At 69.3% G+C, this 56333-nt stretch carries 56 protein-coding genes, 1 pseudogene and 1 riboswitch (1 of these 58 only partly in view); of the genes and pseudogenes, 25 read left to right on the top strand and 32 right to left on the bottom strand.

Features of this window, described 5'->3' with window-relative positions:
- On the top strand, positions 1-475 hold the 3' portion of the coding sequence (locus tag ACFYVR_RS05800) for an ABC transporter permease (protein WP_387470605.1). It extends 338 nt beyond the left edge of the window; only the last 475 of its 813 coding nucleotides appear in the window; the start codon falls outside the window, past its left edge; its stop codon occupies positions 473-475.
- Between the two features lie 185 nt (positions 476-660).
- On the opposite strand, the gene ACFYVR_RS05795 is transcribed toward ACFYVR_RS05800, so the two are convergent.
- From ACFYVR_RS05795 to ACFYVR_RS05770, 6 genes are all read right to left on the bottom strand, one after another.
- Positions 661-1830 carry a lipid-transfer protein gene (locus ACFYVR_RS05795; RefSeq protein ID WP_387470603.1) on the bottom strand — a complete coding sequence of 390 codons (1170 nt, stop codon included), beginning with the start codon at positions 1828-1830 and terminating at the stop codon, positions 661-663.
- Positions 1827-2237: a MaoC family dehydratase gene (locus tag ACFYVR_RS05790; protein ID WP_387470601.1), complete on the bottom strand. Its 411-nt coding sequence runs from the start codon at positions 2235-2237 to the stop codon at positions 1827-1829. The genes ACFYVR_RS05795 and ACFYVR_RS05790 overlap by 4 nt, the downstream gene beginning before the upstream one ends.
- The gene (locus tag ACFYVR_RS05785) at positions 2234-3268 is read right to left on the bottom strand and encodes a bifunctional MaoC family dehydratase N-terminal/OB-fold nucleic acid binding domain-containing protein (RefSeq protein ID WP_387470599.1); all 1035 of its coding nucleotides are present in this window, start codon (positions 3266-3268) and stop codon (positions 2234-2236) included. The genes ACFYVR_RS05790 and ACFYVR_RS05785 overlap by 4 nt, the downstream gene beginning before the upstream one ends.
- Positions 3265-4413 carry an acyl-CoA dehydrogenase family protein gene (locus ACFYVR_RS05780; RefSeq protein ID WP_387470597.1) on the bottom strand — a complete coding sequence of 383 codons (1149 nt, stop codon included), beginning with the start codon at positions 4411-4413 and terminating at the stop codon, positions 3265-3267. Before ACFYVR_RS05780 ends, ACFYVR_RS05785 begins: the two co-directional genes overlap by 4 nt.
- A complete protein-coding gene (locus tag ACFYVR_RS05775) occupies positions 4398-5498 on the bottom strand; it encodes an acyl-CoA dehydrogenase family protein (protein ID WP_387470595.1) in 1101 nt (366 codons plus the stop codon). Before ACFYVR_RS05775 ends, ACFYVR_RS05780 begins: the two co-directional genes overlap by 16 nt.
- Before the next feature lie 73 nt (positions 5499-5571).
- Positions 5572-7719 (bottom strand): acyl-CoA dehydrogenase, encoded by a 2148-nt coding sequence (locus ACFYVR_RS05770; protein WP_387470593.1) that lies wholly within the window; start codon positions 7717-7719, stop codon positions 5572-5574.
- Between the two features lie 128 nt (positions 7720-7847).
- Between ACFYVR_RS05770 and kstR the strand changes: the two genes are divergently transcribed.
- Together kstR and otsB are read left to right on the top strand one after the other, a co-directional pair.
- Positions 7848-8507, top strand: coding sequence for a cholesterol catabolism transcriptional regulator KstR (kstR, locus tag ACFYVR_RS05765; protein WP_387470591.1), 660 nt, complete (start codon positions 7848-7850; stop codon positions 8505-8507).
- 14 nt (positions 8508-8521) lie between these two features.
- The gene (gene otsB / locus ACFYVR_RS05760; RefSeq protein WP_387470589.1) at positions 8522-11062 is read left to right on the top strand and encodes a trehalose-phosphatase; all 2541 of its coding nucleotides are present in this window, start codon (positions 8522-8524) and stop codon (positions 11060-11062) included.
- A gap of 56 nt (positions 11063-11118) precedes the next feature.
- Here the strand turns inward: otsB and ACFYVR_RS05755 are convergent, their stop codons facing one another.
- Complete coding sequence (locus ACFYVR_RS05755) at positions 11119-12210, bottom strand: LacI family DNA-binding transcriptional regulator (protein WP_387470587.1); 1092 nt, start codon at positions 12208-12210, stop codon at positions 11119-11121.
- Between the two features lie 86 nt (positions 12211-12296).
- Here ACFYVR_RS05755 and ACFYVR_RS05750 point away from each other — a divergent pair, with 86 nt between their 5' ends.
- The 6 genes from ACFYVR_RS05750 to ACFYVR_RS05725 all read left to right on the top strand — a co-directional run bounded on the left by ACFYVR_RS05750 (position 12297) and on the right by ACFYVR_RS05725 (position 17468).
- Positions 12297-13343: a metal ABC transporter solute-binding protein, Zn/Mn family gene (locus tag ACFYVR_RS05750; protein ID WP_387470585.1), complete on the top strand. Its 1047-nt coding sequence runs from the start codon at positions 12297-12299 to the stop codon at positions 13341-13343.
- On the top strand, positions 13340-14188 hold the full coding sequence (locus ACFYVR_RS05745; RefSeq protein WP_387470583.1) for a metal ABC transporter ATP-binding protein: 849 nt from the start codon (positions 13340-13342) through the stop codon (positions 14186-14188). Before ACFYVR_RS05750 ends, ACFYVR_RS05745 begins: the two co-directional genes overlap by 4 nt.
- Before the next feature lie 13 nt (positions 14189-14201).
- Positions 14202-15083, top strand: coding sequence for a metal ABC transporter permease (locus tag ACFYVR_RS05740; RefSeq protein ID WP_387470582.1), 882 nt, complete (start codon positions 14202-14204; stop codon positions 15081-15083).
- Between the two features lie 9 nt (positions 15084-15092).
- Positions 15093-15848: a LamB/YcsF family protein gene (locus ACFYVR_RS05735; protein ID WP_387470580.1), complete on the top strand. Its 756-nt coding sequence runs from the start codon at positions 15093-15095 to the stop codon at positions 15846-15848.
- 322 nt (positions 15849-16170) lie between these two features.
- On the top strand, positions 16171-17001 hold the full coding sequence (locus tag ACFYVR_RS05730; RefSeq protein WP_387470578.1) for a mycofactocin-coupled SDR family oxidoreductase: 831 nt from the start codon (positions 16171-16173) through the stop codon (positions 16999-17001).
- A 137-nt stretch (positions 17002-17138) separates the two neighbouring features.
- The gene (locus ACFYVR_RS05725; protein WP_387470576.1) at positions 17139-17468 is read left to right on the top strand and encodes a hypothetical protein; all 330 of its coding nucleotides are present in this window, start codon (positions 17139-17141) and stop codon (positions 17466-17468) included.
- A 120-nt stretch (positions 17469-17588) separates the two neighbouring features.
- On the opposite strand, the gene rlmB is transcribed toward ACFYVR_RS05725, so the two are convergent.
- From rlmB to carD, 5 genes are read right to left on the bottom strand one after another with little or no spacing between them, the layout of a single operon-like run.
- Positions 17589-18566, bottom strand: coding sequence for a 23S rRNA (guanosine(2251)-2'-O)-methyltransferase RlmB (rlmB, locus tag ACFYVR_RS05720; protein ID WP_387470574.1), 978 nt, complete (start codon positions 18564-18566; stop codon positions 17589-17591).
- A complete protein-coding gene (gene cysS / locus ACFYVR_RS05715; RefSeq protein WP_387470572.1) occupies positions 18566-19975 on the bottom strand; it encodes a cysteine--tRNA ligase in 1410 nt (469 codons plus the stop codon). The genes rlmB and cysS overlap by 1 nt, the downstream gene beginning before the upstream one ends.
- 11 nt (positions 19976-19986) lie before the next feature.
- On the bottom strand, positions 19987-20463 hold the full coding sequence (gene ispF / locus ACFYVR_RS05710; RefSeq protein ID WP_387470571.1) for a 2-C-methyl-D-erythritol 2,4-cyclodiphosphate synthase: 477 nt from the start codon (positions 20461-20463) through the stop codon (positions 19987-19989).
- Between the two features lie 12 nt (positions 20464-20475).
- Positions 20476-21183, bottom strand: a complete 708-nt coding sequence (gene ispD, locus ACFYVR_RS05705) for a 2-C-methyl-D-erythritol 4-phosphate cytidylyltransferase (RefSeq protein WP_387470570.1) — start codon at positions 21181-21183, stop codon at positions 20476-20478.
- Between the two features lie 21 nt (positions 21184-21204).
- A complete protein-coding gene (carD, locus tag ACFYVR_RS05700) occupies positions 21205-21693 on the bottom strand; it encodes an RNA polymerase-binding transcription factor CarD (protein WP_345352957.1) in 489 nt (162 codons plus the stop codon).
- Between the two features lie 276 nt (positions 21694-21969).
- Between carD and ACFYVR_RS05695 the strand changes: the two genes are divergently transcribed.
- Positions 21970-22590 carry a hypothetical protein gene (locus ACFYVR_RS05695; RefSeq protein WP_387470569.1) on the top strand — a complete coding sequence of 207 codons (621 nt, stop codon included), beginning with the start codon at positions 21970-21972 and terminating at the stop codon, positions 22588-22590.
- A 60-nt stretch (positions 22591-22650) separates the two neighbouring features.
- Here ACFYVR_RS05695 and ACFYVR_RS05690 read toward each other — a convergent pair whose 3' ends face one another.
- Positions 22651-23583 carry an AraC family transcriptional regulator gene (locus ACFYVR_RS05690; RefSeq protein ID WP_387470568.1) on the bottom strand — a complete coding sequence of 311 codons (933 nt, stop codon included), beginning with the start codon at positions 23581-23583 and terminating at the stop codon, positions 22651-22653.
- Between the two features lie 188 nt (positions 23584-23771).
- On the opposite strand from ACFYVR_RS05690, the gene ACFYVR_RS05685 reads away from it, so the two are divergent.
- Positions 23772-24335, top strand: a complete 564-nt coding sequence (locus tag ACFYVR_RS05685) for a flavin reductase family protein (RefSeq protein ID WP_387470566.1) — start codon at positions 23772-23774, stop codon at positions 24333-24335.
- Positions 24336-24389: 54 nt separating this feature from the next.
- A complete protein-coding gene (locus tag ACFYVR_RS05680; RefSeq protein WP_387470564.1) occupies positions 24390-26009 on the top strand; it encodes a 4-hydroxyphenylacetate 3-hydroxylase family protein in 1620 nt (539 codons plus the stop codon).
- A gap of 108 nt (positions 26010-26117) precedes the next feature.
- Here ACFYVR_RS05680 and ACFYVR_RS05675 read toward each other — a convergent pair whose 3' ends face one another.
- A complete protein-coding gene (locus tag ACFYVR_RS05675) occupies positions 26118-27026 on the bottom strand; it encodes an AraC family transcriptional regulator (protein ID WP_387470562.1) in 909 nt (302 codons plus the stop codon).
- Positions 27027-27113: 87 nt separating this feature from the next.
- Here ACFYVR_RS05675 and ACFYVR_RS05670 point away from each other — a divergent pair, with 87 nt between their 5' ends.
- Both ACFYVR_RS05670 and radA read left to right on the top strand, forming a co-directional pair.
- Positions 27114-27641 (top strand): gamma carbonic anhydrase family protein, encoded by a 528-nt coding sequence (locus ACFYVR_RS05670; protein WP_387470560.1) that lies wholly within the window; start codon positions 27114-27116, stop codon positions 27639-27641.
- A gap of 66 nt (positions 27642-27707) precedes the next feature.
- A complete protein-coding gene (gene radA / locus ACFYVR_RS05665) occupies positions 27708-29120 on the top strand; it encodes a DNA repair protein RadA (RefSeq protein WP_387470558.1) in 1413 nt (470 codons plus the stop codon).
- Positions 29121-29135: 15 nt separating this feature from the next.
- Here the strand turns inward: radA and ACFYVR_RS05660 are convergent, their stop codons facing one another.
- Entirely contained in the window at positions 29136-29696 is a 561-nt protein-coding gene (locus ACFYVR_RS05660) for a PaaI family thioesterase (protein WP_387470556.1), read from the bottom strand.
- 99 nt (positions 29697-29795) lie between these two features.
- Between ACFYVR_RS05660 and disA the strand changes: the two genes are divergently transcribed.
- Positions 29796-30875, top strand: coding sequence for a DNA integrity scanning diadenylate cyclase DisA (gene disA / locus ACFYVR_RS05655; RefSeq protein ID WP_387470554.1), 1080 nt, complete (start codon positions 29796-29798; stop codon positions 30873-30875).
- A gap of 10 nt (positions 30876-30885) precedes the next feature.
- Here disA and ACFYVR_RS05650 read toward each other — a convergent pair whose 3' ends face one another.
- Together ACFYVR_RS05650 and ACFYVR_RS05645 are read right to left on the bottom strand one after the other, a co-directional pair.
- Positions 30886-31566: a hypothetical protein gene (locus ACFYVR_RS05650; protein ID WP_387470552.1), complete on the bottom strand. Its 681-nt coding sequence runs from the start codon at positions 31564-31566 to the stop codon at positions 30886-30888.
- 69 nt (positions 31567-31635) lie between these two features.
- The gene (locus tag ACFYVR_RS05645; RefSeq protein WP_387470550.1) at positions 31636-32262 is read right to left on the bottom strand and encodes a carbonic anhydrase; all 627 of its coding nucleotides are present in this window, start codon (positions 32260-32262) and stop codon (positions 31636-31638) included.
- Between the two features lie 79 nt (positions 32263-32341).
- On the opposite strand from ACFYVR_RS05645, the gene ACFYVR_RS05640 reads away from it, so the two are divergent.
- The 5 genes from ACFYVR_RS05640 to ACFYVR_RS05620 all read left to right on the top strand — a co-directional run bounded on the left by ACFYVR_RS05640 (position 32342) and on the right by ACFYVR_RS05620 (position 37537).
- The gene (locus ACFYVR_RS05640) at positions 32342-33223 is read left to right on the top strand and encodes an A/G-specific adenine glycosylase (protein ID WP_387470548.1); all 882 of its coding nucleotides are present in this window, start codon (positions 32342-32344) and stop codon (positions 33221-33223) included.
- Positions 33224-33348: 125 nt separating this feature from the next.
- Complete coding sequence (locus tag ACFYVR_RS05635) at positions 33349-34074, top strand: GntR family transcriptional regulator (protein ID WP_387470546.1); 726 nt, start codon at positions 33349-33351, stop codon at positions 34072-34074.
- A gap of 228 nt (positions 34075-34302) precedes the next feature.
- Positions 34303-35637 carry a shikimate transporter gene (gene shiA / locus ACFYVR_RS05630; protein ID WP_387470544.1) on the top strand — a complete coding sequence of 445 codons (1335 nt, stop codon included), beginning with the start codon at positions 34303-34305 and terminating at the stop codon, positions 35635-35637.
- Positions 35638-35671: 34 nt separating this feature from the next.
- Positions 35672-36535, top strand: coding sequence for an oxaloacetate decarboxylase (locus tag ACFYVR_RS05625; protein WP_387470542.1), 864 nt, complete (start codon positions 35672-35674; stop codon positions 36533-36535).
- 24 nt (positions 36536-36559) lie between these two features.
- Positions 36560-37537, top strand: a complete 978-nt coding sequence (locus ACFYVR_RS05620; protein WP_387470540.1) for a C-terminal binding protein — start codon at positions 36560-36562, stop codon at positions 37535-37537.
- A 73-nt stretch (positions 37538-37610) separates the two neighbouring features.
- On the opposite strand, the gene ACFYVR_RS05615 is transcribed toward ACFYVR_RS05620, so the two are convergent.
- Positions 37611-38363, bottom strand: a complete 753-nt coding sequence (locus ACFYVR_RS05615) for an alpha/beta fold hydrolase (RefSeq protein WP_387470538.1) — start codon at positions 38361-38363, stop codon at positions 37611-37613.
- Between the two features lie 91 nt (positions 38364-38454).
- Between ACFYVR_RS05615 and mhuD the strand changes: the two genes are divergently transcribed.
- The gene (gene mhuD, locus ACFYVR_RS05610; RefSeq protein ID WP_387470536.1) at positions 38455-38766 is read left to right on the top strand and encodes a mycobilin-forming heme oxygenase MhuD; all 312 of its coding nucleotides are present in this window, start codon (positions 38455-38457) and stop codon (positions 38764-38766) included.
- Positions 38767-38811: 45 nt separating this feature from the next.
- On the opposite strand, the gene ACFYVR_RS05605 is transcribed toward mhuD, so the two are convergent.
- The gene (locus tag ACFYVR_RS05605) at positions 38812-39600 is read right to left on the bottom strand and encodes a helix-turn-helix domain-containing protein (RefSeq protein WP_387470534.1); all 789 of its coding nucleotides are present in this window, start codon (positions 39598-39600) and stop codon (positions 38812-38814) included.
- Between the two features lie 133 nt (positions 39601-39733).
- Between ACFYVR_RS05605 and ACFYVR_RS05600 the strand changes: the two genes are divergently transcribed.
- The 3 genes from ACFYVR_RS05600 (at position 39734) to ACFYVR_RS05590 (ending at position 41229) form a co-directional block, all read left to right on the top strand.
- Positions 39734-40096 (top strand): nuclear transport factor 2 family protein, encoded by a 363-nt coding sequence (locus ACFYVR_RS05600; RefSeq protein ID WP_387470532.1) that lies wholly within the window; start codon positions 39734-39736, stop codon positions 40094-40096.
- A 26-nt stretch (positions 40097-40122) separates the two neighbouring features.
- A riboswitch (cobalamin riboswitch) is annotated at positions 40123-40247 on the top strand.
- 29 nt (positions 40248-40276) lie between these two features.
- On the top strand, positions 40277-40471 hold the full coding sequence (locus ACFYVR_RS05595; protein ID WP_387470531.1) for a CbtB domain-containing protein: 195 nt from the start codon (positions 40277-40279) through the stop codon (positions 40469-40471).
- Entirely contained in the window at positions 40462-41229 is a 768-nt protein-coding gene (locus ACFYVR_RS05590) for a CbtA family protein (protein ID WP_387470529.1), read from the top strand. Before ACFYVR_RS05595 ends, ACFYVR_RS05590 begins: the two co-directional genes overlap by 10 nt.
- A gap of 149 nt (positions 41230-41378) precedes the next feature.
- On the opposite strand, the gene ACFYVR_RS05585 is transcribed toward ACFYVR_RS05590, so the two are convergent.
- From ACFYVR_RS05585 to ACFYVR_RS05570, 4 genes are all read right to left on the bottom strand, one after another.
- A complete protein-coding gene (locus ACFYVR_RS05585) occupies positions 41379-42107 on the bottom strand; it encodes a DsbA family protein (RefSeq protein WP_387470527.1) in 729 nt (242 codons plus the stop codon).
- Between the two features lie 725 nt (positions 42108-42832).
- Positions 42833-43267: an OsmC family protein gene (locus tag ACFYVR_RS05580; RefSeq protein ID WP_387470525.1), complete on the bottom strand. Its 435-nt coding sequence runs from the start codon at positions 43265-43267 to the stop codon at positions 42833-42835.
- A 103-nt stretch (positions 43268-43370) separates the two neighbouring features.
- Entirely contained in the window at positions 43371-44960 is a 1590-nt protein-coding gene (locus ACFYVR_RS05575) for an MFS transporter (protein WP_387470523.1), read from the bottom strand.
- A gap of 242 nt (positions 44961-45202) precedes the next feature.
- Positions 45203-47749 (bottom strand): ATP-dependent Clp protease ATP-binding subunit, encoded by a 2547-nt coding sequence (locus tag ACFYVR_RS05570; protein WP_387470521.1) that lies wholly within the window; start codon positions 47747-47749, stop codon positions 45203-45205.
- A gap of 585 nt (positions 47750-48334) precedes the next feature.
- On the opposite strand from ACFYVR_RS05570, the gene ACFYVR_RS05565 reads away from it, so the two are divergent.
- Positions 48335-49330, top strand: a complete 996-nt coding sequence (locus ACFYVR_RS05565; protein WP_387470519.1) for an Acg family FMN-binding oxidoreductase — start codon at positions 48335-48337, stop codon at positions 49328-49330.
- A 218-nt stretch (positions 49331-49548) separates the two neighbouring features.
- On the opposite strand, the gene ACFYVR_RS05560 is transcribed toward ACFYVR_RS05565, so the two are convergent.
- The 9 genes and pseudogenes from ACFYVR_RS05560 to ACFYVR_RS05520 form a co-directional block, all read right to left on the bottom strand.
- Complete coding sequence (locus tag ACFYVR_RS05560; RefSeq protein WP_387470517.1) at positions 49549-49896, bottom strand: Lsr2 family protein; 348 nt, start codon at positions 49894-49896, stop codon at positions 49549-49551.
- A 122-nt stretch (positions 49897-50018) separates the two neighbouring features.
- Positions 50019-51527, bottom strand: coding sequence for a lysine--tRNA ligase (lysS, locus tag ACFYVR_RS05555; protein WP_387470515.1), 1509 nt, complete (start codon positions 51525-51527; stop codon positions 50019-50021).
- A 67-nt stretch (positions 51528-51594) separates the two neighbouring features.
- Positions 51595-52017 carry a rhodanese-like domain-containing protein gene (locus ACFYVR_RS05550; protein ID WP_387470513.1) on the bottom strand — a complete coding sequence of 141 codons (423 nt, stop codon included), beginning with the start codon at positions 52015-52017 and terminating at the stop codon, positions 51595-51597.
- A complete protein-coding gene (locus tag ACFYVR_RS05545) occupies positions 52014-52583 on the bottom strand; it encodes a cysteine dioxygenase (RefSeq protein WP_387470511.1) in 570 nt (189 codons plus the stop codon). Before ACFYVR_RS05545 ends, ACFYVR_RS05550 begins: the two co-directional genes overlap by 4 nt.
- A gap of 173 nt (positions 52584-52756) precedes the next feature.
- Positions 52757-53572: a type III pantothenate kinase gene (locus tag ACFYVR_RS05540; RefSeq protein ID WP_387470509.1), complete on the bottom strand. Its 816-nt coding sequence runs from the start codon at positions 53570-53572 to the stop codon at positions 52757-52759.
- Positions 53573-53574: 2 nt separating this feature from the next.
- Entirely contained in the window at positions 53575-54015 is a 441-nt protein-coding gene (panD, locus tag ACFYVR_RS05535) for an aspartate 1-decarboxylase (RefSeq protein ID WP_387470507.1), read from the bottom strand.
- A gap of 17 nt (positions 54016-54032) precedes the next feature.
- Positions 54033-54962, bottom strand: a complete 930-nt coding sequence (panC, locus tag ACFYVR_RS05530; protein ID WP_387470505.1) for a pantoate--beta-alanine ligase — start codon at positions 54960-54962, stop codon at positions 54033-54035.
- Positions 54959-55900, bottom strand: coding sequence for a Rossmann-like and DUF2520 domain-containing protein (locus ACFYVR_RS05525; RefSeq protein ID WP_387470503.1), 942 nt, complete (start codon positions 55898-55900; stop codon positions 54959-54961). Before ACFYVR_RS05525 ends, panC begins: the two co-directional genes overlap by 4 nt.
- A gap of 109 nt (positions 55901-56009) precedes the next feature.
- A pseudogene (locus tag ACFYVR_RS05520) lies at positions 56010-56333 on the bottom strand (hypothetical protein); the annotation flags it as partial.

The following is a 56333-nucleotide window of genomic DNA, read 5'->3' as shown; positions in this document are numbered from 1 at the left end:
CGGTCTGCTCGCCGCCGCGCCGCTGTCCCGCCGCTCCGTCGTCCTGCAGAAGTTCACGGCGATGGCCGCGCTCGCCGTCCCGGTCTGTGTGGTGACCGCACTGTGTGCTCTCGTCGGACGTCGGTTCGAGCTGACGGTGGGCCTCGGCGCACTCACCGGAACCACGATCGGTGTGATCCTGCTCGGGGTGGTGTTCGGCGCGCTCGCGATGGCGATCGGCGCCGCGACCGGAAGCCGCGGCGCGGCAGTCGGGATCACCGCGGCGGTCGCCGCCGCGATGTATCTGCTCAACTCCCTCGCGCCGGTGGTGAACTGGTTGCATCCGTTCCGGTTCGCCTCCCCGTTCTTCTACGCCATCGGCGACAACCAGCTCGAGGACGGACTGCGGATCGGGTGGGCCGCCGTCCTCCTCGGCATGGCCCTGGTCCTGCTCGCCGCCGCCGTCGCCGCGTTCCGGCGTCTGGACGTGCACTGAGGCTGGACGGGCGCCGCCTCGGGGCTCCCGCCGCCTCGGGCTTCCCACCCCGGTCGCCCGCATCGGCTGAAGGCCACCTTCATGTCCTTGAACCGCACGAAGGCGGCCTTCAGCCGAAGGGAGGAAGGGCGGAGGCGGGGCGGGCGGGGCGGGTGGGGAGAGGCAGGGTGGAGCGGGCGGGGGCCTCAGGCCGTGAGCACCAGCCCCGAGGTGGGGACGCCGGTGCCCGCGGTGACGAGGACGTTGCTCACGTCGGGCACCTGGTTCACGGAAGTGCCGCGGATCTGGCGCACGCCCTCGGCGATGCCGTTCATGCCGTGGATGTAGCCCTCACCGAGCTGACCGCCGTGCGTGTTCAGCGGCAGCCGCCCACCGAGTTCGATCGCACCGCCGGCGATGAAGTCCTTCGCCTCACCGCGTCCGCAGAAGCCGAGTTCCTCGAGCTGCATCAACACGTACGGGGTGAAGTGGTCGTAGAGGACTGCGGTCTGCATGTCCTCCGGCCGCAACCCCGACTGCGCCCACAACTGGTCGCCGACCAGACCCATCTCCGGCAGACCGCTCAGGCCGTCCCGGTAGTAGCTGGTCATGATGTACTGGTCCGCCCCGCTGCCCTGCGCGGCGGCCGCGATGATCGCCGGCGTGTTCGGCAGGTCCTTCGCGCGCTCCGGGGATGTCACCACGATCGCGATGCCGCCGTCGGTCTCCTGGCAGCAGTCGAGCAGGTGCAGCGGCTCCGCGATCCACCGCGAGTTCTGGTGGTCCTCGAGGGTGATCGGCTTGCCGAAGAAGAAGGCGTTCGGGTTGGTCGCGGCGTGCGTGCGGTCGGCGACGGCGACCGCACCGAAGTCGGCGCTGGTGGCCCCGTACACGTGCATGTACCGCTGCGCGATCATCGCGACGAACGACGCCGGGGTGCTCAGCCCATGCGGGTACGAGAAGGCGTTGTCCGTGCCCGACGAGTTCACCTGCTGCACCAGCGCCGAATTGACCTGTCCGAAGCGCATTCCCGACCGTTCGTTGAACGCCCGGTACGCGACGACGACGTCGGCGACGCCGGTGGCCACGGCCATCGCGGCCTGCTGGATGGTCGCGCAGGCCGCACCACCGCCGTAGTGGATGCGGGAGAAGAACTTCAGGCTCGGGATCCCCACCGAACGGGCCACGGCCACTTCGGTGTTGGTGTCCATCGTGAACGACGTGAGCCCGTCGACGTCGGAGGGCGTCAGGCCCGCGTCGTCGAGCGCGGCCCGGACCGCCTCGGCCGCCAGGCGCAGTTCGCTGCGGCCCGAGTCCTTGGAGAAGTCGGTGGCACCGATGCCGACGATCGCGGCCTTGCCGGACAATTCACTCATGCCGAGGTTCCGTCCATCACGAGGGTGACCGTCGACGTGATGTGGTCACCGAGGCTGTTCTTGCCGACGACGGCGAGGGTGACGAGGCCGTCCTCGACGGAGGTGACCGAGCCGGTGAGCGTGAGGGTGTCGTAGGCGTACCACGGCACACCGAGGCGCAGCGCGATCGACTTGATCACCGCGCGCGGTCCCGCCCAGTCGGTCACGAACCGCTGCACCAGCCCGGTGTCGGTGAGGATGTTGACGAAGATGTCCTTCGATCCGCGCTGCTGTGCCCTGTCCCGGTCGTGGTGGACGTCCTGGAAGTCCCTGGTGGCCAACGCCGCCGACACGATGAACGTCGGGTCGCCGTGGATGGACAGGCTCGGCAGGCTCTCCCCCACCGTCGCCTCGAGGGTGCTGGTCATGCGGGCTCCGTCACGGGACGCCACGCGTACAGCGTCCACGACTGCTGGTCGGTCTCGTCGTCGCCGGGCAGGTCGAGGAACTCCACCTGCACCCGCTGCCCGATCGACACCTCGGACGGATCGATGCCGCGCAGCTCACCGAGCATGCGGACGCCCTCGTCGAGTTCGACGAGCGCGACCACGAACGGCAGCGAACGTCCCGGCACCTTCGGGGCGTGGTGCACGACGTAGCTGAACACCGTGCCCCGCCCCGAAGCCACGACGTAGTCGGCGGTCTCGGCCTTGTCCTTCCAGATCGCGGGCACCGGCGGGTGCTGGAGCGACCCGTCCGGACGCTGCTGGATGCGCAACTCGTGCGCGGCCACTCCCTCCCAGAAGAAGTCGGTGTCCCGCGAGACGGACGGGCGCAGCATCCGGGTGGAGTCGAGGTCGTCGAGCGACCCACCGAGGCTCGACGACGCCGCGGCGGGCTCGGCCTTGGCGGGCGGCGCGAACTTGAGGATCCGGAACAGCATCTCGGCGACGACCTCCGCTTCGCCGTCCTCCCGGGCCACCTTCCACACGCTCCGGGTGGTGAAGAACCAGCCCTCGCCCAGGCCCGTCTTCTTCGGTCCCACAACGTCTTCGAGGACCGACTCGATCGTCACCTCCTCGCCGGGACGCACGTACCGGTGGTAGGTCTGGTCGCAGTTGGTCGCGACCACGGAGGTGTACCCGGCCTCGTCGAGGATGTCGGTCATCCGGGCGAGCGGATCGTCCGCCTCGCGCACCGCGCCGAGCCCGCGCATCGTCCACACCTGCGCCATCGCGGGCGGCGCAACGATGCCGCCGTGGCCCGCGGCGACGGCGGCGTCCTCGTCGACGTAGATGGGGTTCTCGTCTCCGATCGCCTCGACCCAGTTGCGGATCATCGGCATGTTGACCGGGTCCCGTCCCTTGCGCGGCTTGCTGGCACCACCGTCGCGAACCCGCTGCGCCGCAGCGAGGATCGACGCTTCCTTGTCGCTCACAGCGTTCTCCGTCACGGTCATCGGGGCACCTTCGGCAGTCCGAGCCCGGCCATGGCGATCAGCTCCCGCATGACCTCGTTGACGCCGCCGCCGAAGGTGATGACGACGTTGCGTTTGACCTGCACGTCCAGCCACCGCATCAGGTGGGCGGTCTCGGGATCACCGGGATCGCCGTGCGCACCGACGATCTCGTCGGCGATCCGTCCGACCCTCTGAATCCTCTCGGTGGCGAACACCTTCGTCGCGGACGCATCGGCGACGTCGACGTCCCCGGTCGCGGCGGCGACCTGCCAGTTGAGCAATTCGTTGAGTCGATAGGTCGCGTGGATCTCGCCGAGCCCACGCCGAACATCCGGTTCCGACAGCAGGTCCCGCTTCGCCGCCCAGTCGTGCACCTTCTCGTACAGGCCCGCGACGCGGCCGGCCGGTCCGAGCATGACGCGCTCGTGGTTGAGCTGGGTGGTGATCAGCTTCCAACCCTTGTTCTCCTCGCCGACCAGCATGCTCGCGGGTACGCGGATGTCGGAGTAGTAGGTGGCGTTGACGTGATGGGCGCCGTCGGCGGTGATGATCGGGGTCCACGTGAAACCGGGATCCTTGGTGTCCACGATCAGGATCGAGATGCCGCGGTGCCGGGAGTCGGCGGCGCCGGTGCGAACGGCGAGCCAGATGTAGTCGGCGTCGTGGCCGCCGGTCGTGAAGATCTTCTGCCCGTTGATCACGTAGTCGTCGCCGTCGCGAACGGCAGTGGTGCGCAGCGCCGCCAGGTCGGTGCCGGCCTCCGGCTCGGAGTAGCCGATCGCGAAGTGCACCTCGCCGGCGAGGATGGCGGGCAGGAACTTTCGCTTCTGCTCCTCGGTGCCGTACACCTGCAGGGTCGGACCGACGGTCTGCAGCGTCACCGACGGCAGCGGCACGTCCGCCCGCACGGCCTCGTTGACGAAGATCTGCTGTTCGATCTCACCGAAACCGCGGCCACCGAACTCGGTCGGCCAACCGACGCCGAGCCACCCGTCCTTGCCCATCCGCCGGATCACCTCGCGGTAGGTGGGGCCGTGCCGCTCGGTGAGCATGATCTCGGCCTCCTCCGGCGAGATCAGGTTGGCGAAGTAGCGGCGCAGTTCCGCCTGCAGCTCACGCTGCTGCGGTGTCAGATCGATGAACACCGGGCCCCCACGAGGTCGAGTCGGGACGAGGCGCCGCCGACGAGGCGGGCCAGGTCTTTGGCAATCGAGAAGTAGCGGTGCATCGGGTAGGTGACGTCGACACCCAGACCGCCGTGCAGGTGGTGCAGGGTACGCATCGCCGCGGGGACCTCGGCGGCGAGCCAGTAGGACAGCACCTCGAGATCAGCGTCCGCCGAGTCGAGGGCGATGCCGCTGTCGGGATCGAGGCCTTCGGCGACCCGCCACACCGAGGCGAGGGCGGCGACGTGCAGGGTCCGTGAGGTGACGTAGGCGTCGGCGATCTGCTGCGCGACGGCCTGGAAGGTCGCCAGGGGCTTGCCGAACTGCTCACGGGTGCGCAGGTGTTCGGCCGTGAGCGCGGTCGCACCGGCGAGCAGGCCGTCCGCGTAGGCACCGATCGACGCCAGCGCGATCCGGTTCAGGGTCGCGACCGCGTCCACCCCGCCGGGCAGCACCTCCGCGGCCGGTACCTGGACGCCGTCGAGGTGCACGGAGAACTCGGGGCCGTGCGACGAGGTCGAGATCCGCGCGAGGGTCACACCGTCCGCGTTCGGGTCGACGAGCACCACACCGCGGTCGGTCGGCACCAGGATCCGATGTGCGGTGTCCGCGAACGGGACCGCCACCTTCAGCCCGGTGACGACGACGTGACCGCCGTCGGGAACGGCGGTGGTCGCCGGTGATCCCGGGAACGCCGCGCCCGGTTCGCACAGGGCGGCGGTGAGCACCCGGCCGGCCCCGACCTCGCCGAGCAGCGCGTCCTGCTGTTCGGCGGTGCCGAGTGCCCGCACCGGCAGGAGCCCGAATCCGAGGGTGGCGAGCGCGGGCACCGGTGCGGCGCCGCGTCCGATCTCGGTGAGCACCGTCGCGACCTCCGGAAGGCCGAGGCCGGCGCCGCCGAGCCGCTCCGGCACGGCGAGCGAGAGCAGGTCCGCCTTCGCCATCGCGTCCCACAGTTCCGGGTCGACGCCGCTGGGGTCGGCGGGATCGCCGGCCGCGCGCGCGAGCAGCCCGACGACGATCTCCGCCACCGTTTCCTGAGTCTGATCGAGAGAGAAATCCACGCTGACATCCCGCCTACGAGTTAGAACGTGTTCTAAGTTGTATCAGGTTCGTCGAGGCCCGACCAGGTTTCGCTCAGGACCGCGGCAACCCGAGGAGTTGCTCGGCGGCGAGGGTCAGCAGAATCTGCTCGGTGCCGCCCGCGATGGTCAGGCAGCGGGTGTTCAGGAACTGCTTCGACAGCGGACCCTCGACGGCGCCGCCGACACCCGCCAGCTCGAGCCCGAACTCCGCGACGGCCTGCCGATGTCGCACACCCACGAGCTTGCGCACGCTCGACTCGGGGCCGGGGTCCTGCCCGTCCAGCTGCCGCAGGGTCGTGCGGTGCTCGAGCAACGACCCGACCATCGCGTCGCCGACGAGGAAACCGATCCGGTCCTCGGTCACCGGGTCGGCGCCGCCGGCGGCGAGGTCGAGCAGATCCTCCATCGCCCTGCCGAGCGACGACCCTCCGCTCATCGCGACCCGCTCGTTCGCCAGGGTGGTGCGGGCCAGCTTCCAGCCGCCGTTCACCTGCCCGACCACGCAGTCGTCGGGAACGAAGACGCCGTCGAGAAACACCTCGTTGAACAGGGCGTCGCCGGTGATCTCCCGCAGCGGGGAGACGCGGATCCCGGCGCTGCGCATGTCGACGAGGAAGTAGGTGATGCCCCGGTGTTTCGGCGCGTCCCGGTCGGTTCGGGCCAGGCAGATCGCCCAGTCCGCCTCCGCCGCAAGCGAAGTCCACACCTTCTGTCCGTTCAGGGTCCAGCCGCCGTCGACCTTCTCGGCGGCGGTGCGCAGTGCGGCGAGGTCGGACCCGGCGCCCGGCTCCGAGAACAGCTGGCACCAGACCACGTCACCGCGCAGCGTCGGCATCACGAAACGTTCGATCTGGTCGGGGGTGCCGTGTTCGAGGATCGTCGGCACCGCCCACCAGCCGATCACCAGGTTCGGGGCCTCGAGACCGGCCCGAGCGAGCTCCTCCCCGATCAGGATCTGCTCGGCAGCCTTCGCGGACCGGCCGTAGGGGGCGGGCCAGTGGGGCGCCAGGTATCCCGACTCGGCGAACGCGACCCGCCGCTGCGCCTCCGGCAGGGCGACGATCGCGTCGATCTCGGCGCGCACCGACGCCCGCTGCGCCTCGAGCTCCCCGAGATCGACGGTCAGGTGCCGACGTTCGCCTGCGCGGGTCAGTTCCGCGACCCTGGCCCGCCACCCGGCACTGCCCCCGAGCAGCTGCCGAAGCGAGAGCACCCGCCGCAGGTAGAAGTGCGCGTCGTGCTCCCACGTGAAGCCGACGCCACCGAGCACCTGGATGCAGTCCTTCGCGGTGTCGACCGCGGCGTCGAACGCCACCGCGGCCGCCACCGCCGCGGCGATCGGCAGTTCGTCGCCGGTTTCGGCGGCCATCGCAGCGTCCCACGCCACCGCACGGATCTTCTCGACCCGGCACAGCATCTCGGCGCACAGGTGTTTGACAGCCTGGAACGAGCCGATCGGCTTGCCGAACTGCTCGCGGATCTTCGCGTACTCGACCGCCGTGGTCAGGCACCAGCCCGCGACACCGGCGGCCTCCGCGGCGGCCAGCGTCGCGGCGAGATCGCGGACCAGGCCGGGGCGGACACCGGACAGCACCCGGTCGCCCGGGACCCGGACACCGTCGCAGCGCACTGTCGCGAGGGGCACGGTCACGTCGACGTTCTCGACGGCCTCGACCGTCAGGCCTGCGGCGCCGGCCTCGACCAGGCACCAGACCGTCTCGCCGCCGAGAGTGGCGGGCAGCAGAGCTCCTAGGCCGGGTGCGCCGCCGAGCGTGAATCCGGCGGTCCCGCTCAGCACGAGCGTGCCGTCGGCGCCGTCCGTCGCGGTCGTCTCACCGTCCAACGCGACACCCACCGGAAGCCCGCCCTCGGCGAGTTCGGGACCCCACTGCTTGGCCGCGGCCTCACCGCTGCGGCCGACCACCAGCGCGGCGAGCGCGGTCGACAGCACCGGACCGGCGGCCAACGCCGCGGCGGCCTGCTCGAGCATCACCGCGAGATCCACGACCTCGCCGTCGGCGCCGCCGACTTCCTCGCCCTGGGCGACCATGAACAGGCCGAGGTCGGCGAGCGCCGGCCAGTGTGCCCGCCACGAATCCTCCGGGCCGTGACGCAGCGTCTCGATCGGATTCGCCGAGCGCGCCCAGGAGCGGATCGACTCCTGGACCGAACGCTGCTCGTCTGTCGTGGCAATTGTCACAAGCCTGGCCGCCCTCTCCGTGCTGACAAAACCGTCTAGAACGTGTTCTAATCTCTTGGACGGCTCTCAGTCAAGACCGGGCTCCGATCGCACGTGGATCCTCTAACCGATTCAAGGAAGTTCGTTTGATGACGTCCTCATCCCGTACTCGTTCCGCCGCCAAGGCAGGCACCGCCAACGCCGCGGTGACGACCCTGTCGGACGACGACCTCAGTTCCAACGCGCAGCGCGAACGCCGCAAGCGGATCCTCGACGCAACGCTCGCGCTGGCGTCCAAGGGTGGGTACGAGGCCGTCCAGATGCGGGCCGTCGCCGAGCGCGCCGACGTCGCCGTCGGAACCCTCTACCGGTACTTTCCGTCGAAGGTCCACCTGCTGGTCTCGGCACTCGGCCGCGAGTTCGAGAAGATCGACTCCCGCAAGAAGATGCCGCCCGGCGACAGCCCGATGGAGCGGATGCACCTGATTCTCGGCCAGATCACCCGGGCCATGCAGCGCGACCCCCTGCTCACCGAGGCGATGACCCGCGCGTTCATGTTCGCGGACGCCTCCGCGGCCGCCGAGGTCGACCACGTCGGCCGGTTGATGGACTCCCTCTTCGCCCGCGCGATGAGCGACGGCGAACCCACCGAGGAGCAGTTGCAGATCGCCCGCGTCGTGTCCGACGTGTGGCTGTCCAACCTCGTAGCGTGGCTCACCCGGCGCTCGTCGGCAACCGATGTGGCCAAGCGACTGGAACTGACTGTCGAACTGTTGCTCGGAGGCTACAAGGATCGGGCGAATTCCTAAGTAGACTCTGCGCGGTGAGTGCGCAGGACCTACCAGTCGAGCTCAGACGGCGTCTCGTTTCGATCGCGAGGACGCCGCGCCTACTCGTGGCCTCCGACTACGACGGCACGATGGCGCCGATCGTGTCGGACCCATCGAAGGCGTTCCCCCATGCGGACGCGGTGCGTGCCCTGCGCGCACTCGCGATCCTCCCCGGAACCACGTCGGCGGTGATCTCCGGGCGCGCGCTGCGCGACCTGGCGATGCTGTCGCGGCTACCGGTCGAGGTGCAGCTCGTCGGCAGCCACGGCTCCGAGTTCGACGTCGGGTTCGTCCACGAGATCAACGACGACGCCCAGCGCCTGCTCCGCGAGCTGACGGCCGACCTGCAGAACGTCGCGGCGAACAGTCCCGGCGTCACCGTCGAGGTGAAACCGGCGAGCGCCGCGCTGCACGTGCGCAACGCTGCCGACGACGTCGCCGCGGACGCCCTCGAACGCGTCCGTCAGGGCCCGGCGAAGTGGAACGGCGTGCAGGTCACCGAGGGCAAGTCGGTCATCGAACTCGCCGTCATCGTCACCGACAAGGGTGAGGCCCTCGACATCCTCCGGCACCGCGAGGGGGCCTCCGCCACCGTCTTCTTCGGCGACGACGTCACCGACGAGAAGGCGTTCACCCGCCTGCACGGCCCCGACATCGGCATCAAGGTCGGCGACGGCGACTCCCTCGCCGAATTCCGCATCCCGAGCACCGAGGACGTCGGCGCCGCCCTGGCCTTCCTGCTCGAGGAACGCCGCACCTGGCTGCACGGCGAGAGCGCCCCGCCGATCGAACGGCTCACCATGCTCGCGAACCCGCGGACCGTGGCGCTGCTGACCCCGGACGCGACCGTGACCTGGCTCTGTCACCCGGAGCCCGACTCGGCCGCGGTGTTCGCCCACCTGCTCGGCGGGGTCGGCGCCGGCCACTTCACCATCGAACCGGTCCGCGCCGGCCTGCCACTGAGCCAGAGCTACGTCGACGGGACGATGACCGTCCAGACCCGCTGGGCGAGCCTGCAGGTCACCGACTACCTGCCGCACGACGTGCCGGCCGGCCGTACCGAACTGACCCGGGTGGTCACCGGGCAGGCCAAGGCCCGCGTCACGTTCGCCCCGCGCCCCGAGTTCGGTCAGGTTCAGGTTCACCTCGAGCAGGAGGAGAACGGGCTGCGGGTGTACGGCACCAACGACCCGCTGGTGCTGCGCTCACCGGGGATCGAATGGGAGATCACCAGCGACGGCGTCCAGCAGACCGCGCACGCCGTCGTCGATCCGTCCGTCGCTCCCGTCGTGCTCGAACTGCGCTGTGGCACCACCGACCTGACCCCGTCGATAGTCCACGAATCGGACCGCCGCGCGGAGAGCGAGGCGTACTGGCGGGACTGGGTGGAGGACCTCGAGCTGCCGTCCCGCAAGACCGGACTGATGAAGCGGTCCGCGCTGACGCTGCGCGGGCTGGTCCATGCCGACTCGGGGTCGATCCTGGCGGCCGCCACCACCTCCCTGCCCGAGGACCTCGGCGGCGTGCGCAACTGGGACTACCGGTACTGCTGGCTGCGGGACGCGGCGATGACCGCCTCCGCACTGGTGACCCTCGGCTCACTCGGTGAGGCCGAGGCGTTCCTGGGCTGGGTGCACCGCGTGCTCGCGACCCTCCCCGGTCCGGAACGCCTGCATCCGCTGTACACGATCCAGGGCACCAATCTGCCGCCGGAGGCCGTGATCGACTCGCTGCCCGGATACGGCGGCTCGCGGCCCGTTCGCGTCGGCAACGCCGCGAACTCCCAGGTCCAACTTGACGTGTTCGGCCCGATCGTCGAACTGATCGCCGACCTCGCCCAGGCCCGCAAGAAGCAGGGTGTCGCGCAGCCGCTGACCGACCCGGACTGGAACCTCGTGCTGGCGATGGTGTCCGCGGTCCAGCGTCGCTGGGCCGAACCGGACAACGGCATCTGGGAGATCCGCGGCAATCCCCGTCATCACGTCTATTCGAAGGTGATGTGCTGGGTGACCGTGGATCGGGCGCTGACGCTCGCCGCCGAATTCGGTCGCGACGCGGGCGTGGGCTGGGACGCACTGCGCCGGGAGATCGCCGACGAGGTGAAGGACCGCGGGTGGAGCGACCGCGCGAATTCGTACACCGCCGCGTACGACGGCACCGACCTCGACGCCGCGACGCTGCACATCGGGCTGTCCGGGCTGATCGATCCGTCGGATCCGAAGTTCGCGGCGACCGTCACCGCGACGGAGACCGAACTGCGCAGCGGGTCGACCGTGTACCGCTACCACCACGACGACGGACTGCCCGGCGGCGAGGGCGGGTTCCACCTGTGTGCTGCGTGGCTGGTGGAGGCGTACCTGCTGATCGGACAGCGCGCGGACGCGGAGGCGCTGTTCGCGCAGCTGGTGGCCGCCGCCGGACCCACCGGGCTGCTGGCCGAGGAGTACGACCCCGTCGCGGAGCGCTCACTGGGCAACCACCCACAGGCGTACAGCCACATCGGCCTGCTGCGCTGCGCCGCGCTGCTCAGCTAGCCTGCGGCGCCTGTGCGCGAGTTCGGTGGCCGGAGCTGCCGGACTCGCGCACAGGTTCAGCGCCCGACCGGCGGCGCGGCGGTCCGGCCGGGGACGAGTTCGGTGGGGAGCATCTCGACGCTCGAGACACCCGAATGCGACTCCCGAAGCAGCAGCGCCCCGGCCCGGCGGCCCTTCTCCTCGGCGGGTTGCCGCACGGTGGTCAGGCCGGCCCGCAACGCTTCGGTGACGCCGTCGAACCCGGTGACCGACAACGCACCCGGCACGTCGACACCGGTGCGGGTGGCGTGGTCGAGTGCGCCCAGCGCCAGCACGTCCGTGGTGCACACCAGAGCGGTGATCCGCGGGTTGAGCCCCAGGAGCCGCGCCGCCGCGGCACTTCCGGCGGGAACGGTGTGTTCGGCGCACTCGTACACCGTGAGCGCCGACGGGCCCAGTCCGGCCGCGGCCATCGCGTCCTGCACGCCGGCGATTCGTTCGCGCTGGACGTGGAAGTTCGGGGTCTGCAACCGCTCGGCGTCGGCGGGGCCGTCGCGGCGGTCGCGACCGAGACGCATGCAGAGCACGCCGATCTCGTTGTGCCCCATGGCGAGAAGGTGATCCGCCAGCTCCCGCATCGCACCCCGGTCGTCGATGCCCACCAGTGCCGCGCCCGCGATCTCGCGAGGCTGATCGCACACGACCATGGGGAGCCGACGTTCGAGCACCGCGGCAAGATAGGGGTCGTCGTCGGCGACGGAGTAGACGACGAACCCGTCGACCCCGGCCTGCTGCACCACGGCGGCGGCCTCGACGTCGTCGCGGCCGGGGCCCGCGGGGATCAGGAGCAGGCCCTCACCGGCCTCCTCACAGGACTCGCTCAGCCCCGCCAGGAAGCTCATCGCGGCGGGATCCCGGAAGGAGTAGCTCAGCGCCTCGGTCAGCAGCAGCCCCACCGCGCCCGCCTTGCGCGTGCGCAGGGACCGCGCGACCGGGTCCGGACCGGGGTAGCCCCGACGCTTGGCCGCTTCGAGCACGCGCTCGCGGAGCTCCGCGGAGAGTTGGTCGGGGCGGTTGTACGCGTTCGAGACGGTGGTGCGGGACACCTTGAGCTCCGCCGCGAGCGACGCCAGGGTGGCCTGACGGTGCGGATGACGGGAGCGGGGCATAACGGGACGGTACTGGGTGGTGCGGGTGACCGAAAGCACGACCCCGCCAATGTACAACGGAAACGGTTTCCATTAAGATTTACGTCATGCTTCCCCTGCCTCAGCCGCTCCGCCGTGCCCGCTCCCAGAAACGTGGACGTCGTGCGCTCGGAACCGGGGCGGCAACCGCCCTGGTCGCAGTCGGCGCACTCGGCCTGAGCGCCTGCGGCACGGCGACCTCCGACACCGCGGACGGGCGCATCTCGGTCGTCGCCTCCACCAACGTGTGGGGTTCGGTCGCGGCGGCCGTCGCCGGGGAGCACGCGGACGTCACGTCGATCATCAGCGAACCGTCCGCCGATCCGCACTCGTACGAGGCCAGCCCCCGCGACGCCGCGGCCCTCACCGACGCCGACCTGATCGTCTACAACGGCGGCGGCTACGACGAGTTCGTCGACGACATCCTCGCCAGCGGTGCGGACAGGCCGACCGTCAACGCGTACGAGTTGCTCGGCGCCGAGAACGACCTGCACACCGACCACGCCGAGTCGGAGGCCGCGCCGACGAGCACGGACGCCGACGCCGACGGCCACGATCACGATCACGGCGCCGTCAACGAGCACGTCTGGTACGACATCGCGACCGTCGACTCCGTCGCCCACCGGATCGCCTCGGAACTCGCCGAACTCGACCCCGCCAACGCCGGCGCCTACACCGCGAACGCGGAGGCGTTCCACGAGAAACTGCACGGCATCTCCGCCGTCACCGCGGACATCGCGGCGAAGTACCCGCACACCGCCATCGCGCAGACCGAACCGATCGCGTACCACCTGATCGCGGCCGCCGACCTCGAGGACCGGACCCCGGCCGACTTCACCACCGCCATCGAAGAGGGCAACGACCCCCCGCCGGCCGCGATCGCCGCGACCCGGGACCTGCTCAGAGGCAAGCAGGTTGCGCTTCTCGTCTACAACAGCCAGACCGAGGACAAGGTGACACGCGACATCCGCGCGGTCGCCGAGTCCGCGGGCATCCCGGTCGTCGAGGTCACCGAGACACTTCCCGAGGGCGTCGACTACGTGCAGTGGCAGCTGTCGACCGCGGAGCAGCTCGCCGCAGCGCTCGACGCGGCCGCCGCCAGGCCGGCGGCATGAACGCCGGAACCCTTCCGCCCGCAATCGAACTGACCGGTGCAGGGCTCTCGTACGGGGACCGCACCCTGTGGTCCGGGCTGGACCTCGAGGTCGCGCCCGGTGAGTTCGTCGCCGTCCTCGGCCCGAACGGCTCAGGCAAGACGTCGCTGCTGAAGATGCTGCTCGGGCAGGTCCCGCTGACCGCGGGAAGCGCCCGGATCGCCGGCGACCCGATCCGGACCGGCAACCCGCACGTCGGGTACATCCCGCAGCAGAAGACGATGGACGAGGGCCTGCCGCTGCGGGGCCGCGACCTCGTCGGCCTCGGCGTCGACGGGCACCGCTGGGGCACCGGCTTCCGCAGTCGGCGCATCCGCCGTGCCGCCGTCGACGCCGCCATCGCCGAGGTCGGCGCCCAGTCCTACGCCAACGCCCCGGTGGGCTCACTGTCGGGCGGTGAACAGCAGCGACTGCGGGTCGCGCAGGCACTGGTCGGCGATCCGCAGGTGCTGCTCTGCGACGAGCCACTGCTCAGCCTCGACCTGGCGAACCAGCACCGCGTCTCGGACCTGATCAACCAGCGCAGGCTCGCCCACGACACCGCGGTCCTGTTCGTCACCCACGAGATCAACCCGATCCTGCCGCTCGTCGACCGCGTCCTGTACCTCGTCGACGGCCGGTTCCGCATCGGCACCGCCGCCGAGGTGATGACCTCCGAGGTGCTCTCCGCGCTGTACCGCACCGAGGTCGAGGTCCTCCATGTCCGCGGCCGACTCGTCGTCGTCGGCACCGGTGACGCGATCGACGCGCTCGGCGGCGCCGGGGAACTGAGCACCGACTGCGCCCATCACGAGGATCACGAGTGAACGAGGAACTCGCATGAACGACAAGCTGTCCGGGGCGCTGTCGAGCATGCTCGACTGGCAGACCACGATCGACCTGCTGCAGTACGACTTCGTGCAGCAGGCCCTCCTCGCCGCCGCGATCCTCGGCCTGCTCGCCGGCGCGATCGGCCCGCTGATCATCAGCAGGCAGATGTCGTTCGCGGTGCACGGCACCAGCGAGCTGTCACTGACCGGCGCGTCCGCCGCCCTGCTCGCCGGGATCAGCGTCGGGGTCGGCGCCATCGTCGGCTCCGTGATCGCGGCCGTCCTGTTCGCCCTGCTCGGTAGCAAAGCGCGCGAACGGGATTCGGTGATCGGCGTGATCATGTCGTTCGGCCTCGGCCTGTCGGTGCTGTTCATGTGGCTCTACCCCGGCCGCACGGGCACCAGCTTCTCGCTGCTCGTCGGCCAGATCGTCGGCGTCGGCAACGAGGGCCTGCAGTTGCTGCTGGTGTGCGCCGTCGTCGTGCTGGCCGTGCTGCTCGTGGTGTACCGGCCGCTGCTGTTCGCCAGCACCGACCCCGACGTGGCGCGGGCACGCGGCGTCCCGATCCGTGGACTGTCGCTGGTGTTCGCCGTTCTCGTCGGTGTCGCCGCCGCCCTCGGCGTGCAGATCGTCGGCGCACTGCTCGTGCTGTCGCTGCTCATCACCCCCGCCGCCGCGGCCGCCCGTGTCACGTCCAGCCCCCTGAAGACGACGCTGCTGGCGATCCTGTTCGCCGAACTCGCCGCGGTGGGCGGCATCCTGCTCTCGCTCGCTCCGGGCGTGCCCGTCTCCACGTTCGTCACCACGATCTCGTTCGTGATCTACCTGATCTGCCGGGCGATCGGCTCGCGGCGGCGCGCGAACTCGGGGCGGGTCGCGGTCGCGGCCTAGGCTGGTGTCGTGGCAATCGACCTGAACAGCGACCTCGGCGAGAGCTTCGGCGCCTGGCGCCTCGGCGACGACGAGGCGATGCTCGCCCTGGTGACAAGCGCCAACGTCGCCTGCGGATTCCACGCGGGCGATCCTGCTGCTCTCCTGGCCACCTGCCGCGCCGCAGCCAGCCGCGCCGTCCGCATCGGCGCCCAGGTCGGCTACCGCGACCTCGCCGGGTTCGGACGCCGCTTCATCGACATCTCCCCCAGCGACCTCACCGCCGAAGTCATCTACCAGATCGGCGCCCTCGACGGGCTCGCGCAGGCCAGCGGCTCCGCCGTCGGCTACGTCAAACCGCACGGCGCGCTGTACAACGCCGTCGTCCACCACCACGAGCAGGCTCGCGCCGTGGTCGCAGCCGTCGTCGCCTACGACCCCACCCTGCCCGTGCTCGGACTGCCCGGGTCGGTGTTCCTCGCCGAAGCCGAAGCCGCCGGGCTCCGGACGGTCACGGAGGCGTTCGCCGACCGCGGCTATCTGCCGACCGGTGAACTGGTCCCCCGCTCACAGCCCGGCGCGGTGCTGTCCGACCCGGACCTCGTCGCGGCACGTGTGCTCCGGATGGTCGAGGCCGGTGAGGTCGTGGCCGTCGACGGCACCGTCGTCCGTACCCGCCCCGCCTCGGTGTGCGTGCACGGCGATTCTCCCGCCGCGGTCGCGATGGCCGTGGCCATCCGGGACCGACTGGGCGCGGCGGGCGTCGCCATCGCGGCGTTCGTGTGATTCGCAAGCCCGTCCGCGCCCGACCTCTCGCCGAGGAACGAGCGCGCTGACGAGCTCGGCCGCCACCGTCTCCCCCACCCTGCCGACACCGGTCACGTCCGACGGCGGTGCCGTGACGAGGCGATTTCGTCGACTCCGAGTCCGGGTTGTTGCGGTGACTCCGGTCACAGAGTAAGACTAGTGAACCAAGTTCGATGAACGTGATTCGGTCCGGGCAGGCGTGTCCGGCGCCGCCCACCCGTGGCGCGGCACGCCCGACCCACCGACGGACGTCGAACTCGATCTCGAAATCGGCGATGACCCAGGAAAGGGAGCTGTACACATGTCAGGACTCGAAGGGAAAGTCGCCTTCATCACCGGTGTTGCGCGCGGGCAGGGCCGGTCGCACGCCGTGCGGCTGGCCCGCGAAGGCGTCGACATCATCGGCGTCGACATCTGCGCCGACATCCCGTCGATGTCGTACCCGAACGCGTCGGAAGCCGATCTGGAGGAGACCGTCCGCCTGGTGGAGAAGGAAGGCCAGCGGATCGTCGCCCGCAAGGCGGACGTCCGGAACTTCGAGGAACTCAGTGCCGCTTTCCAGGAGGGCTACAAGGAATTCGGCCGCGTCGACATCATCCTCGCCAACGCGGGCGTCGTCCGACTGGGACCCGAGACGGACAACTTCCTGGACGAGTGGAAGGACACCATCGACATCAACCTGACCGGCGCCTACCACACGGTCAGGGCGGCGCTCCCCGCGATGCGTGAGGCCGGTGTCGGCGGATCGATCGTTCTGACCAGCTCCACCGCGGGCCTCAAGGCCAGCCCCTCGCGCGATGCCAGCGGCACCGCCTACACCGCGGCCAAGACCGGACTGGTCGGATTGATGAAGTCCCTGGCGGGAAATCTCGCGCCGGAATGGATTCGCGTCAACACGATTCACCCCACCGGTGTCATCAGCGGAATGACGCAGAACGCCGCGATGGCCGCCCTCATGGAGGAAGCGAAGCGCGGGGGTAAGAACGCGGTCCAGGGCATGCAGAACGCGTTGCCCGTCGAGATCCTCGAACCCGAGGTCATCTCCAACGCCATCGCCTTCCTGGTGTCCGACGAAGCAAAGTACATCACGGGCGTGGCCATGCCCGTCGATGCCGGTTTCGCGATCGTCTGAGTTCCGGGCACCCACACCAGGGACCCCCGGCTCGGACACCCGGGACACCGGGACCGCTTCCACAGCTCGACAGACGAATCACCGCTCTCGATGTCACCCTTCGGGGCCTCGGGACGAACCCAGAGAAAGGTGTTCCAATGGCGCGAGGAATCATCTACGTCGAATCGGGTCCGATCTCGCCGGAGCGCGAAGAGGAATACAACAAGTGGTACGACGAGATCCACCTTCCCGACGTCGTCGCCACCGAGGGGTACGTCTCTGCCCGCAGGTTCGCGCCGGTCGCCGACGGCGGGCCGTACATCGCGATCTACGAGATCGAAGGTGACGACCTGCAGGCGATCTACGACCGCATGTACGAGGCGTACAACGCGGGCAAGTTCCGCATGTCGGACTCGCTGAAGACCCCTGAGCCGCCGGTCGTTCGGCTGCTGGCGCAGATCACGGAGTACGCACCGGAATCGGTGTGACGGCACGGATCGGGGGCGCGGGAGGCACCCTGCCACCCGCGCCCCCGATCCGTCCATCCGGTGGTTTCGAACCGTGAGTCCTTTCGGCCCGCGAGCGGACCGACAGGACTCACGGGCGCGTCAGCGCCGCTGGCGGGCGATGTCGGCGAGCACTACACCGGCGGCCACGGAGGCGTTCAGCGACTCCACGGGACCGGCCATCGGAATACTCAGGATCGTGTCGCACGTTTCGCGGACGAGCCGCGACAGGCCCTTGCCCTCGGACCCCACCACGACCACGACCGGACCGGTGCCGTCGTACTCGTCGAGGGTGGTGTCGCCGCCGGCGTCGAGGCCGACGACCTGCACACCCTTGGCCGCCCAGTCCTTGAGGGTGCGGGTGAGGTTGGTGGCCTGCGCGATCGGCAGGCGGGCCGCGGCACCGGCACTGGTCCGCCAGGCGACGGCCGTGACCGACGCGCTGCGCCGCTGCGGGATCACGACGCCGTGCCCGCCGAAGGCGGCGACCGACCGGACCACCGCGCCGAGGTTGCGGGGGTCGGTGATGTTGTCGAGCGCCACCAGCAGCGGCGCCTCCTGCTGGGTGCGCGCGTTGGCGATCAGGTCGTCCGGGTGCGCGTACCGGAACGGCGGCACCTGCAGCGCCACACCCTGGTGCAGGCCGTTGGCGCTCATCCGGTCCAGGTCGGTGCGGGGCACCTCGAGGATCGAGATGCCCGCCTCGGCGGCGAGCTGGACGCTCTCCGACAGCCGGTCGTCGTTCTCGGTGCCGACCGCAACGTACAGGGCGGTCGCGGGCACGCCGGCCCGCAGGCACTCCAGGACCGGATTACGGCCGAGCACGTTCTCGGGTCCGTCGCCGCCCTTGCGGGGTGATCCGCCACGGCCGCCGGAACCGCCGCCCGGGCGACCGGTGTTCGCGGCCTTGGCCGCCGCGCGAGCCCGCTTGGCCGCGGGATGCTTGGTGCGCTCGACGGCGGGCGGGGTCGCGCCGCGCCCCTCGAGCCCTCGGCGGCGCTGGCCGCCCGAGCCGACGACCTGGCCCTTCTTGGTGCCGGACTTGCGGATCGCGCCGCGCCTGCTCGAATTGCCTGCCATCACTGCCCTGCTTCGTCGTGGTTCTTCTCGAGGGACCACTCGGGTCCGTTGGGGGTGTCGGTGACCGCGATGCCCGCGGCCGCCAACCGGTCGCGGATCGCGTCCGCGGTGGCCCAGTCCTTGTCGGCCTTGGCCTGCTGTCGGGCGTCGAGGCTGGCGCGGACCAGCACGTCGAGCGCGGCGTGCGCGGCGGTCGCGTCACCCGACTCGCTCGCCCAGTGCGGGTCGAGCGGATCGACACCGAGGATGCCCATCATCGCCCGCACCTGCCCGGCGACGAAGACGGCACCGTCGAGATCGCCCGCCGCCAGCGCCTTGTTGCCCTCCCGCTGCCGGCCGTGGATCTCCGCGAGCGCCTTCGGCACACCGAGGTCGTCGTTCAGCGCCGCCGCGAACCCGTCCGTCCAGGTGCCGAGCGGGACGTTACCGGCCCGCTCGAGGGTCTTGAGCACGAACGCCTCGATGCCGCGGTAGGTCTCGGCCGCGACGTCGAGCGCGTGGTCGGAGTACTCCAGCATCGAGCGGTAGTGCGCACCACCCAGGTAGAACCGAAGCTCTTGCGGCCGAACCCTTTTCAGGACGTTGGGCACCGACAGGACGTTGCCGAGCGACTTCGACATCTTCTCGCCGCCCATGGTCACCCAGCCGTTGTGCAGCCAGTAGCGGGCGAAGCCGTCACCGGCGGCCCGCGACTGCGCGAGCTCGTTCTCGTGGTGCGGGAACACCAGGTCGAGTCCACCGCAGTGGATGTCGAACTCGGGACCCAGGTAGGCACCGGCCATCGCGGAGCACTCGAGGTGCCAACCCGGCCGACCGCGACCCCACGGCGTCGGCCACGACGGCTCGCCCGGCTTCTCGGCCTTCCACAGGGTGAAGTCGCGGGGATCACGCTTGCCCTCCGCGGCGCTCTCCCCCTGGTGCACGTCGTCGAGCTTGTGCCCCGACAGCGCGCCGTACTTCTGCCAGCTCAGCACGTCGAAGTAGACGTCACCGGCCGCGGCGTAGGCGTGGCCCGCGTCGATCAGCCGCTGCATCAACTCGACCATCTGCGTGACGTGACCGGTCGCTCGCGGCTCCACCGACGGCGGCAGGACGCCGAGCTGGTCGTACGCCCAGCCGAAGGACCGCTCGTACGTCGCGGCCCACTCCCACCACGGGCGGCCGGCGTCCGCGGCCTTGTTCAGGATCTTGTCGTCGATGTCGGTGACGTTGCGCACGAACGCGACCTCGTAGTCGTGCGCAAGCAGCCACCGGCGGAGGACGTCGAAGGCGACACCGCTGCGAACGTGGCCGATGTGCGGCTCGCCCTGCACGGTGGCCCCACAGAGATAGATCGACGCGTGTCCGGGAGCCAGCGGAACGAAGTCACGCAGGGCCCGCGTCTCGGTGTCGAAAAGTCGCAGGGTCACGACGTGCGATCCTACCGGTCCGACCCGGCCGTGATGAGCAGCGCCGTCGCGACTGCCGCGATCCCCTCGCCACGGCCCGTCAACCCCAGACCGTCGGTGGTCGTCGCGGACACCGACACGGGTGCGCCGAGCACCGCGGACAGCGCGTCCTGGGCCTCGATCCGCCGCGGCCCGATCTTCGGCCGGTTGCCGATCACCTGCACCGCGGCGTTCCCGACGGCGAGCCCCTCCTCGTCGAGCATCCGCCGCACCTCGGTGAGCAGCGCCGCGCCGCTCGCACCCGACCACTCGGGGCGACCGGTGCCGAACACCGACCCGAGGTCGCCGAGACCCGCCGCGGACAGCAGCGCGTCACACAGGGCGTGCGCGGCCACGTCTCCGTCGGAATGGCCGGCGCATCCGTCCTCCCCCTCGAACAGCAGGCCTGCGATCCAGCACGGCCGTCCCGCCTCGATCGGATGAACGTCCGTACCGATGCCCACTCGCACTGCCTGCGACTCCTATTCGTTCGTGTCCGGGTCCGTCAACGCCCGCGCCAGCGCGAGGTCGAGCGGCGTGGTGATCTTGAAGGCGAGCGGCTCCCCGGCGATCGTGCGGACGCGCGCCCCGATGCGCTCCACAAGCCCCGCGTCGTCGGTGGTCACGACGTCTGAACTCTCGTACGCCCGGCGCAGCAGATCCGCGGCGAATCCCTGCGGCGTCTGGACCGCCCGCAGTTCCGAGCGTTCGAGCGTCCCGGTGACGACGCCGAGCAAATCGACGCACTTGACCGTGTCGGCGACCGGCAGCGCGGGCACGACCGCCTCGCGGCCCGCCCGCAGCTCCGCGACCACCCGTGCGATCAGCGTGGGCGGGGTCAGGGCCCGAGCCGCGTCGTGCACGAGCACGAGTTCCGCATCGCCGGCCGCCGCGAGGCCCGCACGCACCGAGTCGGTCCGTTCCGCGCCGCCCGGCACGACGTCGACACCGTCCGGCAGGTCCGCCCGGACCGCGTCGACACGATCCGGCGGCACGACGACGACGACGCGATCCACCACGCCCGAGTCGAGCAGCCCGGCCACCGCCCGCTGCAGCAGCGTCTGCCCACGCAGCGTCACGAAGGCCTTCGGCACACCCTCACCGAGCCGGGTGCCCTGTCCCGCGGCGGGAACCAACGCAACGACCCGGCCTCCGCTGCGCGCGTCGGCCGGGTCGGTCACGGTGTTCATCTGTTCAGGTCCGCGTGGACGTCAGGACGCCGCCGCGAGGACCTCGTCGAGGATCGTCTCGGCCTTCTCGTCGTCCGTGCCCTCGGCGAGGGCGAGCTCACCGACGAGAATCTGCCGTGCCTTGGCAAGCATCCGCTTCTCCCCGGCGGACAGTCCTCGATCCTGCTCGCGACGCCACAGGTCGCGAACGACCTCGGCGACCTTGTTCACGTCACCGGAGGCCAACTTCTCCAGATTCGCCTTGTAACGCCGAGACCAGTTGGTCGGCTCCTCCGTGTGCGGTGCACGCAGCACCTGGAAGACCTTGTCCAGTCCTTCCTGACCCACTACATCACGAACGCCGACGTACTCGGCGTTCTCTGCGGGGACTCGGACGGTGAGGTCGCCCTGGGCGACCTTCAGTACCAGATATTCCTTTTGTTCACCCTTGATGGTGCGTGTTTCGATCGCTTCGATCAACGCCGCGCCGTGATGGGGGTATACGACGGTGTCTCCGACCTTGAAAATCATCTGTCCCGTGCCCCTTTCGATCTGCCCAGTTTATCACGGCTCCCCGCCGGGACGGTTCCAACGTCGCTGGTCAGACGCACGACGGGGAGATAACAACGCTTGACACCAGGTCACGAACGTGCATCGACACGGCACCGAACCTCCCGCCGGACACCGGATTTCGCCGAGCAGCGACAGACTCGGGGCAGCCCGGGAACGACCCGGACTCAACCGCGCGAGAGACAACTACTACTCTGCCTAGTTGAGTTACGACCCGACGCCGTGGAGGACACCCCCGTGACAGCACTGAATGCGTCGACTCGCCGAGTCGCCACCGCCGTTGCCCTGGCCGCAGCCGCTGCCATCTCGCTGTCCGCCTGCGGCGCGGGCCAGGTCGCCCAGACGTCGACGCAGGTCGCCGCGGTCAACGGCAACTACGCGAACCAGGGCGACATCTCGCTGCGCAACGTGCACATCGTGTACCCGAACAGCGAGGAGTACAGCCTCGAGCCGGGCGGCACCGTGGCACTCGCGTTCACCGCGATCAACGAGAGCGAGTCCAAGCCCGAGCGACTGGAGAAGATCACCACCGATCTCGCCAAGTCCGTCACCATCGCCGGCGAGGTCGGCGGCCGGGTGATCGAACCGCAGACCGCGCTGAGCGCCGGAACCGTCAACGCCACGGTGACCGACGACGGCGAGGAGATCGAGACCGACCTGATCCTGGTCACGCTGAACGGGGTCGCCGAGCACGTCTACCCGGGTCTGACCGCGCCGATCACCTTCACCTTCGCCAACGCCGGTGACATCACCGTCGACGTGCCGGTCGACGCGGGCCCGGTCCTCGAGCGTCACGAGTCCGCGCTCTCCGGCAACGCCGGTGCGGGCACCCTGGCCGAGCACGCCGGCGGCCACTGACCACCGCGGAAAGCAACACGAGAGCGACCCCCGGCCGATCGGCCGGGGGTCGCCGTCGTCTCAGCCGGCGACGCCCCGCAGGGTCGCCGAGGGTGCGACCCCGTACTTACGGCGGTACGAGGCGGCGAAGCGTCCGGTGTGGGTGATACCCCAGCGCATCGCGACGTCGGTCACGGACGTCTCGGACGGCACGCCGCCGATCAGCTCCGCGTGGATCCGGCCGAGGCGCACGTCGAGCACGTAGTCGCGGGGCGACATGCCGACGTACACGCGGAACCCCTCCTGCAGTCGTCGCACGCTCACCCCCGCCACCTCGGCCATGTCCGCCGCCGTCCAGGCCTGGGCGGGGTCTTCGTGGATGCGGTCGATGACGCGCTTGACGATGCGCGGACGGACCGCGGCCCCGCTCTCCTCCGGCATGACCGCCAGCACGAACGCCGAGGCGAGAGCCCCGGACAGCTGCTCGGCCACCACGGGTTGCTGCCAGAGCGTCTCCCCCTCGCGCACCTGCTCGACGACGGACCGCAGCAGCGCCATCCAGCTCGCCCCCTCGGCGGTCGACAGGTCCACCTGGGCCGGCAGCCGCCGATCCGGGCGACCGAGCACCCGGTCCAACTCCCGGTGCAGGTAGTCCCGGTCCAGTTTCACTCCGACGATCTCGCACCCCTCGGTCCACCGGGTGATGGCCGCGGTGGTGTCCGGCCGGAACACCGACGCCTGCCCCGGGAGCGACACGACGTCGTGACCGCCGCTGACGGATTCGATCCGCCCCGAGAGGGGAATGTTGACCGCGTAGGCCCCGGGATGCTCGGTCCGCACCGCAACCTCGGCTCCCCATCCGATCCGCGTGAGCCGCAGCGCGCCGAGCGGCAGGGCCCGCACCTGCAGGTGCGGCTCCGACCCGGCCGTCAACGGCGTCAACACGTGGGGAAAGTAGGCATCGGACACCACGTGTTCCGCCTCGTGCCAGTCGCCGGTGCCAGTGACCACCATTTCCGTGTTACCTCCCGTCCGAGCTGTGCACACAAGTGTGATGTGCAGCACTCTCCCTGGCAAATGTGACCCATCCCGCAGTCGTCGCGCGTTCCGGATCGCGGCGTCGCTTCGCGGATGGAAGCGGACACCGGACGGGCATATGTTCTGGATCACACCAGAAAGCCACCCGAAAAGGAGCACCGACGATGGACTCGCGCAGACTCCGAAACATCTTCGGACAGTTCGCAAGTGGCGTCACCGTCATCACCTGCGCGAAGGAGGACGGCTCCGCGCACGGTGCGACGGTGACCGCATTCACCGCCGTCTCGGTCGAGCCGCGACTGTGCCAGGTGACCTTGACCCGAACCTCGAAGGCCTGCAGCTTCCTGTCGGGAGCGCCGTTCGCGGTGAACATCCTCGCCGCCGACCAGACCGACGTCGCCCTGCACTTCGCCGGACGCCCCCAGTCGCCCGAACCGGTGTGGAAGCAGGGACCGACCGCCCCCGTCCTCGCCGGCACCGCGGCCACCCTGTCGTGCATGCCGTGGGCCGAGTACGACGGCGGCGACCACATCATCTTCATCGGCGAGATCGTCGACGCCGAGAGCCGCGAGACCTCACCATTGCTGTTCTACCGCAGCACCTTCCACGATCTCGGTGCACCGAGCGCCTCGGCCGCCTGGAACGGGTCGATGGACGACCCGAACAACGGCTGGTTCGACGCCGCCACCAGCTTCACCCCCTTCCACCTCTCCACCGCAGCCAACTGACACCCGATCCACCGAGCTCGTACCCGCCCGAGTTCCCTCCCCCAAGGAGTTGCCATGACCACCACCGAGAACCGCCCCGACGAAGCCACCGTCGACCGGTCGAAGTTCAACCCGGCCGCGAACTCACCCGCGAACACGCAGGCCAACTTCGCGACCCGCCCGATGACCGGCGACGAGTACATCGAGTCCATCAAGGACGGCCGCGAGATCTACCTGCACGGCGAGAAGGTCAAGGAGTTCTGGAACCACCCCGCGTTCCGCAACTCGATCCGGATGACCGCCCGGCTGTACGACTCCCTGCACACCGGCGAGCACGTCGACACCCTCACCTGCCCCACCGACACCGGCAACGGCGGCGTGACGATGCCGTTCTTCAAGACCCCGACCAGCTCCGACGACCTGCTCGCGGAACGCGACGCGATCGCCACCTGGGCGCGGATGACGTACGGCTGGATGGGCCGGTCCCCCGACTACAAGGCCAGCTTCCTCGGCACCCTCAACGCCAACAGCGAGCTGTACGCCCCGTTCCAGGACAACGCCAAGCGCTGGTACCGCGAATCGCAGGAGAAGGTCCTGTACTGGAACCACGCGATCATCAACCCGCCGGTGGACCGGCAGCTGCCCCCGGACCAGGTCGGCGACGTGTTCATGAAGGTCGAGAAGGAGACCGACGCGGGCCTGATCGTCTCCGGCGCGAAGGTCGTCGCGACCGGATCGGCGATCACCAACTACAACTTCATCGCCCACTACGGCCTGCCGATCAAGAAGAAGGAGTACGCGCTGATCTGTACGGTGCCGATGGACGCACCGGGCATCAAGCTGATCTCGCGCGCCTCGTACTCGCAGAACGCCGCGGTCGTCGGCTCCCCGTTCGACTACCCGCTGTCGTCGCGGATGGACGAGAACGACGCCATCTTCATCTTCGACAAGGTGCTGGTGCCGTGGGAGAACGTCTTCATGTACGGCGACGTCGAGAAGATCAACGCCTTCTTCCCGCAGTCCGGGTTCCTTCCCCGCTTCACCTTCCAGGGTTGCACCCGACTGGCCGTCAAGCTCGACTTCATCGCCGGCCTGCTGATGAAGGCCCTCGACGCCACCGGCGCCGGCGGCTTCCGCGGCGTGCAGACCCGCGTCGGCGAGGTCATCGGATGGCGAAACCTGTTCTGGTCCTTGACCGAATCGATGGCCCGAGACCCCGAACCGTGGATCGGCGACACCGTGATCCCGAAGCTCGAGTACGGCCTGACGTACCGCATGTTCATGATCCAGGGCTACCCGCGGATCAAGGAGATCATCGAGCAGGACGTCGCGTCCGGCCTGATCTACCTGCCCTCGTCGGCCGCCGACTTCAAGAACCCCGACGTGCGTCCCTACCTGGACAAGTACGTCCGCGGCAGCGACGGCATCACCGCCGTCGACCGGGTCAAGGTGATGAAGGCACTGTGGGACTCGATCGGATCCGAGTTCGGTGGCCGCCACGAGCTGTACGAGCGCAACTACTCCGGCAACCACGAGAACGTCAAGGCCGAGCTGCTGTTCGCCGCCGAGAACCGCGGCATCGTCTCCGGCATGAAGGGACTCGCCGAGCAGTTCATGAGCGAGTACGACCTCGACGGCTGGACGGTGCCCGACCTCATCGGCAACGACGACGTCAGCGCGTTCTACAAGAAGTGACGATTCACGAGAAGTAACCGAGCTGCCGCGCTCGGGTGGTGCCCCCCTCCCCCACCCGAGCGCGGCTCTTCAACGTCCCGGCACCACCGTCCGCGTGGTTGCCGGGACTCACGAACGAACGAGCTCCGCCGGGGTGACGCCGTAGCGACTCCGGAACGCCGCGGCGAACCGGCCGGGATGGCCGAAGCCCCACCGGAAGGCGACATCGGCGACGGTGACCGCACCCGACGTGAGATCGCGCCGGGCGCGGTCGAGCCTGATGTCGAGCAGGCACGCGAAGGGTGCGGCACCGACGTGCTGCGCGAACGTCTCCTGCATGCGGCGCACGCTGGTTCCCGCCACCTCCGCCATGTCGGCCGCCGTCCACGGACGCGCCGGATCGTCGTTCAGTGCGTCCAGGACCCGGCGCACCACTCCCGGACGCGGCGCGGGCGCCATCCTGTCGTCGGGCGCGACGGCGAGCACGAACGCGGTCACCACCGATCCGGCAAGCTGCTGCGCCACAACAGGATTCGCCACAACTCCGTCCGGCACCGAAATCTGCTCGTACAGCGCGTGGACGAGACCGCGCCACGGGCCGGCGCGCCCCGCGAAGTCCAGCTGATCCGGCAACACGAGCGCCGGCCGGAGCGGACCGCCCAGGATCCGGTCCGCCTCGCGGTGGAGGAGCTCCCGGTCCAGCTTCACACCGAGAACGGTTGCGTTCCAATGGGTGATCATGCATGGAGAGTCCGCGCGGTACAGGGCGGCCTGCCCGGGCAGCGTCACGCCGGTACCGTCGTGACCACGAGATTCCAGACGACCGGTGAGTGGAATGTCGATCTCGTACGCACCGGGGCAGTCACTCTCGATCGCGACATCGGCGCCCCAGCTGACCCGGCCGAGGGTGACGCCACCGAGATCCTTCGCCACCATGTTCAGGTCGCACGTTCCCCCGCCGGACAAGTTCGTCAGGGCAAGAGGGAAGTACGCGTCGGCGACCCTGCGCGACGCCTCCTCCCAGTCCTCTTGCGGCACACGGACGACACTACTCGTCGCGCATCGACGCGCGGGTGGGACAGTGGTTCCGACCGACGACAGTTCTCGTGTGAACCAGGAGTGACCATGACCGGACCCACCGTGGTGTCCTTCGACGACGCCGCCCCGATCCTCGCCGACTCGGCGTGGCTGGCACCGACCGCCACCGTCATCGGCGACGTGACACTGGGCGCGAACGCCAGCATCTGGTACGGCGCCGTGGCGCGTGCCGACGTCGCACCCATCGAGATCGGCGCGGGCACCAACATCCAGGACAACGTGACCCTGCACGCCGACCCCGGATTCCCCCTGTCCGTGGGCGCGAACGTCAGCGTCGGCCACAACGCGGTCCTGCACGGCTGCACCATCGGTGACGACAGCCTGATCGGTATGGGAGCGGTGGTCCTCAACGGTGCCCGGCTCGGTGCACACTGCCTCGTCGCGGCCGGCGCCGTCGTCCTCGAGGGCACCGAGATCCCACCGCGCTCGCTGGTCGCGGGCGTGCCCGCGAAGGTGCGGCGTGAACTGACCGACGACGAGATCGCGCACATCGGACACAACGGCGCCGCCTACCGCGCCCTCGCGGACAAGCATCGGGGAGGCCGCACCGCCTGACGTCGCCGAACACCCGCCGGTGTGCCGGTGCGGTGCGGTGTCGGTGCCCGACCCTAGGCTCGGGCCGTGGCGAAACCGAAGACCAGCTACCGATGCAGCGCCTGTCAGTACACCGTGGCCAAGTGGGTCGGCCGGTGCCCCGAGTGCGGCGAGTGGGGATCGGTCGAGGAGGCGGCACCGGTGCTCGCCGCGGTCGCCAACCGACCCGGGGCGAGCACCGCCCGCGCCGGTGCGGGACTGGTGCCCGCTTCGCCCGCGACACCGCTGTCCCAGGTCAGTGCCACCATCAGCCGGGCCAAGCCGACCGGGGTCCCGGAACTCGACCGCGTCCTCGGCGGCGGCATCGTCCCCGGGTCGGTGGTCCTGCTCGCCGGCGAACCGGGCGTCGGCAAGTCGACGCTGCTGCTCGAGGTCGTGCATCGGTGGGCCCGCCGCGACACCGACGAGCGGTCCCTCTACGTCACCGGCGAGGAGTCCGCCGGCCAGGTGCGGCTTCGAGCCGACCGCACCGGCGCCGTGCACGACCGCGTGTACCTGGCCGCCGAATCGGACCTGGCGACGGTGTTCGGGCACGTCGAGCAGGTGAAGCCGACCCTGCTCATCGTCGACTCGGTGCAGACGATGCTCGCCGCCGACGTCGAAGGCGTCACCGGCGGCGTCACGCAGGTGCGGGCGATCACCGCCGCACTGACCACCCTCGCGAAGACCAGCGGCATCCCGGTGCTGCTGATCGGCCACGTCACGAAGGACGGTGCGGTCGCCGGGCCGCGATCGCTGGAACACCTCGTCGACGTCGTCCTGCACTTCGAGGGCGACAAGCACTCGACGCTGCGCATGCTGCGGGGCGTGAAGAACCGGTTCGGCTCCGCCGACGAGGTGGGTTGTTTCGAACTGCACGAGGACGGCATCGAGTGCGTCACCGACCCGTCCGGCCTGTTCCTGCACCACCGCGACGACAGCGTCCCGGGTTCGGCGGTCACCGTCACGATGGACGGCAAGCGCGCCCTCCTCGGCGAGGTGCAGGGTCTGGTGGTCCCGACCCAGAACCCGTCACCCCGGCGCGCGGTGAGCGGGATGGACGCGGCCCGGGTGGCGATGGTGCTCGCGGTGCTCGCCAAGCACGGAAACGTCAAAACCCACGACCGGGAGGTGTACGCCGCGACGGTCGGCGGCATGCGGGTCACCGAACCGTCCGCCGACCTGGCCCTCGCGCTGGCCATCGCGTCCGCGTTCCGCGACGTCGCACTGCCCGCGGGGCTCGTCGCGCTCGGCGAGGTGGGCCTGGCCGGGGAGGTCCGTCGCGTCACCGCGGTCGGCAAGCGGCTCGCCGAGGCCAAACGACTCGGGTTCACCCAGGCAGTGGTCCCCCGCGACTCCGGGCCCTACCCGAGCGGGATCAGGGTCGACGAGGTGGGCAACGTCCAGGAGGCGCTGCGTGTGGTGCCGCGCCGGCTGAAGTCGGTGCAGGACGAGTCCTGACCGGGGTTTACGGGCCTACAGGGTCGAATCGCCGAACGACGGCTTCGTCGGCACCCCGTCGACGAACTCGCGCATCGGTGTGAAGTGCTCCGGCTCGATCGTCAGGAACAGGCCCCGCGACGTGGCGACGACGTCGTCGCTCGCATTCGGCCCGTCGACGATGCGCGCCTCCGCGCTGGTGTACACCTTGCGGCGGATCGTCCCGTCGACCCGGGCCCGGAACTCGAGTACCGAGCCGAGCGGGATGGGGCGCGCGAAGTCGATCTGCAGGTGTCCGGTCACGACAGCGGTTCCGAGCACCATGCAGGCGATGCCCTGCGTCTCGTCGAACGCGGTGGTCAGGATGCCTCCGTGGATCACGCCCGGACCGCCCTGGTAGCGGGACTCGACCTCGAGCCGGCCGGTCACCTCGATCCCCTCGGTCGCGGCGAACCCCATCGCGATGCCGGCGGGCTGGTCGTCGCCGCATCCGAAGCACTTCGCCCAGTGTTGCGGCAGTGCCGCACCCGGGGCGGGAAAGATGTCGGGCCGACGCGGGATTTCGAGATCATCGGGCAACGTCCAGGTACCGCTCATGTCTCGGTAATCTAGTCGTGACACTTCCGCGCGGGACGCACGCCTCCCGCGCACCGGTTACGAGAGCCACGCGGGTCTCGGTGAGGCAGGGGGACGGCGATGGACGACACCGCGGCCACGCTTCGCGAGACGATCGCTCGGCTCGCGCCGGGCACGGAGCTGCGGGACGGGCTGGAACGAATCCTGCGCGGACGCACGGGCGCGCTGATCGTCCTGGGCTACGACGAGCAGATCGGCGAGCTCTGCGACGGCGGGTTCGAGCTCGACGTCGAGTTCGCCCCGACCCGGCTGCGCGAGCTGTCCAAGATGGACGGCGCCGTCGTCCTCTCGACCGACGGCACCCGGATCGTCCGCGCGAACGTCCAGCTGGTGCCGGACTACAAGATCCCGACCGTCGAGTCGGGCACCCGCCACCGCGCCGCCGAGCGGACCGCGATCCAGACCGGTTACCCGGTGGTGTCGGTCAGCCAGTCGATGAGCATCGTGTCCGTGTACGTCGGGGGCGTCCGGCACGTACTGGAGGGCTCGTCGACGATCCTGTCCCGCGCCAACCAGGCCGTCGCCACCCTCGAGCGGTACAAGTCCCGGCTGACCGAGGTCACCAACGCCCTGTCGGTCGTCGAGATCGAGGACTTCGTGACCCTGCGCGACGCACTGACCGTGGCGCAGCGGCTCGAGATGGTGCGCCGCGTGTCCGTCGAGATCGAACGCGACGTCCTCGAACTGGGCACCGACGGCAGGCAGCTCGCGTTGCAGCTCGAGGAACTGGTCGGCGACAACGACCTGGCCCGGCAGCTGGTGGTCCGCGACTACCTGGCCCGGCCCGGCCAGCCGCCCGCCGAAGCGGTGGACGAGACGCTCGCCGCACTAGACAAACTCACCGACGCGGACCTGCTCGACCTGACCACCCTCGCGCGGGCCTTCGGCTATCCCGCCACGATCGAGGCGCTGGACGCGCCGATGAGTCCGCGGGGCTACCGCGTGCTCGCGCGGGTGCCGCGGCTGCAGTTCCACCAGGTGCACCGGCTCGTCGCGTCGTTCGGCACGCTGCAGGGTCTGCTCGCCGCGACCGCCTCCGACCTGCAGTCGGTCGACGGGATCGGCGGGCTGTGGGCGCGGCACATCCGCGAGGGCCTGTCGCGTCTCGCGGAGACGTCGATCGCGGGCCCGTTCGACTAGGGCAGGTCTCCTAGCCGAGGTTGAACGGCTCCGGGGTGCTGCGCAGGTTCCCCAACTGCCCGACGACGGTGTAGGCGCCCGCGCCGACCGGTACGCGGGCGGCGGTGCAGCCCGGAGCGGAGGTCGCGCCCGACCACTTGAGGGTGAACGCGGCCTGCTCGCCCGGTGCGAGGGTCCGCACGTCGGGCGTCGAGTTCGGGTAGCAGTCGGTGTTCGACCACAACCGCTGCTGCCCGTCGAGGGTGTAGACCAGCACCTGCTGCATCCCCGCGCCGAGGTCACGGTCGCAGGCCGAGCTGCCGATGTTCGTGATCACGATCCCGAACTCCGGCTCCTGGCCCACCGGATACGTCGCCTGGTCCGCGCTGACCCGGATCGCGAGCGAGTTGTCGGCGCACTGGCCGGCCGGCACCACAGCCGCGGTGGAGGTCCCCGAGGCCCCCGACGACGAACCCGACACACCCGCGCCGGACACCTGACCCGACACGGTGGCGGATGCCGTGGTCGACGCGGTCGACGGCGCCGTCAGGGAAGAACTGACGGCAGCCGCCGCGGCGTCGTCGTCACCGCCCCCACGCAACGCGGTGACGATCCAGATCAGCAGGATCAGCGCGACCACCGCCACGCCGATGGCGAGCCATCGGCGGCGCCAGTAGATCTCGGGGGGCAGCGGCCCGGACGGTTCCAACACGGACACCACGGTAAGTGCCCGGGCTACGAGCACCGCCCACCAGGGTCCGGCGTGTCGCTCACAGGGCCGTCAGTCGACGACCTCGCCGACCTCCCCGACCGTGCTGTGCAGCTTGATGCCGCCGTCGGCGAGCGTGTAGGTGACACCGACGATGGCACACGTGCCGTTCGCGACCTTCTCGGCGATGATCCGCGACCGCTCCTGCAGGAGCCGGCCGGTCTCGACGACGTGCCGGGCCTCGAACTCGTCCGTGGTCGACAGTCCCTCGTTCCGGCCGATGAGGATGGACGGCGTGACGCGCTCGACGATGTCCCGGACGAAGCCGCCCGGCACCTGACCGTTGTCGAGGGCGTTCAGGGTCGCGGCGACGGCACCGCAGCTGTCGTGGCCGAACACCACGATCAGCGGCACGTCGAGGATGTCGACCGCGTACTCGATGGACCCGAGCACGGCGCTGTCGATGACGTGGCCGGCGGTGCGGACCACGAACGTGTCACCGAGGCCCTGGTCGAAGATGATCTCGGCGGCGACGCGAGAGTCGCCGCACCCGAAGATCACTGCGGTGGGGTGCTGTCCGCCGACGAGTTTCGCCCGGTCGGCAATCCCCTGACTGGGATGCAGTGGGGTCCCGCTGACGAAACGCTCGTTACCCTGCTTGAGGGCTTTCCAGGCCGAGATGGGGTTCGAATTGGGCATGCCAGCCATTGTGCACCCCGACCGGATTCGGACATCGCGGTGACCTGGAGGAACAGAGAAGGGCAGGTGTGACGATCCGGTGAACTCCTCCGCACTGATCGGCTGGTACGAGCGTCAGGCCCGTGACCTCCCGTGGCGGCGCGACGGTGTCACGGCATGGCACATCCTGATGAGCGAGATCATGCTGCAGCAGACGCCCGTGGCCCGGGTGGCACCGATCTGGGAGCAGTGGGTGCAGCGCTGGCCGGTGCCGTCCGCGATGGCGGCGTCCGGTCAGGGCGAGGTCCTGCGAGCCTGGGGCAAGCTCGGCTACCCGCGCCGCGCAATGCGGCTGCACGAGTGCGCGGGAGTTCTCGCCACCGACCACGGCGACGTCGTCCCCGCGGACGTGGACGTGCTGCTGTCACTGCCCGGCATCGGCGCCTACACTGCACGCGCCGTCGCGTGTTTCGCATACGGTCAGCGGGTACCGGTGGTCGACACCAATGTCCGGCGCGTCATCGCCCGCGCGGTGCACGGCCACGCCGAACCGGGCAACCCCTCCACCAAACGCGACCTCGCCGACGCGGAGGTCCTGCTGCCGCGGACCCGGGCGCGTGCGGCGGTGTTCTCCGCGGCGCTGATGGAACTGGGTGCGACGGTGTGCACGGCGCGCACCCCCGACTGCGGGCTGTGCCCGCTCGACAACTGCGCGTGGGTGGCCGCGGGCCGGCCCGCGCACACCGGACCGCCACGCAAGGTGCAGAAGTTCGCGGGCACCGACCGGCAGGTGCGCGGCAAGTTGATGGACGTCCTGCGCGGCAGCCACGGGCCCGTCGAACGCGTGCACCTGGACCGGGTGTGGCTCGTCGACACCGCGCAGCGCGACCGCGCGCTGGACTCGCTGCTCGTCGACGGGCTCGTAGAGCAGACGCCAGACGGACTGTTCGCCCTCGCCGGCGAGGGCGGCGAACGCGACTGAGTCGCGCCGCTGCGGGCCACGGGTCGCACTCGCGATCACGGCTGGGGTCCCTCTTGATGCCGTTCAGGTATATTTTGCTGGCATACATTGGGTGCGAGCAACCCAACCATCGGACGGAGACGGCGATGACCTCGACGAGCGAGACAGGCAAGCGGGAGTCGCTCGGCGCGCGAGTCGCCGAGACACTGCGGTCGGCCATCGTCGACGGCGAGTTCGACCTGGGCGAGGCGCTGTCGGAGGACGCCGTGGCCGAGGCCCTCGGGGTGAGCCGCACCCCGGTGCGCGAGGCGATGCGGTTGCTGCAGACGCAGGGCCTCGTCGAGGTCGTTCCCAAGTCCGGCACGTACATCTTCCAGCCGAGCGCGGAGGAGATCTCCGAACTCTGCGAGTTTCGAGCCGCGTTGGAGATCAAGGCCGCGACGCTGTCGTTCGACCGCAACCGCGAGGCCACACTGCGTGATCTGCGTGCCGCGATCGCGACGATGGGGCAGGCACGGCCGGGCCGGGACGCGCGCATCTACGGGAAGGCCGACACCTGTTTCCACGAGGCGTTCTTCACCAACTGCGGGAATCGGTACCTGCAGAACGCCTACCAGATGAACCTCGGACGCGTGGCCGCGTTGCGGACGCACCTGACCTTCCTGTCCCAGGCGGAACCCGATCGATCCTTCGCGGAGCACGAACAGATGGCCGCAGTCTTCGACGGTGGCCGCAAAGGTGACCTCGAAGGACTGCTCGAGACACACATCATGCGCACGCGGGACAGCTACCTGACCGCGTTGCGGACGCGCACCGAACTGGAGAACAGTTCGAAGATCGACCACCTCCGAAGGAAACTCCGCGTCGGCTGATCGCGCCGGACGACCTTCCCGTGTCCACCTGACGTGTTCCTGCGCTGGTTCGCGGCCCGAGCATCCACCGAGATCGACGACGCGGACCGACGCTGGTGTTCTGCATCACCCTGCTCTAGTATCCTAGATGTTGCATTCAAGTGTGGGTTCCCAGAACCCCGGGAGCCGCGGCCGACGCCCTCCCCCTCGCACCCCGACCCGCGCATCCATCAATGAACAGGAAACCTCATGGTCACTGCCTCATTCGGCCCCACACAAGAGAAGCAGGCACGCCGCGCCGCTCTCGGCAGCTTCGCCGGCGCCGTCATCGACTGGTATGACTTCATCCTCTACGGACTCATCGCAGCGCTGGTCTTCAACACCGAGTTCTTCCCGAACGTCAGCCCCGCGATCGGCACCCTCGCCGCCTTCGCGACCTTCGGGGTCGGGTTCCTGTTCCGGCCACTCGGCGGCGTCGTCTTCGGGCACTTCGGTGATCGCCTGGGGCGCAAGCGAATGCTGGTCATCACCATGTCGGTGATGGGTCTGGCGTCGGCACTGATCGGCGCCTTGCCCGCCTTCGACTCGATCGGCTGGTGGGCGCCGATCCTGCTCGTCACCCTCCGCGCAATCCAGGGCTTCGCGGTGGGCGGCGAGTGGGGCGGGGCCGCGCTGATGGCGGTCGAGAGCGCACCGCCGAAGAAGAAGGCCTTCTACAGCAGCGGAGTTCAGGTCGGCTACTCGGTCGGACTGATCCTGGCCACCGGTTTCGTGACGCTGATGAACAACGTTCTCGACGACGCCGCGTTCACCAGCTGGGGATGGCGCGTCCCGTTCCTCGCGAGCATCCTCCTGGTCGGAGTCGGGCTCTGGGTCCGCTCCCAGGTCGAGGAGAGCGAGGAGTTCGTCGAAAAGGTCGAGAAGGCAAAGGAACTCGACGACAAGCGCATCCCGCTCGTCGAAGCACTGCGCGCCCACCCCACGGCGTTCCTCCAGATCATCGGCCTTCGGCTGTCCGAGCTGTTCATCGGATACATCGTCACGGCGTTCGCACTCAACTACGCGACGAAGGAACTCGACTTCGACCGCGGCTTCATGCTCAACGTCATCCTCCTGGTCGGCGCGCTGGGCATCGTGACCATCCCGACCTTCGCCTACCTCTCCGACAGGTACGGCCGGAAGCGAATCTACTTCGCGGGCTCGATGATCGGCGCCCTCTGCGCCGCCCCGTTCTTCCTGGTGATGGAGAACGGATCGACGATCGGCACGGTGATCATGGCAGTGCTGCTGTTCAACATCGCCCACGACTCGGTCGTCAGCGCCCAGCAGCCCATGTTCACCGAGATGTTCGGCGCGGAGTTCCGGTACAGCGGCGCCGGCGTCGGGTACCAGGTGGCAAGCGCGATCGGCGGCGGGTTCACCCCGTTCGTTGCCGCACTGCTGGTCAACGTCAGCGGTGGATCGTGGTACCTGGTCGCCGTGTACCTGGCCGTCGGCTGTCTCGTCTCCGCCGTGATCGCGGCAAGGATGCCTCGGCGATCGTCGCCCGTAGCAGCAGAGAACACCGTGAGCATTTCCGCATAGCTCGTCCCGACCACACACCCGAGGACTCCAATTCATGAATGCAGCAGACAGACTCAGGGCACTGCTGGCGCCCGGACAGCCGATCGTTCGCGCTCCCGGTGCCTACGATTCGGTGACCGCGCGCATCGTCGAGCAGGCCGGCTTCCCGGCGATCTACATGACGGGCTTCGGCGCCACCGCGTCCCGCCTGGGCCTGCCCGACATCGGACTGCTGACCCAGACCGAGATGACCGAACACGCCCGAAACATGGTCCGCGCCACCACTGTTCCCGTGATAGCCGATGCAGACACCGGTTACGGTGGCCCGTCGAACATCCATCGCACCGTCGAGGAGTACATCCAGGCCGGAGTCGCAGCGATCCACCTCGAGGACCAGGTCGCCCCGAAGCGGTGCGGACAGTTGTCCGGGATCCGGCTGATGGCCGCCGACGAGAGCGCCCGACGGGTCGAGGCTGCGTTGGCCGCCCGGGGGACCGAGTCACTGCTGGTGATCGCGCGTACGGACGCCCTCGGCGCCACCGGCCGCGAGGACGCGATCGACCGAGCCAAGCGCTACCGGGACGCCGGAGCGGACCTGATGTTCGTCGACGGTGTCAAGACCCGGGCCGACATCGACTACGTCGCCGAACATCTCGATGGCCCGAAGGTCGCGTCGCTGGTCGACGGCACCGACGCCGCCACACTGACCGCGCACGATCTTCAGCAGCGCGGCTTCTCCCTGGTCTTCTACGCCCTCACCGCACTGTTCTCCGCGGTCACGGCGGTCCGGCAGTCCCTGCGCGAGCTGCACGACACCGACACCATCCCGGTTCGCCCGTCCACGATCACCTATGCCGACTACTCCGAACTGGTCGGTCTGGGGTTCCATCAGGAACTCGACTCCCGGTACGGCGCGTAGCCCGTCCCCGACAGGAGAATTCACATGTACAAGATCGTCGTCACCGACTACGAGTTCGCCGACCTCGCGCCCGAGCAGGCTGTGTTCGACGGGCACGACATCGAATTGGTCGCCGGCCCCTTCCCCACCCGGGAGGCACTGGCAGAGGCCTGCCGGGACGCCGACGCCATCCTCAACCAGTACACCCAGCTCGACGCGCAGTTCATCGCCGGACTACAGCGGTGCCGTGTGATCAGCCGGTACGGAATCGGCACCAACACGATCGACCTCGACGCGGCCACTGCCGCGGGGATCATGGTCGCCAACGTGCCCGACGGGTCGATCGAAGACGTGTCGGACCACGCCGCCGCGATGATCCTGGCGTTGTCCCGGGGTCTCGGCTCCTACGATCGCGCGCTGCGCAACGGGGTCTGGGACTACGCGGCCGCCAAGCCCCTGCACCGCTTGCGGGGCGGCACGCTGGGTCTGGTCGGATTCGGCAACATCCCGCAACGACTGGCCCGGAAGATGGCCGTCTTCGGGATGGAGACCGTCGCGTTCGACCCGTACGTCAGCGCGGACGAGGCGTCCTCCCGAGGAGCCCGACCGGTCGGGCTGGACGAGTTGTTGACGATATCGGACGTGGTGTCGGTTCACGTCCCCCTCACGGCCTCGACGCGAGGCTCGATCGGTCGTGACCAGCTGGCCCTGATGAAACGCACCGCGATTCTGATCAACACTGCGCGCGGCGGCGTCGTCGACGACGACGCGCTCGCCGAGGCCCTGCGCGCCGGCCGAATCCGAGGTGCCGGACTCGACGTGTTCACGTCCGAACCCATCTCCGGTGACAGCGCGTTCACCGCACTGGACAACACCCTGCTGTCCCCGCACGCGGCCTGGTACTCGGAGGAATCGGAGCTGGAGATCCGCCGCAAGACCGCGCACAACGCGTTGACCACGCTCACCGAGGGTCGTCCCACCTACCTCGTCAACCGGGAGGTCACGGCCCGCGCCATGACCTGAGCGGTCACGTCGTCACCGGGTCCGGCGTCGCCGAGCCCGTGTCGGTCACCGGAGCCGACCGACGGCCGTGCACTCACCGGTCCGCGAACTCGGCGAGGAACGACTCGACCGCGGCGCGGTACTCGGCCGGGCGGTCGTCGTGCACCAGATGGCCGGCGCCCTCGATCCGTTCGTAGCGCGTCGGGCCCTGCCGGGGGGTACCCGCCATCTGCCGCATCTGCCCGGCCGGGGTGATGGTGAACTCGCCTTCGATCAGCAGTGCCGGTGCGTGCACGTCCCGCCACTGCGCCCAGAAGTCGCGGGTTCCCCACTCCTCGGAGATGTCGCGCCACACCGGCACCTCGCCGTGCAGGTGGTAGCCGTCCGCCCTGAGCTCGAACGAGTCCATGAAGTACTGCGCCGCAACGGGTCCGAAGAAGTCGACCATGGTCGGCTCGTCCCGGAACGGCGTCGGCCACGACCCGATCATCGCGGCCCAGTCCGACGCGGTGCGGCCACGGAAGTCGGGGGCCATGTCCTCGACCACCAGGGCCCGCACCCGGTCGGGGTGGGCGGCCGCGAAACACCAGGCGTGCAGTCCGCCCATCGAGTGCCCGATCACCGTCATCGGGCGCTCGATCGGGGCCAGAGCCTCGGTCAGGTCGGCGACGAACGCCTCGGTGGTCAGTTCGTCCGGCGCGGGCCTGCCGTGGCCGGCCGCGTCGAACGCGTAGACATGGCCGTGCTCGCGCAGCCACGGCACATGCCTGCGCCACGTACGCGCGCTGCCCATCAACCCGTGGAGCAACAGAATCGGTCCGCCCGCCCCACCCTCGTCATGCAGCACGGAACCGAGATTAACCGGACATCCGGGCTGCGGGTCGTCGATCGGGTCGGCCCGGTCCCGCAGACGCCGCGCCGCGAGTACTCTCGCGGCCATGGCAGTGGTGAAGATCAACGCAATCGAGGTGCCCGAGGGCGCCGGTCCGGAGCTCGAGAAGCGGTTCGCCCAGCGTGCGGGCACCGTCGAGAACTCGCCGGGGTTCCTCGGCTTCCAGTTGCTGCGTCCGACGGGCGGCGAGACCCGCTACTTCGTGGTGACGCAGTGGGAGTCCGAGGACGCCTTCGCGGCCTGGCGCAACGGCGACGCCCGGGCGGCGCACGCCGGTGAGGCGAAGAAGCCGGTCGCGACCGGCGCCTCCCTGCTCGAGTTCGAGGTCGTCCTCGACGTCCCCGCGAAGCAGGCCTGACCCGTCCCCCGCGCACCGGTCGTCGCACGACGGCCGGTGCCTTCGTCATCCCACGTGTTCGCGCAGGGCTGCCGCCGTGGCCGCGTCCACCGGATGGAACGTCTCGATCGCCAACTCGGCGACGGTGACGTCCAGCGGAGTGCCGAAGACCGTCGTAGTACTGAGGAACTCCAGTTCTCCTGCGACCGTGCGGATTCGGATCGGCACCACGAGCGCGCCCGGTTCCGGGTCGACGGCGGCGTCGCCGCACGGATAGCCCGCCAACTCCGCCGCGAGGCCACCGAGCACCGTGTCTCCGGTCACCGCGATCTGATGTTCGAGTCGATGCATCAAGTGCGCCCGCCACTGGCCGAGATTGACGATCCGCGGCGCCATGCCCTCCGGGTGCAGACTCAACCGCAGCACGTTCACCGGCGGCTCCAGCAGATGCCGCGCACACCCGTCGACGAGCACGGCGACCGCACCGTTGCCGTCGACGAGATTCCAGTGGCGGTCGACCACCACCGCCGGTGAGGGCAGGTACGCGTGCAGGATCTGCCCGATCGCCCGCGCCACCGACGCCATCGGAACGTCGCCGAGCCCGTGCTCCGGATAGGCCGGTGCGAACCCACCCGCGAGCAGAAGCGAATTGCGTTCCCGCAGAGGGATCTCCAGCTGTTCGGACAGCCGGATCAGCATCGCCCTGGTGGGCCGCGACCGCCCGGTCTCGAGGAAGCTGACGTGCCGGGCGGAGACGTCGGCGAGGCCGGCAAGCTGGAGCTGACTCATCCGGCGGCGTTCGCGCCACTGCCGCAACAGGACTCCGACGGGCCGATCCTCCACGAGCGTGGTCATGTCCCGAGCCTAGGCGTGTCCGCGGGAGCCGATCCATTACCTCCGAGGTAATCGACTCGGGCGCGCGGCGGCCGCCACAGTGGTGGACGTCGACCGGCCGCCCGGGCCGGCCCCCACCGATCGGAGAGACGACATGACCGAATTCGACGCCCTCGCAGCCAAGTACATCGCGGTGTGGAACGAGACCGACCCCGATGCCCGGCGGGTCGCGATCGAAGACCTGTGGACCCCCGACGGGCGGTACGTCGACCCGACGGTCGCGGCGCAGGGTCACGCGGACATCGACGCCACGATCGGAGCCGTGCAGGGCCGGTTCCCCGGTATGCGGTTCCGGCTCCGCGGCCCCGTGGACGGCCACCACGAACAGGCGCGCTTCGGTTGGCAACTCGGACCGGCCGGCGCCGAGGACCTCGTCGCGGGCTTCGACGTCATCGAGCGCGACGAGTCCGGACGGCTGGTGCACGTCCTGGGGTTCCTCGACAAGGTGCCGTCCTGACCGTGCCGATTGACAGCGCAGGCACCTCGGTGCGACAGTGCGCTGGTAATCGCGATGTCGACGGGAATCCGGTGCAATTCCGGAGCGGTCGCGCCACTGTGTTCGAGTGTCCACTCGACAGCCAGACCCCGTCGTCGTCGCACAGGGCTTTTGCGGGACGCGTTATCCCAGGAGGAACCAATGGCTGTCGTTCACACCCCCGACAGGTCGACCGCATCGGTCGGTGTCGCGTTGATCATCGCGGGCGTCGTCCTGCTCGCGATGCTGACCCTGTACCTGGTCGGTTTCGACCAGGGCGCGGTCTCGCGGACCGGCATGTACATGCACGAGCTCATGCATGACGGTCGGCACCTGCTGGGGCTTCCGTGCCACTGACCGACGCATTCTCGAAACTCCTCGTTCGTGGGCTGCTGGCCGGACTCGTCGCCGGCCTGCTCGCCGGTGCCGTCGCCTTCGTGATCGGCGAACCACACATCGACGCCGCCATCGCGATCGAGGAAGCCGCCTCCGCTCCGGCGGAGCATTCACACGAGACCACCACCGCACACACTCACGGCGACGACACCCTGGTCAGCCGGGACGGACAGCGGGTCGGACTGTTCCTCGCGACCACCCTCGCGGGGCTGGCGCTCGGAGCGATCTTCGCGGCCGTCGCACACTTCGCGCGGAGGCTGACAGCGCTGTCCGGTCCGGTGCTGGCGATGACGCTGGCCGGTCTCGGATGGCTCGCGATCGAGGCTGTGCCGTTCTTCAAGTACCCGGCGAATCCACCCGCGGTCGGGGACCCGGACACCATCGCCGAGCGCACCTGGTTGTGGCTGGCGTCGGTGGTCCTGGGACTGGTCGCGGTCGCGGCCGCGGTCCACATCGCGCGGCTCGCCGCGGCGTCCGGCTACCTGTCCGTCCGGGTCGGGGCACCGGTGCCGGCGTTCCTGGTGATCGTGGCGGTCGGCTACATCCTGCTGCCCGGCGTCAACGAGGTCGGGGACGACTTCCCCGCCACCCTGCTGTGGGAGTTCCGGATCTCGTCGCTCGCGATCCAGGCGACGCTGTGGCTCGCTCTCGGGGTCGGGTTCGCGTTTCTCACCGAGCGGGCCACGCGCTCCCGGCCCGTACTCGCCGCCGCGCACTGACCGACTTCCCCGTCCCGTCCCGCCCCACCCCGTCCCGCCCCACCCGGCTGAAGGTGGCCTTCGTTCGGACTGTCCGCACGAAGGTGGCCTTCAGCCGGTGGTGGGTGGGCCGGTGGTGGGTGGGTGAAGGCGGGTGGCGGCTGTGCCTGTCAGACCGCGCAGGATCCGTCGACGCACGCTCCGTCCGCGTCGGCGGAGCCGGCGAGGGTGACGATCGGGCTCGCGTCGGCGTAGGCCTTCTCCAGCAGCTGGGTGAAGACCTCGACGGGCTGCGCACCGGAGACGCCGATCGCGCGGTTGGCGACGAAGAACGGCACCCCGGAGATCCCGAGGGCACGGGCCTGCGCCAGGTCGTCGCGGACCCGCTCGGCCTCGGCGCCGGAGTCGAGAGCGGTCCGGACAGCGTCCGCGTCCAGCCCGACCTCGACGGCGATCGCGACCAGTTCCTCACGGTCGTCGATGACCCTGCCCTGCGCGAAGTGGGCACGGAACAGCGCGGCCATCACGTCCTCGCCGCGGTCACCCGCGACGTGGATCAGCCGATGCGCGTCGAACGTGTTGGCCGCTACGACGGTGTCGAAGTCCATCGTGAGCCCGTCCACGGCGGCGGTGTTCGCGACGTGCGCGAACATCTGCTTCACCTGGTCGGCAGGCATCCCCTTCATCTCCACCAGTGCGTCGACCTCGGCGCGACGCAGCCCGACCGGAGTGTCCGGGGACAGCTGGTACGACCGCCACACGACCTGCACCCGGTCGCGGTGCGGGAATCGGGCGAGGGCGGTTTCGAAGCGGTGCTTGCCGATGTAACACCACGGGCAGGCGATGTCGGACCACACCTCGAGCACGACGGCGGACTGGTCGGGAGATTCGATGCTCACAACTGGTTGAAACGTCCACCACCGCCGGATTTGTTCCGCGCGCCGCCACCCGGGTGCCGGATCCACGCCCGCGGCTGTGCCGGGTCGATCACGTCGTCGAACTCGAACGTCGTGCCCGCGTGCCGGGCCTTTCCGTGCTCGTACCACGGCAGGCGGCGCGCAGGGTGTCATCGCACCGGAGTCGTTGATCCGCTCGGTGAACCGGCGCCCGCCGGCCGTGGTTCGGCGACACCGGTTCGGGAAACTCACCGAGCGCGGCGTCCCCGTTCGACACTTCCGGAAAACAGTTCTCGACCCCGGACGCATGACGCCTCCGGGGTCGATTTGTACAGTGCCCGAATTGTTCTACGCGCGCGACTTACTTCGCGTTAGGACAATCCTTCACCCACTTCACATTTCCGTCGAAGTTGCAGCTGCCGGCATGGGTTCCGATGGCGAACGCCGGCGCGGCAGCCAGACCGAGAGGCAGGGCAATCATAGCGCCGACCAGGGCAATTTTGGCGGCGAGGTGGCGTGCGGGGGTGACGGCAGGAGTGGCCACAGAAATAGATCCTCACGTGGTGCGGCGTCGCGATTCCTCGGCGACGGAAATACCGAAGCCCTTCGCGAGGTGCCATTCTTCAGGGGGAATTCCGCGCCTCAGGGCGTCTTCACGCGTCGGCGCGGCGATATCCATGATAAATGAGCAACCGACAATTGGCGAGGACCAATCTTTTCTACGCCGATCAAATCAAGGCCGCGTCCAGCGTGATCTCGACCCCGGTCAGGGCCTTGCTGACCGGACACGACTCCTTCGCGGCCTGCGCGGCCTTCGCGAACCCGTCGGCGTCGAGGCCGTCGACCTCACCGCGGACGGTCAGGGTGATCCCGGTGAGCTTGAACCCGGGGTTGTCGGGTCCGAGGCCGACGACCGCGGTGACCTCGAGGCTCTGCGGAACCCCACCGGCCTCGCCGATCAGCGCGGACAGCTGCATCGCGTAGCAGGCCGAATGCGCCGCCGCGATCAGCTCCTCGGGACTGGTCGCGCCGTTCGCCTCGTCGGCGGCGCGCTTGGGGAACGACACGTCGAACGTCGCGAGACCCGAACTGGTCAGTTCGGTCTGGCCGGATCCCTCCTGGAGAGTTCCGTTCCATGCGGTTCGAGCGGTACGAGTGGGCATGAGCGATCCTTCCGATGACACCGGCCCGTGGGCCTGCTGACGGGAAACCTCCCCCAGTCTTCCCCGGCACCGCCCCCGCGTCACCCCGACACGACGGTCGGGTTCAGCCTTGCGGCAGGGCGCCCTCCGCTGTCCGGTCCTCCCTCTCGTAGCGGGCGAGCAATTCCCGCTCCGCGTCTCGTCTGGGGAACGCGAAGAACACCAGCGTCGCGCCGATCAGCACGATCCCGATTGCCGCGGAGTACGCGCGTCCGTCGCCGTCCAGGAACGCGGACCGGGCTGCCGCGATGATCTGCTGCCCGTACTGCGGGTAGCGCTCGGCGATGGTGACGGCACCGGCGAACGACTTCTCCAGCTCCGACTGCGTCTGCTCACTGACCTGTGACGCCTGCGGTGTCGCCTCGATGGTCTTCGTCAGCGACGCGGCGTACCCGGCGGTGAGCAGCGCCCCGAGGATCGACTGCACGATCGCGCCGCCGAGATCTCGCTGCAGATCGGCTGTTCCGGACGCCATGCCGGCCCGGGACACCGGGACGGATCCGGTGAGCGAATGCGACGCCGGTGTGCCGGCCAGTCCCACTCCCGCTCCGAGGAACATGAATCCGAGCGCGATCACCCAGTAATCGGCGTTCTCGTCCCACAGCGTCAGCGCCACCCCCAGGCCCACCAGGATGGCGAGGTACCCGCACAGCAGTGTGAAGCGCGCCCCGCGGGCCTCGACCAGCTTCGCCGACTGCGGCGCGACGAGGACCATGACGATCGCCGCGGGCAGGGCCGCCGACCCCGCGGCCAGGGTGGAGTAGGCGAGCACGTTCTGCAGGTACTGCTGGCTGATGTACAGCACGCCCATCAACGTGCCGAACACGACTATGCCCGCGACCGCGGCGACCCAGAAGATCCGGCGCCCCGCGACGTGCAGGTCGTACAGCGGGTCGCGGGCCCGCATCTGCCGGAGCACGAACGCGATCCCGGCGACGAGCGCCACCGCCAGCGCGGACAGGGCGATCGTCTCCATTCCGTCGACCGGAAGGAAGTTGATGCCGAGCACCAGGGCACCGACCAGGATCACCGACACCGTGCCACCGAAGTGGTCGACAGGTGCCGACGACTCGTTGACGTGACTCGGCACGAACACCGCCGTCATCACGAGTGCGATCACCGCCAGCGGAATGGTCACCAGGAACACCGAGCCCCAGAAGAACCACTCCAGCAGGGCGCCGGCAACCAGCGGACCCAGCGCGGACAGTCCGCCGCCGATCGCCGACCACAACGCGATCGCCTTCGTCCGTCCGGCTCCCGCCCACAGCGCGGTGATCAGGGCGAGGGTGGTCGGGTACGCCATGCCGGCCGACAGGCCACCGATCACCCGAGCGGCGAACAGCACGTACTCGTTCGGCGCGAAACCCGCGAGCAGCGACGCCGGCACCGACAGCGTCATGCCGAGGACCAGCATCGTCTTGCGGCCGTAGCGGTCGCCGACGGCACCGAGGTACAGCACGGACGCGGCGAGGCCGACGGAGAAGCCGACCGCGATCAGGTTCAGCGAGGTCTGGCTCGCGTCGAACGCCCGCCCGATGTCGGGCAGGGCGACGTTCGCGACCGCGAGGTTCAGGTTCGCCACCGCCGCAACGAGAATCAGCGTCGACAGCACCAGGGATGCACGGTTGGGACGGGACTCGACGGGAGTGGCCACGGTTCAAGTGGACACCACGACTGCCCGTCCCGCCACGGAAGTCGACGCGAAACGCCGGATGCCGTGTCCGGCGTCGAGGTCGGGGACTGCTCACAGCACACACGTTTTCGCGTGTGCACAGGGGTGATGCGCGTACACAACGGGTGCGCGGCGGAGAAAAAGGGTGTGCACAGGGGCGATGCGCCGAAAACGACGACGCCCCGCACGCTGCTGCGTGCGGGGCGTCGCGGTTGATGCGGGTGTTACTCGCCGGAGGCGGTGTCGGCCTCGCCGGCGCCGGCCAGTGCCTCGGCAGGCGAATCGGGAACCTTGACCGGCTTCGGGGTTCCGGCGAAAGTGAACTTCGCGTTCTCGCCGGCACCTTCGCCGTCCCAGCCCTCGACGTCGACGAGCACGATCTGACCGGGGCCCAGTTCGTTGAAGAGGATCTTCTCCGACAGCTGGTCCTCGATCTCGCGCTGGATGGTGCGACGCAGCGGCCGCGCACCCAGCACCGGATCGAAGCCGCGCTTCGCGAGCAGCGACTTCGCCTGCTCGGTCAGCTCGATCTCCATGTCCTTGTTCCTCAGCTGCTTCTCGACGCGACCGATCATCAGGTCGACCATCTCGATGATCTGTTCCTGCGTCAGCTGGTGGAACACGATGATGTCGTCGATGCGGTTGAGGAACTCGGGACGGAAGTGCTTCTTGAGCTCGTCGTGGACCTTGTTCTTCATCCGCTCGTAGTTCGACTCGCTGCCGGAACCGGACGAGAAGCCCAGTCCGACGGCCTTCGAGATGTCGGCGGTGCCCAGGTTCGAGGTGAAGATCAGCACGGTGTTCTTGAAGTCGACCGTACGACCCTGACCGTCGGTGAGACGGCCGTCCTCGAGCACCTGCAGGAGGGTGTTGTAGATCTCCTGGTGCGCCTTCTCGATCTCGTCGAACAGCACGACGGAGAACGGCTTGCGGCGGACCTTCTCGGTGAGCTGGCCGCCCTCCTCGTAGCCGACGTATCCGGGGGGAGCACCGAACAGCCGCGACGCGGTGAAGCGGTCGTGGAACTCGCCCATGTCGATCTGGATGAGCGCGTCGTCCTCGCCGAACAGGAAGTTCGCCAGCGCCTTGGACAGCTCGGTCTTACCGACACCGGACGGGCCGGCGAAGATGAACGAGCCGGACGGACGCTTCGGATCCTTCAGGCCGGCGCGGGTGCGGCGGATCGCCTTCGAGACCGCCTTGACGGCGTCCTCCTGGCCGATGATCCGCTTGTGCAGCTCGTCCTCCATGCGGAGCAGACGGGTGGTCTCCTCCTCGGTGAGCTTGAACACCGGGATGCCGGTCCAGTTGCCGAGGACCTCGGCGATCTGCTCGTCGTCGACCTCGGCGATGACGTCCAGGTCACCGGAGCGCCACTGCTTCTCCCGCTCGGCGCGCTGCGCGACGAGGGTCTTCTCCTTGTCACGCAGGCTCGCGGCCTTCTCGAAGTCCTGCGCGTCGATCGCGGACTCCTTCTCCCGGCGTGCGTCGGCGATCTTGTCGTCGAACTCGCGCAGGTCCGGCGGAGCGGTCATCCGGCGGATGCGCATCCGGGCGCCGGCCTCGTCGATCAGGTCGATCGCCTTGTCCGGCAGGAAGCGGTCGTTGATGTAGCGGTCCGCGAGGGTCGCCGCCGCGACCAGTGCACCGTCGGTGATCGAGACGCGGTGGTGTGCCTCGTAGCGATCGCGCAGACCCTTGAGAATCTCGATGGTGTGCTCGACCGTCGGCTCGCCGACCTGCACCGGCTGGAACCGGCGCTCGAGTGCGGCGTCCTTCTCGATGTACTTGCGGTACTCGTCCAGGGTGGTCGCACCGATGGTCTGCAGCTCACCGCGGGCCAGCTTCGGCTTGAGGATCGAGGCCGCGTCGATGGCGCCCTCGGCCGCGCCGGCACCGACCAGGGTGTGCAGCTCGTCGATGAACAGGATGATGTCCCCGCGGGTGTTGATCTCCTTGAGGACCTTCTTGAGGCGTTCCTCGAAGTCACCGCGGTAGCGGCTGCCCGCGACCAGCGAACCGAGGTCGAGGGTGTACAGCTGCTTGTCCTTGAGGGTCTCCGGGACCTCGCCGTTGACGATCGCCTGGGCCAGACCCTCGACGACGGCCGTCTTGCCGACACCGGGCTCACCGATCAGCACCGGGTTGTTCTTGGTGCGCCGGGACAGCACCTGCATGACCCGCTCGATCTCCTTCGCCCGGCCGATGACCGGGTCGAGCTTGCCTTCGAGCGCGGCCTGCGTCAGGTTGCGTCCGAACTGGTCGAGGACCAGCGACGTGGACGGGGTGCCCGCCTCGCCCCGACTGCTGCCGGACTCGGCCGGCTCCTTGCCCTGGTAGCCGGACAGCAGCTGGATGACCTGCTGCCGGACCCGGTTCAGGTCGGCGCCGAGCTTGACGAGCACCTGGGCGGCGACGCCTTCGCCTTCCCGGATGAGACCGAGCAGAATGTGCTCCGTACCGATGTAGTTGTGACCGAGCTGCAGCGCTTCACGCAGGCTGAGCTCCAGAACCTTCTTTGCGCGCGGGGTGAACGGGATGTGACCGGACGGAGCCTGCTGGCCCTGGCCGATGATCTCTTCCACCTGGCTGCGCACGCCCTCGAGGGAGATACCCAACGACTCCAGCGACTTCGCCGCCACACCCTCGCCTTCGTGAATGAGGCCGAGCAGGATGTGTTCCGTGCCGATGTAGTTGTGATTGAGCATCCGGGCCTCTTCTTGGGCCAGGACAACAACGCGCCGCGCGCGGTCGGTGAACCTCTCGAACATCGCTCTCCCTCACGTTCTTTATGGGCAGATCCCCAGCGGGATTTACGAGCCGCACCTCCACTGTAGTGGCCGGTGATGCGACCTGCGCCGCCTCCATCCCATTGAAGACGGGGACAGTCTGCACGCCTACCCGTCACAACGCGGTACCCAGGTCTTTCGTTTCCGTTCGCCGCTACGCCAACAGCGAACACGGGACCACACCCGCCGCAGAAGGCCGCCGCGGGGCACTGCGGACCCGGTCCTGGCGACGCTGTTTTGCCGGGCCACCACGACCAGCAGGCGTCAGGGCCGGGCCCACCGACTGGTCGAAGCGATGGATCGGGAGGGCTCGGTCGGACGGCTCGTCGAGGAGGCGCTCGACGTCGCCGGGACCGGGATCCGGGAGGCGTGCGTCGAGGTGGTGCGGCAACTCCGGCATCCCGTGGGGATGACCGCATCCCAAGGCCGGGGAACGGTGAAGATCGGCCCTCACTCCACTCGGCCGACAGTGCCGACGATCCCGCGTCGGAACTCGGGACCATCGACCCTAGTGAGCCGATACCGGCAGGTCGACACTGATCTCAGGACGAACGTGAGGACCACGCCATGGACGCCACCATTCCCGACACCGATGTCGTACGCACCGCTGTGGACCTGGCGTGCCGGGCCCCGTCCGTGCACAACAGCCAGCCGTGGCAGTGGCGGTACGACGCCGGTCGGCTCGACCTGTACGCCGACCCCGCCCGGCTCCTCGTCGCCGCCGACCCGCGCGGTCGGCAACTGCTGATCAGTTGCGGCGCCGCACTGCACCACCTGACGGTGGCGATGGCGTCGCTGCGCTGGCGCACGCACATCGACCTTCTCCCCCGGGCGGACGGATCGCGACAGGTCGCGTCGGTGCGTTTCACCCGCGACGCGCAGCCCCGGTCGCACGACTTCGACCTGCTCGCCGCAATCCGGCGACGGCGCACCGATCGCACCGCGTTCTCGCCGCTACCGGACCCCCTGACCGCCGAGCGGCTGCGCGCCGCGGCGGGCGCGGGCGTGACGGTGACGGTACTGCCCGAGGACGCCCGGCCCGCGCTCGTCGAGGCGACCGAGCTCAGTTCGGCGGTACGCCGCTACGACGCCTCCTACCAGGCGGAGCTGCGCTGGTGGGCCGGCCACGACTTCGACACCGACGGCATCCCCGACTCCGCCCTCGCGACGGCGAACGAGCGCGCGATGGTCTCGGTCGGACGCGCGTTCCCCGACCCCTTCACCCCGCGGCCGTCGGCGGCGCCCACGGTGGTGGAGACCGGCGCCGACCGCGCCGACGCGTCGACCGTGCTGATGCTCGGGACCCCCGGCGACGAACCGGCGGACTGGATTCGCTGCGGGCAGGCGCTGTCCGCGATCACGCTCGAGGCCACGATCGCGCGACTGGCGACGTGCACGCTGACCCACCTGACCGACGTCGACCGCAGTCGGGAGGTCATCAGAGAACTCGCCCCGGACGCCGGTGTGCCGCAACTGCTGATCCGGGTCGGGACACCGACCCACCCCGCTCCCATGAACGACACCCCACGCCGATCCGTGTCGCAGGTCCTGACCTTCGCGTGAGCTTTCGAGTTCGAGCGGAACACCGGCCCGGAATTGACGGGGAACGGAAGGGGTCGGCGTCCGCACGAACCGCCGCTATCGCAACGCAATACCACGAAACAATTTCCGGGACCCGTGAGCAGGTCCCGCCGATTTCTCTCGTTCGTGTCCGGCCCACGCCGGACCGACCGGGCACCTGCGTGCGGAGCAGGGAAACGAACGAGAAAAATTCCGGTTGGTCAGTTTGCTTTGTTGTACAGTTCCGCGATTTCCGCCGAGATACGCCCGCGCGCGGACACCGGATGCCCGTTACGGCGCGCCCACTCCCGGATTGCCGCGCTCTGCTCCCGATCGACCGCCACCCGGGACTTCGTGGCCGCAGGGGTGGGCTTGCCCGCGCGACGCCGCCCGGTGGACCGGCGAGCGTGGGTGACCCACTCCGCGAGCTGCTCCCGCAGTTTGCCGGCATTCTCGGAGGAAAGGTCGATCTCGTATGTGACACCGTCGAGCCCGAACTCGACCGTTTCGTCGGCTGCCGACTCCTGATCCACGTCGTCGATCAGTGTGACGGTGACCTTCTTCGCCATGAACCGAGTTCCCTTCGAATGAATTTCCCGCATTCCGTGCACCCTGCACCGGATTTTGCGAGTGTACCCCCGAACCTACGACGACGAATGTCGGGAATGAGGAAATTCGATTTCGAAAGTGATCAGCGAGCGGACGGTCGAACAATTGGGAACAGGATGGTTTCCCGGATTCCCAGGCCGGTCAATGCCATCAACAGTCGGTCGATTCCCATGCCGGTGCCGGTGGTCGGTGGCATGCCGTGCTCCATCGCGGTGAGGAATTCCTCGTCGAGGGCCATCGCCTCGTCGTCGCCGGCCGCGGCCAGTCGCCCCTGGTCGACGAATCGCTCGCGCTGGATGACCGGGTCCACGAGCTCCGAGTATCCGGTGGCCAGCTCGAAACCACGGACGTAGAGGTCCCACTTCTCCGTGACACCCGGCAGGGACCGGTGCTGCCGGGTCAGCGGGGACGTCTCGACCGGGAAGTTGCGGACGAACGTCGGCTCGTGCAGCTGGTCACCGCACTGGTGCTCCCAGAGTTCCTCGACCAGCTTGCCGTGACCGTAGCCCTTGTCCTTCGGCACCTCCAGCCCCACCTTTGCGGCCAGCGCGAGCAGTTCGTCCACCGTGGTGGCGGGGGTGACCTCGACACCGATGGCCGCGGACAGCGACGGATACATCTCCATCGTCTTCCACTCACCGCTCAGGTCGTATTCGGTGCCGTCGGCGAGGGTGACGACCTGCGTCCCGAGCGCGTGCTGGGCGACCTCCTGGATCAATTCGCGAATCATCGTCGCCGAATCGTCGTAGGTGCCGTACGCCTCGTACGTCTCGAGCATCGCGAATTCCGGGGAGTGCGTCGAGTCGATGCCCTCGTTACGGAAATTGCGGTTGATTTCGAAGACCTTCTCGATTCCGCCGACCACGCACCGCTTGAGGAACAGCTCCGGCGCGATCCGCAGGTACAGGTCGATGTCGAGTGCATTCGAGTGCGTGACGAACGGCCGGGCCGCGGCGCCGCCCGCGACGGTCTGCAGCATCGGCGTCTCGACCTCGAGGAAGCCCCTCCGCTCGAGAGCGTTGCGCAGCTCTCGCACCACCGCGACCCGCTTGCGGGCCATCTCCCGCGCCTCCGGACGCACGATCAGGTCGACGTAGCGCTGCCGAACCCGGGATTCCTCGTTCATCTCCTTGTGCGCGACGGGCAGCGGACGCAGCGACTTCGACGCGATCTGCCACGAGTCGGCCATCACCGACAGCTCGCCTCGACGGGAACTGATCACCTCACCGTGCACGAACACGAAATCGCCGAGGTCGACGTCGGACTTCCACGCCGCGAGCGCGTCCTCACCGATGTTCGCCAGGCTCAGCATGGCCTGCAGCTGGGTCCCGTCGCCCTCCTGGAGGGTCGCGAAGCACAGCTTGCCGGTGTTACGCACGAAGATGACCCGGCCCACCACGCCGACCTGCACACCGGTCGCGGTGTCCGGTTCCAGATCCGGATGGTCGGCGCGGATCTGCGCCAGGGAATGGGTGCGCGCCACCGAAACGGGATACGCCTCCAGCCCCTGGTCCAGGATTCGTTCCCGCTTCTCGCGGCGGATGCGAAGCTGCTCGGGGGTGTCGTCGTGGTCGGTGGCTACATCACTCACGATTGACCAGGGTAATGCCACCCGGTGTCGGGCGGCCCGGTCGGCCTTCCCGACCGGCCACGACCACTCAGTGCGCGGCGACCGTGTCGGTCTCGCGCACCACGTGCCGGGCCCGGACCGCGACGCCGAGCAGGCCCGCCGCCTTGATCGCCTGATAGCCCCCGACGAGGTCGGTGGCGTTGCGCAGACCCAACTCCTGCAGCGCCGCTGCCGCGAGGCTGGACGTGTAACCCTCGGAGCAGATGACGATCCATTCGACGTCGTGGTCGGCGGCCAGGGCGATACGCGCGTCGCTCGCCGGGTCGAGTCGCCACTCGAGCACGTTGCGCTCGATCGCGAGCGCGCCGGGAAGGATGCCCTCCCGGTCACGCTGCGCCTGCGGGCGGATGTCGACAATCTTCGCCCCGCGGGCGACGGCGTCCTCGAGTTCGAAGACGTACATGCGGCGGTAGGTGCTGCGGGCCTTCTCGAGCATCTCGTCGATGGTCATGCCGACAGTCCTTCCGGGAAATCGGTGAGCTCGGTGCGGGTGCGGCGCAGGCTGCCCTGATCGGTGACCTCGTAGTACGACATCGCGGTCAGTGGTGGCGAGTACGCATGGACGCTCAGGGTCGGCAGCTCCGGGCCGGCGGTGGTGTCGGGCGCCTGCATCACGTCGTGCACCCAGCCGAGCGGGAACGACGCCTGATCGCCGGCGCCGAGGGTGCGGTACTTGAGTTCGGCACCACCCCAACGGTATTCGGCAAGGGTGCCGCTGAGAACGGTGAGCGCCCCGAGCGAACCCGCGTGGTCGTGGAGCTCGGTCGCCTCCCCGGGAACCCAGCTGATCAGCCAGACGTCGACGTCGTCGTCGGCGTGCAGTCGGGTGGACCAACGCTCCGAGGCCGGGAAGCGACCACCGTCCGGCAGCAGGTCCGCGAACCGGCCGTCGAGCACGTCCTGCGCACCCTGGTCGGTGATGCGGAGCAGGTCGGCCGGACGGAGACGACTCGGCGACACGGAAGGACGAGCCGAGGAAACAGATATGGGTGAGGAGACCACGGAAGTGGAAAGCATGGAAGAGACTCCAGGAGGTGAGAGATCGAGGCTTGTGGACGTGCCCCAACCGAGTCGAGGCGGCGGTCAGCCTCGACAACACTCCTGAGCAACCATGCGAGCAATCACGTCGACCAGTGTGACACAAATTCGCAGTTCGGCAAAGTGTCCGAGCGAAGTTGTGACGAGTCCGGTCACACCACGGGCGAACGCCTGGCCGCACGACGGGCCTGGTTGCGCTCGTACACGATCCGCAGCCCCTCCAGCGCCAGATCCCGTTCGAGATGCGCGACGGTCTCGGATTCCGGCATCACCAACGGCGCGCTGTCGCCCGTCCCGATCACCGTGACGTCGTCACCGGCGAACGCGGGCAACTCGGCGCGCACCCGGCGCACCAGACCGTCGACCAACCCGGCGAAGCCGAACACGGCGCCGGCCTGCATGCACTCGACGCTGTTCTTGCCCACCACCGCACGCGGGCGGACCAACTCGAACTGGCGCAGTGCGGCCGAGTGCGAGGCGAGCGCGTCCGTGGACGACTCGAGACCGGGGGCGATGGCGCCGCCGAGGAACTCGCCCTTCGCGGACACCACGTCGACACACGTCGCGACACCGAAGTCCACGACGATGCACGGACCACCGTAGAGGTGATGCGCCGCAAGGCTGTTGACGATGCGGTCGGCCCCGACCTCCTTGGGGTTGTCGACCAGCAGCGGCACCCCGGTCCGCACCCCGGGCTCGACGACGACGTGCGGGACCTGGCCCCAGTACCGGGTGAGCATCACCCGGAGTTCGCGCAGCACCGACGGCACGGTGGACAGCGCGGACACCCCGACGACCTCGTCCACCCGGGACCCGAGAAGTCCGCGGAGCATCAATGCCAACTCGTCCGCGGTCATCCGCGGATCGGTCCTCATGCGCCAGTCCTGCACCAACCGCGAGTGGTCACCGGCACCGGCGAACAGTCCCAGCGAGATGGTGGTGTTGCGGACGTCGACCGCCAGCAGCACGGTTACACCAGTGCCGAGGCGTTTTCCAGGGTGCTCAGCATCCGTGGAGTGATCAGTCCCGATCCCTCCGGCGCGTGCGCCGGATCCGAACCCAGTTCGACCTGCCGGTTGTCGGCGTCGACGAACACGACGCGCGGGTTGTAGTCGCGGCACTCCTGCTCGTTCATCACGCCGTACGCGATCAGGATGACGAGGTCGCCGGGATTGACGAGATGCGCTGCGGCACCGTTGATTCCGATCACACCGCTGCCGCGCTCACCGGCGATGACGTAGGTCTCGAGCCGGGCACCGTTGTCGATGTCGACGATGCACACCTGCTCGCCCTCGAGCAGGTCCGCGGCGTCCATCAGGTCCTGGTCGACGGTCACCGACCCGACGTAGTGCAGGTCGGCGTGGGTGACGGTGGCGCGGTGGATCTTCGACTTCATCATCGTGCGAAACATGTGCTGCCCCTTACGGTCTAGCGGGAAATCCGGTGGTCGGCGGGTGCCGTGGTCTGGGTGCGGGGTTCGGTGTCCCGCTCGAGGAATCCGGTGCCGACGGCGACGCCGACGTTGTCGATCAGGCGGGTCGATCCCACCCGGGCGGCGACGAGCAGACGCCCGTCGCCACGTTCCGGCGCCGGTCCGAGATCGACGCCCCGGACCTCGAGGTAGTCGACCTCGATACCCGGTGTCGTCGCCAGCACCTCGCGTGCGGTGGCGAGGATCGCCTCCGCGCCACCGGCCGCGGCGTGCGCGCCGGCGACGAGCGCCGCGGAAATCGTGGCGGACGCGGCGCGCTGCGCCTCGTCGAGGTACCGGTTCCGGGACGACAGGGCCAACCCGTCCGGTTCGCGCACGGTGGGCACGCCGAAGATCTCGACGTCGAAATTCAGGTCCCGCACCATCTGCCGGATCAGCGTGAGCTGCTGGTAGTCCTTCTCACCGAAGTACGCGGTGTTCGGGGCCACGATCTGCAACAGCTTGGCCACGACGGTCAGCATGCCCTCGAAATGTGTCGGTCTGCTGGCCCCTTCGAGCTCCGACCCGAGCGGTCCGGGGTGCACCATCGTGCGCTGCCCGTTCGGGTACATCGACGCCGCGGTCGGCGCGAAGGCCAGTTCGACTCCCTCCGCACGCAGCAGGTCGAGGTCGGCGTCGAGGGTGCGCGGGTAGGCGTCGAGGTCCTCCCCCTCCGCGAACTGCAGCGGGTTCACGAAGATCGAGACCACCACGACGGCGCCGCGCAGCTTGGCCTGCCGGACGATCTCGAGGTGCCCGGCGTGCAGCGCACCCATGGTCGGCACCAGCGCCACCTGCCGGCCGACGCCGCGCAGGGCCTTGGTGACCTTCGACAGTTCGGCGGGCTCGTGGTGCACGGTCAGTTCGCCGCGCGTGTAGCCGTTCACCTTCGGTCCTCCAGAATCTCGATCAACGCCGGGTCGGCCCCGGCGATCTGCGCCGAACGCAGGGACAGTGCCCGGTAGCCGGCGGCGAGGTCCGGATCGACCTCGCCCAGCACCCGAAGGTGAGTGGCGACGGCGGCCCGGTCCCCGCGGGCCACCGGACCGGTCAGCGCGGCCGGACCGCGACGCAACGCGTTGTCCAGCGCGGCCGAGAGCAGCGGCGCCAGGACCCGCTCGGCCACCCCGCCCGGATCGCCGTCGACGGTCTGCTGCCCGAACAGTTCGTTCCCGGACAGCGCGACCCGCAGCGCCGCGACCGCGTCGGACACCAGCGTGACCAGGTGATTGCTGCCGTGCGCCAGGGCGGCGTGATAGAGCGGCCGGACCTCCTCGCGCACTCGCACGGGTTCGCCGCCGATCTCGAGGACCAGCGACTGCGCGATGGCGTAGCCGATCTCGTCGTCGGCGGTGATCCCGAAACACGACGACGACAGGCGGCTGACGTCCTCGTCGTGGCCGGTGAACGTCATCGCCGGATGAATCGCGAGCGGCACCGCCCCGAGCTGCGCCAGCGGCGCAAGAATTCCGATGCCGTTGGCCCCCGAGGTGTGCGCGACGATCGTCCCGGACCGGACCGAGCCGGTCACGGCGAGGCCGTGCACCAGGTCGGCGAGTTCGTCGTCGGGGACGGCCAGGATCAGCAGTTCGCAACGCGCCGCGACATCGGTCGCGGGCAGGATCTGGGAGTCGGGCAGACGCTGCTCGGCGCGTCGCACCGAGGCGTCGGAGACAGCGGAGCACGCCACGACCACGTGGCCCACTCGTTCGAGCGCCGCACCGAGTGCGGTGCCGACGCGTCCCGCCGAGACGATACCGACCGTCAATCGTGCAGGCGCCGGGTCCGGACAGGACCCACCTCGAGTGATCTCGGATGAGGTCACCGTTGTTCCTCTCGTTCGTTCCAGTCCCGCAGTGCGGGTACCGGACGTTCACAGCGAGGATAGTCGGCCCACACGACCGGCCGCCACGATCGAAAAAGTGATCTACGGCTCACTCACGACGCCGACGACCCGACCGGGTGCCCTCGGAGCCGGTGCCACTGGCCTTCATGTTGGCGATGATCTCCGCGACCGTCAGTCCGTTGCTGTGCGCCCCCGACCCCGCCTCGGCGTCGTCCGCATCCTCGGCTCGCCGCCGGGACCTGCGGGGAGCCTGGGCCTCGTCGGCGTCGAACTTCGCGGTCTCGGCCTGGGGGGTGGTGACCTTCGGGGTCTCCGCCTTCGGGGTCTCCGCCTTCGGGGTCTCCGCCTTCGGGGTCTCCGCCTTCGGGGTCTCCGCCTTCGGGGTCTCCGCCTTCGGGGTCTCCGCCTTCGG

The sequence above is a fragment of the Rhodococcus sp. NPDC003318 genome (assembly GCF_042879035.1).
GTDB lineage: Bacteria > Actinomycetota > Actinomycetes > Mycobacteriales > Mycobacteriaceae > Rhodococcus_G.
This window is presented reverse-complemented; position numbering and strand designations above follow the sequence as displayed.

Coding starts and splice junctions, on each gene's coding strand:
- ACFYVR_RS05725 (WP_387470576.1), top strand. CDS start 17,139: ATGGCGCGAGGAATCATCTACGTCGAATCGGGTCCGATCTCGCCGGAG.
- ACFYVR_RS05790 (WP_387470601.1), bottom strand. CDS start 2,237: ATGACCAGCACCCTCGAGGCGACGGTGGGGGAGAGCCTGCCGAGCCTG.
- ACFYVR_RS05545 (WP_387470511.1), bottom strand. CDS start 52,583: ATGCTTTCCACTTCCGTGGTCTCCTCACCCATATCTGTTTCCTCGGCT.
- ACFYVR_RS05755 (WP_387470587.1), bottom strand. CDS start 12,210: ATGCCCCGCTCCCGTCATCCGCACCGTCAGGCCACCCTGGCGTCGCTC.
- ACFYVR_RS05740 (WP_387470582.1), top strand. CDS start 14,202: ATGAACGACAAGCTGTCCGGGGCGCTGTCGAGCATGCTCGACTGGCAG.
- ACFYVR_RS05625 (WP_387470542.1), top strand. CDS start 35,672: ATGAATGCAGCAGACAGACTCAGGGCACTGCTGGCGCCCGGACAGCCG.
- ACFYVR_RS05580 (WP_387470525.1), bottom strand. CDS start 43,267: ATGCCCACTCGTACCGCTCGAACCGCATGGAACGGAACTCTCCAGGAG.
- ACFYVR_RS05730 (WP_387470578.1), top strand. CDS start 16,171: ATGTCAGGACTCGAAGGGAAAGTCGCCTTCATCACCGGTGTTGCGCGC.
- carD (WP_345352957.1), bottom strand. CDS start 21,693: ATGATTTTCAAGGTCGGAGACACCGTCGTATACCCCCATCACGGCGCG.
- ACFYVR_RS05550 (WP_387470513.1), bottom strand. CDS start 52,017: ATGACCATCGACGAGATGCTCGAGAAGGCCCGCAGCACCTACCGCCGC.
- ispD (WP_387470570.1), bottom strand. CDS start 21,183: ATGAACACCGTGACCGACCCGGCCGACGCGCGCAGCGGAGGCCGGGTC.
- ACFYVR_RS05680 (WP_387470564.1), top strand. CDS start 24,390: ATGACCACCACCGAGAACCGCCCCGACGAAGCCACCGTCGACCGGTCG.
- ACFYVR_RS05595 (WP_387470531.1), top strand. CDS start 40,277: ATGGCTGTCGTTCACACCCCCGACAGGTCGACCGCATCGGTCGGTGTC.
- rlmB (WP_387470574.1), bottom strand. CDS start 18,566: ATGGCAGGCAATTCGAGCAGGCGCGGCGCGATCCGCAAGTCCGGCACC.
- ACFYVR_RS05690 (WP_387470568.1), bottom strand. CDS start 23,583: ATGGTGGTCACTGGCACCGGCGACTGGCACGAGGCGGAACACGTGGTG.
- ACFYVR_RS05600 (WP_387470532.1), top strand. CDS start 39,734: ATGACCGAATTCGACGCCCTCGCAGCCAAGTACATCGCGGTGTGGAAC.
- ACFYVR_RS05795 (WP_387470603.1), bottom strand. CDS start 1,830: ATGAGTGAATTGTCCGGCAAGGCCGCGATCGTCGGCATCGGTGCCACC.
- disA (WP_387470554.1), top strand. CDS start 29,796: ATGGACGACACCGCGGCCACGCTTCGCGAGACGATCGCTCGGCTCGCG.
- ACFYVR_RS05745 (WP_387470583.1), top strand. CDS start 13,340: ATGAACGCCGGAACCCTTCCGCCCGCAATCGAACTGACCGGTGCAGGG.
- ACFYVR_RS05785 (WP_387470599.1), bottom strand. CDS start 3,268: ATGACCGTGACGGAGAACGCTGTGAGCGACAAGGAAGCGTCGATCCTC.
- ACFYVR_RS05560 (WP_387470517.1), bottom strand. CDS start 49,896: ATGGCGAAGAAGGTCACCGTCACACTGATCGACGACGTGGATCAGGAG.
- ACFYVR_RS05635 (WP_387470546.1), top strand. CDS start 33,349: ATGACCTCGACGAGCGAGACAGGCAAGCGGGAGTCGCTCGGCGCGCGA.
- ACFYVR_RS05750 (WP_387470585.1), top strand. CDS start 12,297: ATGCTTCCCCTGCCTCAGCCGCTCCGCCGTGCCCGCTCCCAGAAACGT.
- kstR (WP_387470591.1), top strand. CDS start 7,848: ATGACGTCCTCATCCCGTACTCGTTCCGCCGCCAAGGCAGGCACCGCC.
- ACFYVR_RS05670 (WP_387470560.1), top strand. CDS start 27,114: ATGACCGGACCCACCGTGGTGTCCTTCGACGACGCCGCCCCGATCCTC.
- panD (WP_387470507.1), bottom strand. CDS start 54,015: ATGTTTCGCACGATGATGAAGTCGAAGATCCACCGCGCCACCGTCACC.
- ACFYVR_RS05570 (WP_387470521.1), bottom strand. CDS start 47,749: ATGTTCGAGAGGTTCACCGACCGCGCGCGGCGCGTTGTTGTCCTGGCC.
- mhuD (WP_387470536.1), top strand. CDS start 38,455: ATGGCAGTGGTGAAGATCAACGCAATCGAGGTGCCCGAGGGCGCCGGT.
- ACFYVR_RS05685 (WP_387470566.1), top strand. CDS start 23,772: ATGGACTCGCGCAGACTCCGAAACATCTTCGGACAGTTCGCAAGTGGC.
- ACFYVR_RS05605 (WP_387470534.1), bottom strand. CDS start 39,600: ATGACCACGCTCGTGGAGGATCGGCCCGTCGGAGTCCTGTTGCGGCAG.
- ACFYVR_RS05645 (WP_387470550.1), bottom strand. CDS start 32,262: ATGCCCAATTCGAACCCCATCTCGGCCTGGAAAGCCCTCAAGCAGGGT.
- ACFYVR_RS05660 (WP_387470556.1), bottom strand. CDS start 29,696: ATGAGCGGTACCTGGACGTTGCCCGATGATCTCGAAATCCCGCGTCGG.
- shiA (WP_387470544.1), top strand. CDS start 34,303: ATGGTCACTGCCTCATTCGGCCCCACACAAGAGAAGCAGGCACGCCGC.
- ACFYVR_RS05620 (WP_387470540.1), top strand. CDS start 36,560: ATGTACAAGATCGTCGTCACCGACTACGAGTTCGCCGACCTCGCGCCC.
- ACFYVR_RS05565 (WP_387470519.1), top strand. CDS start 48,335: ATGGACGCCACCATTCCCGACACCGATGTCGTACGCACCGCTGTGGAC.